Here is a 55371-nt window from a genome sequence, read left to right as displayed (position 1 = left end):
CCTGGCGGTTCCTCATTCTGTTCGCCATCGCATTGGGCGCCTGGGTGGTGGTGAACCTGGTGACGGGGCAGGCGGCGCCCGATCCCTATCCCTTCATCTTCCTCAATCTGCTGCTGTCGATGCTGGCGGCCGTGCAGGCACCTGTCATCATGATGAGCCAGAACCGGCAGGCGGCGAAGGACAGGATGGTCACCAGCCACGACTACGAGTGCAACCTCAAGGCGGAAATCGAGATCATGGCGCTGCACGACAAGGTCGACCAGTTGCGCAGCGAGGATCTCAAGCAGCTGGTAAGCCGCCAGCAGGAGCAGATTGAGTTGCTGACCAAGCTTGTGGAAACTCAGCTAGTGAAAGCCTCGGCCACCGAATCGAAATAGGATGGCGCCATGCAGCCCTATCTCAAGCTTCTTTCCGACATCCTCGAAACCGGCGTCGACAAGTCCGACCGCACGGGCACGGGCACGCGCTCGCTGTTCGGCTACCAGATGCGGTTCGACCTCAACGAGGGTTTTCCGCTTCTGACCACCAAGAAGCTGCACCTCAAGTCCATCGTCTATGAACTGCTCTGGTTTATTCGCGGCGAGACCAATGTGCGCTGGCTGCAGGAGCATGGCGTCAAGATCTGGGATGAGTGGGCCGACGAAAACGGCGATCTTGGCCCTGTCTATGGCAGCCAATGGCGCAGCTGGCCGACACCGGGCGGCGGTCACATCGACCAGATCGCCAATGTCATCCTCTCGATCAAGACCAAGCCGGATTCGCGCCGCCATATCGTTTCGGCCTGGAACCCGGCTGAAGTCGACGAGATGGCCCTGCCGCCATGCCACTGCCTGTTCCAGTTCTACGTCGCCAACGGTAAGCTGAGCTGCCAGCTCTATCAGCGTTCGGCCGATACCTTCCTCGGCGTGCCGTTCAACATCGCGTCCTATGCCCTGCTGACCCATATGGTGGCGCAGGTGACCGGGCTCGGTGTGGGTGATTTCGTACACACCTTCGGCGACGTGCACCTCTATTCGAACCATTTCGAGCAGGCCAAGCTCCAGCTTACCCGTGAGCCGCGCCCGCTGCCGAAGCTCACGATCAACCCCAATGTAACCCGGCTTGAGGACTTCGTGTTCGAAGATTTCGCCTTCGAGGGCTACGATCCGCATCCCCATATCAAAGCTGCCGTTTCGGTATGAGCCGTAGCCTGCGCGAGCTGATCCCGCTGGTTGCGGAGGTCTCCGACACCTACGCGTCCCGCAACGATATCGCGCGAGACGATGACTGGTATCTGCTCAAGCTGCAGGAAGAACTAGGCGAGCTGACCGCCGAGTTTCTCAGGTCGACCGGCAGGGGACGGCTCAAGGGTGCCACAACTGGCCAGCTTCGGCAGGCGATGGAGGATGAAGCGGCGGATGTGCTGGCAATGCGGCTGTTGTTCGCCCGCCACAATCAGATTGACCTCGATGCCGCGCTTGAGCGGAAGTGGTTTCAATATCTGGGACGCAGCGCCTGACAGGGATCAGCGCCGTCCTCGCGCAAATGGCGCTGGGTTTTAGGGAGAAACGCAATGAGGTCTCTACTGGTCGCCGGTGCATTGCTCGTTGCCGTGCCGGCTTTTGCCAATGACACGGCGGTGCAACTGACCACCGGCGGGCTCGAGTTCATCACTAACCAGGATATCGAGATGGTCAGCGAGGAGCTGTTCATTTCGCGCGAAGAGATCCGAGTGATCTACGAGTTCCGCAACAACGGTGCGGTCGACCAGAATGTGCTGGTAGCGTTCCCGATGCCCGACATCGTGCCCAATTGGTGGTCGCCGACGGCTTTCCCCAATGGCCCGGTTGATAACCTCTTCAATTTCGAGACCACCTTCAACGGCACGCCGGTCGAAGCGACCTTGCACGAATATGCCTTCGCCGCGGGCGTGGACCGGTCGGACTATCTTCGTGAAAAGGGCCTTTCGCTCGTCTCGTTCGCTGAAAGCACCAGCGACGCGACCGACGCGCTCGATGATGCGACGACCGCCGAAATGCTGCATCTGGGCCTCCTGGTGCCCGATCAGTATGACGTGGGCGAGGGGATGGAAGAGCATTTCTACCCGATGTGGACCTATCGGGCGACCTACACGTGGGAAGGCGACTTCCCCGCCGGCGAGACGGTCAAGGTTGAGCACCGCTACACGCCAAGTGTTGGTGGTACGACGGGCGTCACCTTCTTGAGCGAGCCCTATGAGGACTACGATCCTGCTGCAGATTATGCCAAGAAATACTGCACTGATGCGAGTTTCCTCCAGGCGGTGCGCAAGACGCTCAAGAACAAGGACGAGCCCTGGTCGGCGCCGTTTTTCGAGAACTGGATTTCCTACATCCTGACCACGGGCGGTAACTGGGGCGGTGGCACCATCGGCAAGTTCCGCCTGGTCATCGACAAGGGTGCGCCCGAGAACCTGGTTTCGTTCTGCGGCGAAGACGTCAAGAAGATCGGCCCCACGACATTTGAAATGGTCGCGACCGATTTTTATCCCGAGCGCGAGATTGATATCCTCATTCTCGAGCGTCACGAGGGGTTCTAGACCCCTCGCATCTACCTGCCTGAAAGCGAATGCATGACTGACCTGGTGATCCGCCCCGCCGTCTCCGACGATGCCGCCCTTGTGGTGAAATTCATCGCCGACCTGGCTGAATACGAGAAACTCAGCCACGAGGCCAAGGCCACCGACGAGGACATCCTGCGCGATCTGTTCGGCGCCGATCCCAAGGTGTTTTGCGAGATTGCCGAATGGCAGGGCAAGCCGGTTGGCTTCGCGCTCTGGTTCTACACTTACTCGACGTTTCAGGGGCGCCACGGCATGTGGCTCGAAGACCTCTTTGTCGATCCGGCCCTGCGCGGCAAAGGCATCGGCAAGGCCTTGCTGGTCCAACTGGCGCGCCGCTGCGTGGCCGAGGGGCTTGGCCGTTTCGAATGGTGGGTGCTTGACTGGAATGAGCCTTCGATTGACTTCTATAAGTCGCAGGGCGGCGTCATGCAGGACGAATGGACCAAGGTCCGCGTCGACGGCGAGGCGCTGATCAAGCTGGGGGCATCATGACTGTTCATATCGCCATGATTGCAGGCGTTGCCGAAAACGGCGTCATCGGCAGCGACCAGACCATTCCCTGGCGGGTGCCCTCCGACATGGCTTTCTTCAAGCGCACCACCATGGGCAAGCCCATCGTCATGGGGCGCAAGCAGTTCGAAACGGTCGGTAAACCCCTGCCTGGTCGTGCCAATATCGTCATTACGCGCCAGACGGGCTACCAGCCGGAGGGCGTCATCGTGGTTCACAGCATCGATGCGGCGCTGGAAAAGGCCCGCGAAATTGCTGCGGACGACGGCGTTGACGAGATAATGATCATCGGCGGCGGCGAATTGTATGCCCAGCTGATGGACCGTGCGGACCGGCTCTACATCACCCATATCGACCTTTCTCCCGCCGGAGATGTCCGGTTTCCGGATATCGCGCAGGAGCAATGGGTGGTCGTCGACCTGCCGGAAGTTGCGCCATCCCCCAAGGATGAAGCAACTTACCGCGTCAAAGTGTATGAGAGACGTCGGGACAGCGCTCATTGATCGCACCGCTTGCTTGCCTATATAAGTCCACAACGAAACGTATGAACTGAAAGGGACGCGATGCCGTGGGAGAGTAACGGAGGTGGGGGTGGCCGCAACAATGGCGGCCCCTGGGGGCAGGCACCCGGTGGTGGTGGCGGCCCGCGCCGTCCAGGGGGCGGTAATACACCGAACCTCGAGGATATTCTCAATCGTGGCCGCGACCAGTTCAAGGGTGGCGTTCCGGGTGGCCGCTGGGCCATCATCGGCGGCATTCTTGCCGTGATCGCCTTCTGGGGCGCCAATTCGGTCTATACCGTGGCGCCGCAGGAAGTTGGCGTGGAGTTGCGCTTCGGCAAGCCCAAGCCGGAACTTGCCGGCCCTGGCCTGCACTTCTTGTTCTGGCCAATCGACACCGTCGAACGCGTCACCACCACTCTGAACCAGACCCAGATCGGTACGGCCAACGCCACCGGCTCGCGCGCCTCGCAGGCCGCCAGCGACGGGCTGATGCTGTCCGGCGACCAGAATATCGTGAACGTGCAGTTCTCCGTGTTCTGGGCCATCGACAATCCGCAGGAATATCTCTTCAACGTCCGCGACCAGGAATCCATGGTTCGATATGCCGCTGAAAGCGCCATGCGCGAAGTGGTCGGCCGCCGTCCCGCACAGGACATCTATAGCGACGACCGTAGCGGCATTTCCGAAGAAGTCCTGCAGATCATCCGTGCCACGCTGGCCAGCTATGGCCTTGGCGTGAACGTGACGCAGATCCTGATCGAGAATGCCGGTCCTCCGGCCGAAGTTATCGACGCCTTCAACGAAGTGCAGCGCGCCCGTCAGGACGAAACGCGCCTGCAGGAAGAAGCCCGCTCCTACGCCAACACCCTTCTGGGTGACGCGCGTGGTAAGGCCGCTGCCTCGCGCGAAGAAGCAGCCGCTTACACCAACCGCGTGGTTCAGGAAGCAGCCGGTGAGGCCGAGCGTTTCAACTCGATCTACGCTGAATACGTGAATGCCCCCGAAGTGACCCGCAAGCGTCTCTTCCTCGAAGCGATGGAAGAAGTGCTGGGTGGCTCGCAGAAGGTACTGATGGAAGGCAGCAACGGCGCGGGCGGAGGCTCCGGCGTCATCCCATACCTGCCACTTCCAGAACTGCGCCCCGGCGCCACGTCGACGGGGAACTAAGCCATGAACAATCGTCTGATCATCATTGGCGCCGTCATTCTCGCCGCCCTTTATGTGTTCTTCTCGTCGATCTATGTGGTCAACGAGCGTGAGCAGGCCATCGTCATGCGCTTTGGCCAGATCACCGATATCCGCACCGAGCCGGGCATCTATTTCAAGATCCCGACCGATTTCGTCGATACCGTCCAGGTCATCGAAGATCGTCTGCTGCGCTACGATATCGCCAATATGCGCGTTCAGGTTTCGGGCAACGCCTTCTATCAGGTGGACGCTTTCCTGACCTACCGCATCTCCGATCCGCGCCTGTTCCGCGAGCGTGCCACCGGCCAGCTTTCGGTTGCAGAAGCCCGTATCGGCGCCAGCCTCGATGCTGCCCTGCGTCAGGTCTATGGTCTGCGTGAATTCAATGCCGCCCTGTCCGACCAGCGCAGCCAGATGATGGCCGAGACCCGTGACCTCATCCGTCCGGACCTCGCCAATATCGGTATCGACGTCGTCGACGTGCGTATCCTGCGCACCGATCTCGACGCCGACGTTTCGGCCACGACCTTCGAGCGCATGCGCGCCGAGCGTCTCGCCGAAGCGGCACTGCTCCGCGCTCGTGGTCAGGAACAGGCCCAGAGCCTGCGCGCTATCGCTGATCGTCAGGCCGTGGAAATCGTGGCCGCGGCAACCCGTGACGCGGAAATCATCCGTGGTCAGGGCGACGCCGACCGGAACCGCATCTTCGCGCAGGCCTTTGGCCAGGACCCGGAATTCTTCGAGTTCTACCGCTCGATGGAAGCCTACCGGAATTCGCTGAAGGGCAATAACACCACCATGGTGCTCTCGCCTGACAGCGCATTCTTCCGCTACTTCGGCTCGAACGGCGAACTGCCGCCGGCCAATCCGAACCCGGCTCCGCCGATCAATACGCCGATCCAGCCTGAAGCCCTGCCGAGTTCGACCGGTCCGGCGCTTGACGGTCTCGGTATCGATGCCACGACGACGCCATCGCTGACTTTGGAAGATGGTTCGGAACTGACCCCGACCATCGGCACCGAGGTTCCGGCGCCGACCGAGGCTCCGGCGGCAGCGCCAGCGCAGTAAGTGGATAGCGACCAAAACGAAGGGCCGGTGCATTGCACCGGCCCTTTTTATTTAGGCGTGTCGGCTGCTTAGCGGACGATGTCTTCGTCGCTGTAGCCCTGCAGATAGAGCAGGGCGGTGAGGTCGCCGTGGTCGATACGGATGCCCGCTTCGGCGGCGACGGCCGGCTTGGCATGCAGTGCCACGCCGAACCCGGCAATGCGGATCATATCGAGGTCGTTGGCGCCGTCGCCCACGGCGATGGTCTGGACCAGCGGCAGGTTGCGCTCGGCAGCCAGGGCGGTGAGGCGCTCGCGCTTGGTGGACTTGTCGACGATGGGCTTGGTGACCGTGCCGGTCAGCGCGTCGCCATCGAATTCGAGCACGTTGGCGATGGCCTCGTGGAAGCCGATGCGCTTGCCGAAATAGTCGGCGAAGAAGGTGAAGCCGCCCGAGACCAGCGATGTATAAGCGCCATATTCCTTCATGGTCTGCACCAGAGCGCGGCCGCCCGGGGCGAGGGTGATCTGCTCGCGGCGGATCTCCTCAATTACCTTGCGCTCCAAGCCTTTAAGCAGGGCGACACGGGTGTCGAGGGCTTCGCCGAAATCCAGCTCGCCGCGCATGGCGCGCTCGGTGATATCGGCAACCTTGTCCTTGATCCCCAGCGCGTCGGCCAGCTCGTCGATGCACTCCTCGTTGATCATGGTGGAGTCCATGTCAGCGATGAGAATCTGCTTGCGGCGCCCTTCGGTGGGCACCAGCGCGGCGTCAACCCGGCGGGAGCCGATTACCGACCGGGCGATATCGAGTGCGTCGGTTGACTTCGGCTCGATGATCTCGCAGGCAATGGAGTGGTTGAGCCAGTTGAGCTCACCGCCCGTCTGGTTGAGGACGGCCGCGGCGAGGGCCGGGTCGAGTTCGGAATCGGCGGGATTGGCAATGAGGCAAAGGACTGGCATTGAGGACTTTTCTGAGGAGAATTGCGTGACCGGTCGCAGGTGTGCCGTGCTGATAGCGGGTCCGACTGCCAGCGGCAAGTCGGCGCTGGCACTAGCTATGGCACAGGCCGATGGCGGTGTCGTGGTCAATGCCGATGCGATGCAGATTTACGATACGCTGCAAGTGGTTACGGCCCGGCCCAGCGATGAGGACATGGCGCTGGCCGAGCACCACCTCTATGGAAGCGTGCCTGCAGAAATCCGGTTTTCGACTGGTCAGTGGCTGACAGCCGTTCGTGGGGTCATGGAGACGGTTGATCCTGCAAGGACGCTGATTTTCGTTGGAGGGACGGGGCTCTATTTCGATGCGCTGCTCAATGGCTTTGCCGATATTCCCGAGATCGCCCCGGCGGTGACGCTGGAAGTTCAACAAGAGATTCAAGACCTTGATGGCGAACAGCGGATGGCGCTGCTGCGCAGGGAAGACCCGGAAACGGCTGAACGGCTGAAGGTGGCCGACCCGCAGCGGCTGACGCGGGCGCTCGCCGTGAAGCGCGCAACCGGCCGGACGCTTTCAAGCTTTCAAGTGCAGCAAGCTGACAGTTTTCTTGCGGATTTCTTGCTGGAGCGGATGGTCCTCGACCCCGACCGCGAAATCCTGCGCGATCGCATCGCACGACGGTTCGAACAAATGTTCTCGGGCGGCGCGGTTGCCGAGGTGGAAGCGCTGCGTGCGCTCAATCTCGATCCGTCGCTGCCGGTGATGAAGGCGATCGGGGTGCGCGAAATCGGCGACTGGCTCGATGGCATCGTGTCGCGCGAGGAGGCGATCAAGCTGGCGACGATCGCGACGCATCAATATGCCAAGCGACAGCGGACGTGGTTCCGCAACCGGTTTGGCGACTGGCCGCGCCGCGGCTTGGGCGGCGCGGAGATTTCAGCAGTCGATTCCTAATCGAGGGCGCGGAGAAGGCCGAGGCGTTCGCGCATAGCGAAGCGGGCGACGAGGACGACGGCAACCACCGCCAGCCCGACCGCAAGACCGATCCAGACGCCGACGCCGCGCAGGCCCATTTGCAGGCCGAGCAGCCAGGCGACGGGCAGGCCGACGAACCAGTAGCCGACAATGGCGATGACCATCGGGATCTTGGTGTCGCTCAGCCCGCGCAGGGCATGGGCGGACACGACCTGGGCGCCATCGACCAGCTGGAACAGCCCGGCAATGACGAGGAACGAAATGGCCAGGCTGATGGCATTGGCATTGGCGGGATCGGCCGGATTGAGAAACAGCGAGACAATGCCGGTGCCGCCGAACAGGAACAGCAGGCACGAGGCGGTCATGAAGGTCATGCCCAGTGCAAAGGATGTCCAGCCGGACTTGCCGATGGCCTCGCGGTCGCCCCGGCCATAGGCCTGGCCGACGCGGACGGTGGTGGCCATGCCGATGCCCATGGGCACCATGAAGGCGAGCGAGGCGCATTGCAGGGCGACAGCATGGGCCGCGACCTCGTCGGTCCCCAGGCGCCCCATCAGCATCGCGGCGGCGGTGAACAGGCCCACTTCGGCCAGCACGGTCAGGCCAATGGGCAGGCCGATGCGGAAGACGCCGCGCAGGTGGGCCCAGTCGGGCTTCCAGAAGCGGCGCAGGATATGGAAGCGGCGCAGGCGCTCATGCGTCAGGGTGTAGGCCAGCATGCCGACGAACATCAGCATATAGGTGCCGACGGTGGCGATGGCCGAGCCAACCACTTCAAGGCGCGGGAAACCGAAATTGCCGAAGATCAGCGCGTAATTGGCAAGGGCGCAGAACAGCGCGCCGCCCAGCGTGACCACGAGGATGGCGCGGGCAGAGTTGAACACCGAGAGCAGCGAACGCAGCACCATGATGCCGAAAGCCGGGAAGATCAGCCACATTTCGACATGCATGAAGCGCTCGGCGATATCGGTGGCGCCGGGATCCTGACCCAGCAGCTGGAAGACCGGCTTGATGTTCCACAGAATGGGCACCAGCACGATGCCGATGATAATGGCGGCCCAAAAGCCCTGCCGGACAATGCGGCGCACGGCCTTGATGTTGCGGGCGCCACGGGCCTGCGCCACCATGGGCGCAACGGCACCGACCAGGCCATTGCCGAAGACCAGGAACGGAATGAGATAGGCATTGGCAAGTGCTGCGCCGGCCAATTGGGCGGGCCCGAGCCAGGCCAGCATGACCACGGCGATGACGGTCAGCGCGTTTTGCGCCACCTGCGCCAGGACGAGCGGCAGCGCCAGCGCAAAGGTCGCGCGCAATTCGTCGACCCAGCCTTCGCGCCGGGGCATTGCGGTGGAATCCAGTGTGACTTGCTCGCTCATATTGAAACGTCCTACTTGAGTGTCTGCTCTAGATGAAACCGTTGGGCGGTGGAAGGGGCAGGGGGTGCGACCCATGGCGGCCATTGACGACAACCACATTCTGCGCAGGGCAATCCTAGTGGCAGCGGCGATTTTCGGGGCTTGCGGGGTGATGGCTGCCGCGGCCTCCTCGCATGGCGAGAACGTACGAAACCTCAGCGCCATTGCGACGATCGGACTGGCACATGGGCCGGCGCTTCTAGCGCTGGGCCTGGCGGGACGCGGGCGGCTGATGCTGATGGCCGGAGCGGTGCTGGCGCTGGGCACGCTGATGTTCATCTCGGATCTGGCGATGCGCGAGTGGGCTGGGCAGGGGCTGTTTACCGGTGCGGCGCCGCTTGGCGGGGGCGCAATGATCGCAGGCTGGGTGCTGATCGGGCTTTCGGTACTGCTGCCGCGGCGCGGTTGAGGGTCTGAGGGGCACTGAAGAACCCCAACCCGGCTCCTCATCCTTGAGGGCAGGGAGGGCAGAGGAGCTTGCGGAGCGATCTGCGGGAGTGGCGCCCCCTTTAGGAGCGGTTCGGCAGCAATCTGCAAATTAGTTCGAGTTCGATTGGAACCAATCACGTTGTCGTTGCATTCTTGCCCTCGACAATTCCTGGAGGGTTTCCAATGCACAAGTTCCTCATCATTGCCGTCACGGCACTTTCGCTCGCTGCGTGTACGTCCACCCAACAGGGGGCGACCATCGGCGCGGCGGGCGGCGCCATCATTGGTGGCACTGCCAGCGGCAATCTGGCGGGCGCACTTGTTGGCGCCGGCGTCGGTGGCGTCGTCGGCGCGGCAGCGGGCAACGTTCTTGGCCGTGTTGATGGTTCCAGGGACATCTGCATCTACGAACGTCCGAATGGCACGCGCTATCGCGATACCTGCCCGCGCGGCTAACTGAACTTGCAGCATCGCCCCATGCTGCAAGCGCCCCCAAGGGCGCACGAGCCCTCGACCCGGAGTCCCTCCTGGGTCGGGGGCTTCTTGGTGACCAGCAATCCACCTTGAAAGTCGCTTGCTGGTTGACTTAGTTTCGTCCGACGACACAATCTGGCGCTATCTGATCGTCCGGCAGAAGTCGGGTTCTTGGCTACTCCTGATCTGTGAATCGTTTTGGGCCGGGCGCTTCGCCCGTTTTCAACCTGAACCGCTTCGGCGGTGTCCACATCAGAGGACCACGTTCCATGGCTGCCATCACCGGTACCGTCAAATTCTTCAATACGACCAAGGGCTACGGCTTCATTTCGCCCGAGAACGGCGAAAAGGATGTGTTCGTGCACATCTCGGCCGTCCAGCGTTCAGGCCTGCAGGGCCTTTATGAAGGCGACAAGGTTACCTATGAGCTCGAGACCGGCCGCGATGGCAAGGTTTCCGCCACCAACCTGACGCTGCTGGGCTAAGCTAGGCGCGCCGCGCTTTTTCGAAGGGCCCCATGGGGCCCTTTTTTGTTGGCTGACAGTGTGAAGCATCGACAGCGAGCCGCCAGCCGTGCAAGGGTCCGGCCGCATTAATTCTGACCGACCAAGAGGCCGGCCAATTCATGGAGTGCCTGCCCGTGCTGCGCAATTTCTTGAGCAACTGGAGTCCCAAGGTCGAGACGGCTCCCGGCGAGCGGCAGTCCGGCGCCTTGCCCTATTCGGTCGTCGAGGGGCGCGTGGCCTTCCTGCTGATCACCTCGCGCCGGACCGGGCGCTGGATTTTCCCCAAGGGCGATATAGAGCCCGGCATGACACCATGGGAAAGCGCCGCGCTCGAGGCGCTGGAAGAGGCGGGCGTAAGCGGCCAGATGGGCACCGAGCCAGTGGGCAGCTATCGCGCCAGCGCGAGTGTCGATGGATCGAGCCTGGTGGACGTGGATGTCTATCCGCTGCGCGTGGAGACCCAGCTCGACGTTTGGAAGGAAATGGACCAGCGCCTGCGCCATTGGGCCGTGCTGCCCGAGGCCAAGCGCCTGCTCAATGACAGCGCGCTGTCGCGGCTGGCGGTGAAGCTGCAGTCGGGCCTGCAGTAAGGGCTGGTTGGGTTCGGATGGGAAGGCGGCGCAAGCCGCCTTTTTTTGTTGGGGGGAGCGCTTGATATCGGGGCTCTCGGACCCCCACCCTGCTCGATTCAACGGACTTAGCTAGGGCTAAGTCCTATCTCGCTTCCTTCCCCGCAAGGGGGAGGGAGCCCGACTGATGGTGCTTGTTAGACGGCGACGAGCAGGTCGAGGACCCAGAACAGGACGGCGGCGAGGACGGCGGAGGCGGGGACGGTGACGACCCAGGCCGCAGCAATGCCGGTGACGTGCTGGCGGCGGACCAGCTTCCGGCGTTCCGTCTTGCGCTCCATGGCCAGGGCCGCTTCGGGCGTGGCGTTCAGCGTGGCCGGATCGATATGCTTGGCATGGACCGGGACAGCCGCGAAATCGAGGTCGCGGCGCGAATAGTATTCGCGCAGGAAGCCGACACCGAAAATGCCGCCGACCGCGATATGGGTGGAGGACACCGGCAGGCCGAGGCCCGAGGCGACCAGCACGGTCACGGCGGCCGACAGGGCCACGCAATAAGCGCGGATTTCGTTGAGCTTGGTGATCTGCTCGCCGACGGTGCGGATCAGGCGGGGGCCGAACAGCGCCAGACCCAGCGAAATGCCGATGGCGCCAATGGCGAGCACCCAGAAGGGCAGGGTGAGGCCCGAGGCCTCGGCATGGCCGGACTGCAGCGAACTGACAATGGCGGCGAAGGGGCCGATGGCGTTGGCCACGTCATTGGCGCCGTGGGCAAAGGACAGGAGCGCTGCGGCAACCACCAGCGGCAAGCGGAACAGCGTCGAGACGTGCTTGTTGCGGTTTTCCATGCCGATCGACTGGTGACGCACCAGTGGCATGGCGCCGATCCAGCCCAGCACGGCAAAGCCAATGCCCAGGCCGATCACCATCGGCATGCTCGGCGACCAGATGCGGCCGAGGCCCTTGGTGGCGATATACATGGCGAAAATGCCGGTCATCAGGGACACGAGGACCGGCACCCAGATGCGGGCGGCCGAGACCTTGTCGATGCGATCGGTGATGGTGTGCTTGATGAAGGAGAGCAGCAAAGCTGCCGCCGCGCCGCCCAGCACCGGGGAAATGACCCAGCTCATGGCGATATTGCCGATGACCGGCCAGGCCACGGAATAGAAGCCCGCCGCCGCCACGCCCGCGCCGACCACGCCGCCCACCACCGCATGGGTGGTGGAGACCGGGGCGCCGATATAGGTGGCGAGGTTCACCCAGAGCGCTGAGGCCAGCAGGGCGGCCATCATCAGCAGCACGAAGGTATTGGTTTCGATGGTGTCGCCGATCAGCAGATCGCGGGCCACCGTATTGACCACGTCGCCACCGGCGAGGATTGCGCCAGCGGCTTCGAAAATGGCCGCGATGATCAGTGCGCCGCCCATAGTGAGGGCCTTCGAGCCCACGGCGGGGCCCATATTGTTGGCAACGTCATTGGCGCCGACATTGAGGGCCATGTAGCCGGCGATAACCGCGGCGATCACGACGAGGTAGCTCATCGGGCCATCGGTGACCACGTAGCTGGCCCAGACGGCCGCCAGCAGCAGGAAGACCAGGGCAATGCCCGGGGCTGCGAGCGAGCGCGATAGCTTTAGGGTCGCTACTTCAAGTCCGGAAACCCGCTGCAGGTCCTTGTCGAGGGCGCTTTTGGTCATGTCACCGAACTGTCATTTAAGTGTCGCAAAGGTCGTGCTGCGCGCCTTAGCACTCATCCTTGAACTTGCCATAGGCTTTTGCGGGCGTGGGCGCGGATTTGTCGCGTTTTTGACAGAAATGCACCGGCCCGCCCTCCGATGCAGAGAGCAGGCCGGGGAATGGGGCGGCGGAGATGGCTAGTTCTTGAGCTGGCGGTCGAGTTCGGCGGCGAGCTGGTCGACCAGCCACCGCGTGCCCTGTTCGCGATCGCTCATCTTGTCGAGGCCATCGAGAAAGGCGCCGTGCTCGGTGACCGTCATGCGGGTGCCCGATCCATCGGGAAACAGCTCGATGGCGGCAACGGACACCGAAATGCGCCGGCCGCCCATGGTCATGTCATAGGAATAGACGATGCGGTTATCGGGCACGATGTCCTGATAGAGCACGTCGAAGGTGAAGTGCTCGCCATTGGGGCCCTTGCCGCCACTATGCTCGCGGCCGCCGACGCGGAAATCGAAATGCCCCTGGCCATCTTCGGAGGTGCCGAACCAGCGGGCCTTGATCTCCGGATCGGCCCAGGCGCGGAAGACGCGGGCGGGATCGGCGGCCAATTTACGCTCAATGACAAAGGTGCCGTGAGCCACGGAATGCTCGGGTTTGGGGTGGACGTTCATGGCGGAAACTCCTCGTTGGTTAAGCGAAAGATTAAGTAAGTGGTTTCGGCATGTCAATGGTTAAGTGGTGGGTGAAGTGATTGGATTGATCGCAGATCGCCATAACCGCCGCATCGTACCTGGTGGTAAACGCCGTCAACGGGGTGGGTTGCTGACTGGCGGCTTTCAGGTGGCCTCCGGAGAAAGCGGACGCCACGGATAGATGACAGGGAGGTCTAGGAGGAATGATAGTCGGAGGGATGCCAAGTGGGGCCTCCTCCTAAGATGAGGGGTAATCGATTGTGAGCCTAGAGGAAGTAGCTGATTGGTGGCACGAGGATATTCGGGTAGTGTCAAAAGAGGAATCTTGTTGGAGGGGGCTCCATGGCAGATGAAGACGAAGTAACTGTTCCGGCAGCAGAGACTACCAAGGCGCCCGCGCCAGTACCGAGGCGCAGGCCACGACCCGCGATGCAGGTAGCGACCGCAGACACCGAAGAGGTCAAAGAATCGACTGCCGCCGAACCCGCGCGTCGTAAGATACCGGGGAACATACCTTACACCGTTAGCCCTGGTGTTCTAAAAAGGGTACTCGATCGAATACCTCAAGCGGAAAAACCGCCCATATTCAGCACAGACTTCTTGGCGACTGTCCTGGAAGCCTCCGGAGGTGCAGCAAGACCAATCATACCCATTATGAAGGCCACCCAAATGCTGAATCAGGGTGGGGTACCAACCGAGCTGTATTCACAGTTTCAGACGGAAGGTGGGCGACCACAGGCCGCGCTCCAGGCAATGCGTAATGGCTTTCCAGAAATTTTCCGCCGCAACAGTTATGCCCACAATGCTTCGGACGGGGCGTTGGTGGACATCTTGGTCGCAATCACCGGCCTAACTAAGAGCGACCGTATTCTGCGTTTGATGCTGCAAACTTTCCAGTGCTTTCAGGACTATGCGAAAGGCGCAAAGCTGGAGCAGCTATCGGCGGACTCACCGGCCGAACTGGCAGGCGACGGCGGCGAAGCTCGCAATCATGTACCCTTGGAGCAAGGAAAAGGCCTTCAACTGGCTTACAACATCAACGTGGTGTTGCCGGAAACGACGAACATTGAGGTTTTCAACGCGATCTTCAAAAGTCTCAAGGGAAATCTTCTCAATTGAGCGCGCACACCATTGAACTGTTTGTTCTCAAATGTGCTGTGATTGAAAGCGGACTAAGGGACAGCCAGGAGGAGCATAATCCAGGTGCGCGCCGCCGAGGTGGAAACACTCTTGATCAGCGCATGGAGCCTTTCATACGTCAGTTTGAGCTGACTAACAGAAACAATGCCGCAAAGATGTCCACTTACTACGAAGTCTTCTACATGCTGGAGAATGACATTCGGAAGTTCATCATCGACACGATGGACGCGGCACACGGCAAGGATTGGTGGGACACTCGTGTTCCACAGGCCGTGAAGGAGGAAGTTAGGAAAAACCGAGAGCGCGAAGATCAAGCTGCCTGGACCATGCGATCAGACGCCTTAATTGACTATTCCACCTTCGGCCAACTCGGAGACATCATCCGCGCCAACTGGACGGACTTTGCTGGGATGCTGAGAAGCGAAGGCTCCGTTTCTAGGGTGCTTTCGGGGTTGAATATGCTGCGAGGAACTATTGCGCACTGCGGTGTCCTGGCGGACGATGAAGTGGATAGGCTTCACATGTCCATTCGTGATTGGTTCAGGGTACTGGAGGGGCCAAAGGCTTAGAAAAAATCAGGCAGGAACCGTAACTCCCAGCGGTACTTTCGCTTCTACGAGGGCACGTTTAGTTAGGCCGCGTGGAGTGTTCAGCTGCCCGATACCCCAGTCAAACTGACTGGCCAACACGAGAATCGATTGACGCGGAGATCGATTTCGTCCGCCGCACATTGGACGAGATGGGCGTCGGCGCGGGTTATCTTGGCTGGGGCGAAGTTTGAAGCAGCTTCGATCCGAAGGGGTTTTTGACTGCTAATGGGGCTTCGCTATCATTTCACTTAACGGGCACAATGGGGTCGTCAGAGACAGGCCGAATGCGGGGAGGCCTGCGGAGTAGCGGTTTTCGGGGTCCAACTTGCGAAAGCGGGCCTCCGACTAGCCGTCGCGACGTCCGCTTTTGACCCAAAGCGGTCGTCCGCTGGAGAAGAGCAGGTGAACCGCATGCGTTGTATGGCACCGCAGATCTTGCAGATGGATTTCTCCGCGACTTCACGATCCCGAAACGTGGCCCCACCTCTTTTCCCTTTGACGCCCGCTGTTTCTTTAGCCTTTTCGCCGGGGCGGGAATTGCACGTCCAAGAAATTCTTCGCGTGCTCCTCGTGAGAGGCTAGCCGCTGGGCGGAGCGTTCGGTTTGGTTGCACCCGCACAGCGCAAGGTACAATTCACGGGTCGTGAGAGCGAACTCTGGCGCAATCGTCCCGGCATTCTGGGCAAGGGCCCTTGCCTGCAATGAAATCCGTTCGATCGTGGCTCCCACCTGAATCTGACCCTCGACGGAGCCCGTGTTCCATCGGTACATCGCTGAATATCTGAATAGGCCCAACGCCTCCAACATCCTGTTCATTTGGCCTCTTTTCGTTTGCCGCGCCGCGAGTTTTGGCTTGGCCGGCACCAAAAACCACAAAAACTCGTCAATCACCTCAAAATCGGACGGGTTCGTCAGCCTTACGAAAGCCCCAGGTCCAATGTTGTTGAACAATTTCCCTGGCAGGTAGGTATCAACAAAAATCCTCGCACCTTTTCCCGCCCGTTCTAGTGTCACCGCCCGTGTTGCAGCGTTCCCGCATATGAACTCGCCAATGCTCGTTGCGACCTTGTCCGGTTCGACGATTTCCCCGAAGCTCATGCCACCACGGGCGAAGATGCCTGAGCGGGTGTTGAGCCAGAACAGTTTCGTAGCGGCTTCGACGACGACGTTGTGGTCTTCAGACCATAGAAACGCGCTATCAGAGAGTTGAGCTACTTTTAGCCCGGCCTGACGGCAGGCGCGAAGGTTTTTGCGGAAGGTCGTCAACAGCGTGGCGCAGAACGTCTGGTTAGATGCCTGGGCGGTGGACCGCCGCCCGAGGGCCTCGATATCGGCTAGCTCGATCATTGGACGTGGTGAGGTTGTCAGCGCGCCGATGCCCAAAATGTCGACAAACAGCACTGCGCCTTCATATGTCCGCATGCGATTCCCCCTCGAAGTGAGTGGATACTATCGAGTCTCACGGATTTTGGGCCCTGCTTTCATTTGCCTCGCGTTTCTTCCCTCATGTATTGCGCAGCAGCCGCAAAGCACGGTGTAGGTCCGCTTATGACGCGAAGCCGGCCGCGCCTCGCGACGGTGCAGGGCGGCTTTTAGGATTCCGCACAGTCCACGGCACGGCCGCAATGGGGTCGAAGGCGTGCCGGCACCCGGCACAAGGTGGGCTGCAACGTTGCCGTGAGGGGCGGTGGGCGATCAGGGAAATGCTTGACACCCCTTGCGCATTACACCTATCAATGCGTCCGTAATTCATTTGGAGAGGTCCCGTGCGGGCACTCATTCTCGTAGTAGGCAGGCGCATCGGCAACGTGGGGTGAAACCCCGCGCGTAAGCTGGTGCGCCGAAAACAGGTCCCGAACGGGGCCTTTTTTATTGCCCGGTTTTCGCCGCTACGAGACTGGGCCCAAGACAATGGACTTGAGGAAGGAAATGACAATGGCCGAAAGAATGACCGGCGCGGAGATGGTGATCCAGGCGCTGACCGATCAGGGCGTCGAGCATATCTTTGGCTATCCTGGCGGCGCAGCCCTGCCGATCTATGATGCCATGTTCCAGCAGGACAAGGTGCAGCACATCCTGGTGCGCCACGAGCAGGGCGCGACCCACATGGCCGAAGGCTATGCGCGCTCCACCGGCAAGGCCGGCGTCGTGCTCGTCACTTCCGGCCCCGGCGCGACCAACGCGGTCACCGGCCTCACCGACGCGCTGATGGACTCCATTCCCATGGTCTGCATCACCGCCCAGGTCCCCACCACCCTCATCGGCTCCGACGCCTTCCAGGAATGCGACACGGTCGGCATCACCCGCAGCTGCACCAAGTACAACTACCTGGTGAAGCGCATCGAAGACCTGCCGCGCATCCTGCACGAAGCGTTCCTCATCGCGACGACCGGCCGCCCCGGCCCGGTGGTGATCGACATTCCCAAGGACGTGCAGTTCGCCATGGGCGACTATTACAAGCCCGACCTCGAGACCCTGCGCCACCAGAGCTACCGTCCGCAGATGGATGGCGATGCGGCAGCGATCGAAGCGGCGGTCGAGCTGATGCTGAAGGCAGAGCGTCCGATTTTCTATACCGGTGGCGGCGTGATCAATGCCGGCCCGGAAGCGTCCGAGCATCTGCGCGAACTGGCCGAACTCACCGGTTTCCCGGTGACCTCAACGCTGATGGGGCTGGGCGCGTTCCCGGCATCGAACAAGCAGTGGATGGGCATGCTGGGCATGCACGGCACCTACGAAGCGAACCTGGCGATGCATGACTGCGACGTCATGATCAATATCGGCGCGCGGTTCGACGACCGCATCACCGGCCGTATCGATGCCTTCTCGCCCAATAGCCGCAAGATCCATGTCGATATCGATCCCTCTTCGATCAACAAAGTCGTGCGCGTCGACGTGCCGATCATCGGCGACTGCGAGCGCGTGCTGAGCGAAATGGTGCGCGTGTGGCGCAGCAAGACCAACCAGCCGCGCACCGAGGCGATTGCCCCGTGGTGGAAGCAGATCGAGGCGTGGCGTGCGGTGAATTCGCTCGGCTACACGAAGTCCGAGACCACCATCAAGCCGCAATACGCCATCGAGCGCCTCTACCAGGCGACCAAGGCGCAGGCCAAGGAAGTCTACATCACCACCGAAGTGGGCCAGCACCAGATGTGGGCGGCCCAGCACTTCCACTTCGACAAGCCGAACCACTGGATGACCTCCGGCGGCCTGGGCACGATGGGCTATGGCCTGCCGGCCGCGGTGGGCGTGCAGGTGGCCCATCCCGACGCGCTGGTGATCGACATTGCCGGCGAAGCATCGGTGCAGATGACGATGCAGGAAATCTCGACCGCGGTGCAGTATCGCCTGCCGATCAAGATCTTCATCCTCAACAACGAACGCATGGGCATGGTTCGTCAGTGGCAGGATCTGCTGCACGGCTCGCGCTATGCGCATTCCTATTCGGAATCGCTGCCTGATTTCGTGAAGCTCGCCGAGGCCTACGGCGCCAAGGGCATCCGTTGCGACAACCCGGCCGACCTCGACGCCGCCATTGCCGAAATGCTCGACTATGACGGCCCGGTGATCTTCGACGTGCTGGTCGAGAAAGACGAGAACTGCCTGCCGATGATCCCGTCGGGCAAGCCGCATAACGAGATCATCCTGCCCGACACGGCAAACATTGGCGACATCATCGACGAGAAGGGACGGCAGCTGGTTTGATCGCCGCCCCCTCTGCTCCGCTGGCCACCTGACGCGGTTTTCTGCGCACCTCGAAAACCACGCCATCTGGCTCAGCGGAACGAAGGGTCGATCGACCAAACAGTTCCGTAGAGGACCAAAGACATGAACGCACATTTGCAGCCGACCGGTTCGGCTTATTTCCTGACCACCGAGACCCAGCAGATCGAGCGGCATACGCTTTCGGTGCTGGTCGACAACGAGCCCGGTATCCTCGCGCGGGTCGTCGGCCTGTTTTCGGCGCGTGGCTACAATATCGAAAGCCTGACCGTCAGTGAGACCGAACACGGCCGTCGACTTAGTCGCATCACTGTTGTCGTAACCGCTACGCCCAAGACCCTGGTGCAGATCAAGCTGCAGCTTGAGCGCCTCGTGCCCGTGCACAAGGTGCATGACCTGACCGCCGAAGGCGCTTCGATCGAGCGCGAGCTGGCGCTGATCAAGGTTGCCGGCTCGGGCGACCATCGCGCCGAAACGCTGCGGCTGGCCGATGCCTTCCGCGCCCATATCGTCGACGCGACCGTCGAGAGCTTCGTGTTCGAAGTGACCGGCAAGCCCGACAAGATCGACAGTTTCATCGCCCTGATGCAGCCGCTCGGGCTGGTTGAAGTAGTGCGCACCGGCCTGGCGGCCATCTCGCGCGGCCCCAAGAGCATGTAATGGTGTGGCCACGCCCCTGACGTGGCCACAAACCAGACGCCCGTTGCGGTGATGGGCGTTATCAAAAGGTTCGATTGGGCGTATCGCCCGGTCTGGTATATGGCAGGGGCAGCGTTTCGAGAGTTCGTGCCATGACCCTGCTTTCCGTCAATCTCAATGCCGTCGCCCAGTTGCGCAACCGGCGCAATCTGCCCTGGCCGAGCGTGGTGGGGCTGGCGCGTGTCGTGCTCGATGCGGGCGCGAGCGGCATTACCATCCATCCGCGTCCCGATGAGCGCCATATCCGGCGCACCGACGTCTTCGATCTCGCCCGCCTGCTGGCAGACGAGTATCCGGCGGCCGAATTCAACATCGAGGGCTATCCCAGCGAGGACTTCTTCGCGCTGGTCGATGCAGTCAATCCGCAGCAGGTGACGCTGGTGCCAGACGATCCAGCACAGGCGACGTCCGACCATGGCTGGGACTTCAAGACTTCCGCCGGCCTGCTCGCCAGCGTGGTCAAGCGCCTGCAGGCGCCCGGACGGCGCATTTCGCTGTTCTGCGACCCCGATGCCGGCGTTGAAGGCGTCGCGGCGGCCAAGGCCACGGGCGCGCATCGCATCGAGCTTTATACTGGCCCCTATGGCGGCTGCTACGACCAGCCCGGACAGGCGGTGCGTGAGCTGGCCGCGCTGGCCAATACCGCCAATGCGGCACGCCAGGCGGGGCTGGGCGTCAATGCCGGGCATGACCTGACGCTCGCCAACCTACCGGCGTTCCAATCGGCAGTGCGTGGCGTGGACGAGGTTTCCATCGGCCATGGAATCACCGCCGATGCGCTGCTGATGGGTTTTGCCGAAGCGGTGCGGCAGTACCGAATCGTGCTCGGCAGCTAAGGCGGGCAGGGCATGCGCCACCGGGTCCGCCCAGTGGTGGTCATGGAGCGCGGACACGCTCCGAAAAGCCGATCTCTATTGTCGCCATTCCTTGAACACTGCGTTGCGCAGCGCGCATGACCATTGTCACAATGGGTCAGTATTGGTGCCAAATCGGATAAAAACCCAAGCACGGCCAATACTTACATTGGTGTGCCCTAGATAGGTCAGTGTCCCTGCACCACAAATTGGTGCCCTCTTGAGGGTTTCGTCGGCAGGCACATATATCGCCTCAGTTACGAATTGTTACCTAGGAGGGAACAACATGTCCAAACTCAAGATTGCCGTTATCATCTCCTCGACCCGCCCGACCCGTTTCGGCGACATCCCCGCGCAGTGGATCCTCGAGAAGGCCAACGAGCGCCCCGAACTCGACGCTGAAATCGTCGACATCCGCGACTTCGACCTGCCGTTCTTTGACGAAATGGCCTCCAACGCCTGGATGCCTTCGCAGAACGCCAATGCGGTCAAGTGGCAGAACAAGATCAGCGAATATGACGGCTACATCTTTGTGACCGCCGAATATAACCGCGCCATCACCGGCGCCCTGAAGAACGCTCTCGACCAGGCCTATACCAACTGGAACAAGAAGGTGTTTGGCGCCGTCGGTTACGGCTCGGTTGGTGGCGCTCGCGCTGTCGAAAACCTGCGCACCATCGGTGTCGAGCTGCAGATGGTTTCGACCCGTTCGGCCGTTCACATTGCTGGCGCTGACTTCATGTCGGTTCACCCGGGCTTCGGCGGCACCAAGTCGCTGAACGATCTGGAAGCATCGATCGGCAACTCGGCCAAGGACATGCTGGACCAGCTGACCTGGTGGGGCCAGGCCACCAAGGCCGCCCGTGCAGACGAAGCTCTGGCAGAAGCTGCCGAGTAAACTTTCGAAGGCCTCCAAAGCACTTCGTTTACCGACAAGGGTCGCTTCGCAAGAGGCGGCCCTTGTTGGTTTTGAACCATTGCAGGTGTCGGGTGTTGTGTGTGACGGTGGCGAGGTGTATAGCGGCGCCGCCTTTGACCAGAGAGCACAAGGTTCATGACGCAGACGAATTCGGCTGGCGCGCCCAGCGCCGGTGTCGATGCGAGCGACCTCAACAGCCACGCACATTCCCGCAAGCACCTGCCCATGCTGCTCATGGGCGCCCTCGGCGTTGTCTATGGGGATATCGGCACGAGCCCGATCTATGCCTTCCGCGAGGCGATGCATGTGCGGCCCGACACGGGCGTTACTGACGCCGAGGTGCTGGGCCTGCTCTCGCTGATCGTCTGGGCGCTGACCCTTACCGTGTCTCTCAAATATGTGTTCTTCGTCACGCGCGCCGATAACAACGGCGAAGGCGGCACGCTTTCGCTGATGGCACTGGCGCGCAAGACATTCACCAATCCGCCGGTCTGGATCACCGTGCTGGGCGTTATTGGCGCTGCCATGTTCTTTGGTGACGCGATCATCACGCCGGCCATGTCGGTGCTCTCGGCTGTCGAGGGCGTCAAGCTCGTGGCGCCGCATCTCGAGCGCTGGATCGTGCCGATGACGCTGGTGATCATCATCGGGCTGTTCTTCGTGCAACGCTTCGGCACCGCCAAGGTGTCGATCGTGTTCGGGCCGATTACCGGGCTATGGTTCCTGGTGCTCGGCTTTTCTGGGCTGGTGCATATCATCCAGTATCCGGAGGTGCTTTGGGCGCTCAATCCGTTCCTCGGGGTCGGGTTCGTGGCGACTCACTTCGGGCTGGCCTTCATCGTGATCGGCGCCATCTTCCTGGCGGTGACGGGCGCCGAGGCGCTTTACGTCGACCTCGGCCACTTCGGCCGCAAGCCCATCGTCATCGTCTGGTTCGCGCTGGTGTTTCCGTGCCTGCTGCTGAACTATTTCGGGCAGGGAGCCTTCGTGCTGCAGCAGGGGCAGGGCAATGTGGGTAGCCCGTTCTTCGAAATGCAGCCTGACTGGGCCATCGGCCCGTTCGTGGCGCTGGCGACGGCCGCGACGATCATTGCCAGCCAGGCGGTGATCTCGGGCACGTTCAGCCTCGCCCAGCAGGCGATCGCGCTCAATATGCTGCCGCGCATGGTTGTGCTGCACACCTCGGAAACCCAGAGCGGGCAGATCTACATGCCCCAGATCAACACCATGCTGATGATCGGCGTGCTGGTGCTGGTGCTGATGTTCGGCAGTTCAAGCGCACTGTCGCACGCCTATGGCATCGCAGTGTCGGGCGTGATGGTGCTGACGCTGACGCTGCTGGTGGTGGTGATGTGGCGCAACTGGAAGTGGCACCCGCTCGCCGTCATCACCTTCGGCACGGTATTCGCGCTGATCGATGGCGGGTTCTTCATCGCCAATGCGGCCAAGCTGTTCCAGGGCGGCTGGGTGCCCGCTGCGGTGGCGCTGACCGTTGCGCTGGTGATGTGGAGCTGGATGGCCGGCCGCCGGCGCCTGTCGGAAAAGACGCGCCGGGACGAAGTGCCGTTGCAATTCCTCGTCGACAATCTCTCCAAGAAGAAGCCGGCCTTGGTGCCGGGAACCGCAGTGTTCCTCACCAGCGACATCGAGGGGGCGCCGACGGCGCTGCTGCACAGCCTCAAGCACTACAAGGTGCTGCATGAGCAGAACGTCATCCTGACCGTTCGCACTTCGGTTTCCCCGCGCGTGCCGGACGACGAGAAGGTGACCATCGATGCCTATAATGAGCTGTTCAGCCGGGTGATCGTGACCTTCGGCTACATGGAGAGCCCGAACCTGCCCAAGGCGCTGGCGCTGGGCCGCAAGCTGGGCTGGAAGTTCGACATCATGTCGACTTCGTTCTTCCTGTCGCGCCGCTCGCTGAAGCTGGCGCCCCGTTCGGGTAATCCGCTGCGGTTTTGGCAGGATCGGGTGTTCGTGCGCCTGGCCCGCAATGCCAGCGACGCGACGGAATATTTCCACATCCCAACCGGGCGCGTGGTGGAGATCGGTACGCAGGTGGTACTGTAGGGGGAGACCTAGGGCGTCGGCGTGACGATGTTGCGTAACGGCACCTGCGCCCCAGATTGTTAGTCGCTGCGGCAGGTGGTTTGCAGAGAGAACCCCCACCTAGCCTCCCCCTGTCGGGGAGGGACGGTGCGGTGGGGTTGGCTCGATGGTGCCTCGTTGGGGTGTCCCTACTTGACCATATCGGGGCAGACGTAGGGCACGGTGGCGCTGATGAAGCGCTGCTCCTGCACGTCGCTGCCCAGCTTGAGGTTCAGTACCAGTTCGGTATCGCTGAGAGTGGTGATGTCGGCATTGATGGTCATGCCGTCCTCTTCCCAGCTGATAGCGCCCTCGGAGACCTGCTGCCATTTCGAGAGGCGATAGGTTTCCCAGCAACTGTCGCTGACCAGCGTGCCATCGCCAAGGAAGATCTGCATGGGACCGGGCAGGGCCGGATCGGCATCGGCGCGGATCCAGACCTTGTTGAGCAGCGGGTTCTCGCCGTCGAGGGCCTCTTCAGCGGTGGCTTCCGCATCCTGCGCGGTTGCGGGCAGGGTGGTGCAAAGACCAACGCCCCAGACGCTCATGAGAGCAAGAATCGCGGCTTTCGTATCCATGCAAATATCCCTGTTTCATCGCTGATCTGGTGATCACTGCGTGACGAGACAAGTGTGCCCGGCCAAACGCGGCGATTTTGCGATGCCGCCGCGTTCGTTTGGAGAAAACTCAGGACGCCTTGAAGGCGCGGCGGCCCAGGGAGCGGTCGCGTTCGCGGACGCGTTGGGTTTGCTTGGGCCAGTGGGCGTAGTCTTCGGCGCCGAGCTCGTGGCGCGCGTGGACGGGCCAATTGGGATCATCGAGCGCGCCGCGGGCGAGGGCGACGAAATCGGCTTCGCCATTGGCGACGATGTCCTCGGCGCGGTGGGCATCGCCGAGCAGGCCGACGGCCATGGTCGGCAGGCCGGCCTCGGCGCGCAGAGCCTTGGCGAATGGCACCTGATAGTCGGCGCCGACCTTGACGCTGGCCCCGTCGAAACCGCCGCTGGAGCAGTCGATCGCGTCGACGCCGAGCGCCTTGAGTTCACGGGCGAGCACGATGCTATCTTCCAACTGCCAGCCCTCGGGGTGCCAGTCGGTGACCGAGAGGCGCACGATCAGGGGCTTGTTTTCCGGCCACACCGCGCGGACGGCCTCGGTGACCTCGAGCAGCAGGCGCATGCGGTTTTCCCGGGAGCCTCCATAGCGGTCGGTGCGCTTGTTGGCGAGCGGGGAGAGGAACTGGTTCAGCAGGTAGCCGTGGGCGGCATGGATTTCGATCGTGTCGAAGCCGGTTTTTTCGGCGCGCCGGGCGGCGGCGACGAAGGACTCGATGACATTGCGGATGCCAGCCTCATCGAGTGCTTCCGGCTTGGTGAAGTTCTGGTTTTCGGAATGGATGAGGGCCGAAGGGGCGACCGGCGTCCAGCTCTGGAAGTGCAGGGCGACCTTTTCTTCCTCGGTCTCGTCAAAGCCCTTGCGCCACGGCACGGGAGTTGAAGCCTTGCGGCCGGCGTGAGCGAGCTGCACGCCGACGGCCGTGCCCTGGCTGTGCAGGAAATCAACGATGCGGGCGAGCGGGGCGATCTGTTCGTCGCGCCACAGGCCCAGGTCGCCATAGCTGATGCGGCCCTCGGGAACCACGGCCGTGGCCTCCACGATCACCAGCCCGAAGCCCCCAATGCCGAAACGCCCCAGATGAACGAAGTGCCAGTCATTGGCGAAACCGTCCTGAGCCGAATACTGGCACATGGGGGCGACGACGGTGCGGTTGCGCAGCGTAAGGCCACGCAGGGACTTGGGAGAAAACAGCTGGGACATGAACGGCTCTTGTTAGTCAGTGGGCAGGTTTTCCATAGATGCGCTTTCATCCTTCCATCGGCAAGTACCGATGAACAAAACAGTGTGTTGCCGCCTGCGAAGGGTGCGGGCTAGGGTCCCGGCAATTGATGGGGAAGCTGGCATGAAGGTTACGCTCGATCTCAACGCTCTGGTCGCGGAGGGCAAATTGACGGCGGCCGAGGCCGATCGGCTCAAGGAGTTTGCCGCCGCTGATACGGGGGCTTTGGGCACCAACATCTTCCTCGCGCTGGGCGCCGCGGTAGTGGCGACGGGCATCGGGGTTTTCCTGCCCACGCTTGAAACGGTGATGGTGCTCGGCGGCGTGCTGTTCGGCCTGGGATTTGCGCTGCATGTGATGCGGCCGGAGCGCTGGGAGATCTTCGCGCAGATCGTGATGGTCATCGGCGCGCTGGCATTTTCCTGCGGTCTCGGCGGGCTTTACGGCGAATTGCTATGGGTGCGTGTGGCGCTGACGGCGGGACTGACGGCAGCGGCGATCCTGGCAACATCGGGACTGCTGGCCGGGCTGGCAGTGGTCGCCTTTGCCGCCACCATCACGATCAATGTCGATGTGTGGACGCCCACGCAGTATCTGGTCGTGGCGATTGCGGCGCTCTCGGCGCTGGTGCTGGGGCTCTATGTCTGGTCGCTGCGGATGCGTCCTGTTTATGAGGGACTGGCCATCGTGGCGATGCGTACGGCGATCCTGCTGGTCAACGGCGCGTTTTTCATCGGCTCGGTATTCGGCGACGACAGTTCGGGTTGGTCGAGCACCTATTTCACCATTGCATGGGCGCTGGCGCTGCTGGCCTTTGGCACGTGGGCGATCTTCAACAACCGGCGCTGGGTGGTGAATGTGGTCGCGATATTCGGCGCCGTCCACTTCTTCACGCAGTGGTTCATGGTCCTGGGTGCACAGCCACTGTCGATCCTGGGCGGCGGGCTCCTGCTGATCGGCTTCGGGCTGTTGCTGGCGCGGTTCAACAAATGGGTTGGCGCGCGCAAAGCCGCAACGTCTGAAAGGGGGGTGGCGTAGATGGCCATCAATGCTGCGCGCCTGCGCGAAATCATCGGGCTCGCCGAACCCACGGTAACGTTCATTTCCAGCGAGACGGTGCGGATGGATGACTATGTCATCGAGCATCTGCGACTGCGGCTGGGCGATGAGGAGGTGCGGGGGATACTCACGCGGCCGTTGGCCGAGGGGCAGCGCTATCCTGCGATCCTTTACGGGCATTCGCATGGCGGGGGCTATCACATAGGGGCCAGCGAATTGCTGGAGGGCCGGGAATATCTGGTGGATCCGCTGGGGCCGACATTTGCGCGGGCGGGCTATGTAACGCTGTGCATCGATATGCCGGTGTTTGGCGAGCGCGCTACCGTCACCGAGTCGGCGGCGGCAAAAGCCTTGCTCTGGTACGGAAAATCGCTGTTCGGGCAGATGCTGTCCGATCATGCGGCGGCGCTGACCTATCTGGCCGGTCGCGATGACGTGGACGCCTCGCGCATTGGCGCCTTTGGTATTTCGATGGGGTGCGTGCTCAGCTATTGGCTCGCTGCTATGGACGAGCGGATCGCGGCAGTCGCGCATTTGTGCTGTTTTGCTGACTTCCGCACCATGGTCGACCTTGGCGCGCATGATGGGCACGGCATCTACCTCACGGTGCCGGGGGTGCTGGCTGAGGCCGATGGCGGCTCAATCGCCGCACTTGTCGCGCCGCGCCCGCAGCTGGTGTGTATCGGGGAGGCCGATCGGCTGACCCCGCCGGAAGCTGTCGCCCGCGCGTGGGGCGAACTGGCCCCAGCCTATGCGGCGACGCCTGAATTGCTGCAACTGGTCAGCGAGCCCGGTATCGGCCACACCGAAACGCCGGCCATGCGGGCGGCGATGCTCGCATTCTTTGGCCAGCATCTGGGCGCATGAAAGCCCGGCCGCTTGGGCGGCCGGGACAAGACTTAAAGTGTGTCGCCGAACCACTCGACGGTCATGGTGGTCAGTGCGTCGAAGGCCGACATGTCACCACTGAAGATATTGAAGGTGTGGTCGGCGCCTTCGATGATTTCCTTGCCCTTGGGCTGGCCCGCGGCGGCAGTGACGATGGCGTCGGCCACTTCGGGCAGGACCACGGTGTCTGCTGAACCATTGATGGCCAGGATGGCGCCCTTGTAGTTGCCGAGCTCCTTGGCCAGATCGAGCGCGCGAACCTCGTCGAACCACTCGATCGACAGGTTGAGCGGGGTGCGCCAGTCAAAGGTCATTTCGGTGGAGCCATTGGCTTTGGCGTCGTCGTACTGGTCAGCCAGGTATCCGCTCATGTCGAGCACGCCTGCCCATGTGACGACGCTCTTCACCTCGGGCGTGCGGCTGGCGGTGAGCATGGCGACCATGCCGCCCTGGCTCCAGCCGAGCAGGCCCAGGCGATCATCAGCGATCTGGTCGAGCCCGCGCATGTAGTCGACGACGTCGAGGCCATCCTGCATGCCGCTGGACGGGGTATATTCGACATAGTCCACCTTGCTGTCGCCGCTACCGGCGAAATCGAAGCGGGCGCTGGCAATCCCGGCCTTGGCCAGAAGCGGGGCGAGAATGTCGTAGCCATTGCCCGCCTCGTGGCGGTTCGAGCCGGTGCCGTGGAACATAACGACGAAGGGGAAGGGGCCAGCGCCATCGGGCAAGGTGACGGTCGCGGGGATTTCGCGCTGGGTTCCCTTGATCGTGACGACTTCCTCGGCGGCCTGCGCGGACAGAGGCAGGGCAAGCAAAGCCAAGGCGAGGGCAGACAGTTTTTTCAATTGGCATCTCCTGGTGGCACGCAGCGCGTGAGCAAGCTGAGCTTGATCCAGAAGCCGATCATGCGCAACAAAACCAATGGGACACGCAAATAGCACTTGCCTAGAACCGTACCGTACGGTACGCCAAAGACGGAATAGGCCGAAACCGTTCGGCTGACGTTGGGGACTAGCGCTGTGCCAGTGACCATCAAGGTCAACGAAGAGACGTTCACTCCGCGCCAGCAGGCTGTGCTGACCGCGGCGCTGGACTTGCTCGTCGAAAATGGCGATGGGCTGACCATGACTGCCGTGGCGCGCCGCGCCTCGTGCTCCAAGGAAACGCTCTACAAGTGGTTCGGCGACCGTGATGGCCTGCTGACCGCAACGGTTCAGTGGCAGGCCGCCAAGGTGCGCATGCCGCAGGTTGATCGTTCCCATCTCAATGCCAAGGCACTGCGCCTCAGCATCGAGCAGTTCGCGCGCGACCTGCTGACGGTGATCGTGGGGGAGGTGTCCATCACGCTCAACCGCACCGCCGTCACCCATGCCGCGCAGGAAAAGGATAGCCTGGGCACCATCGTGCTCGACAACGGGCCGATGGCGATCCGCCGCCGTCTCAAGCCGATCCTTGAAGCGGGGCGTGATGCGCGCCTGCTTCGTTTCACTTCCAGCGAAGATGCCTATCGCACCTTCTTCGGACTTGTTGTACGCGACGTGCAGATCCGTCTGCTGCTCGGCGACAAGGCGCTGACCCAATCCAATGTCGAGGCAAATATCGAAGCCGATGTGAAGGCCGCGACCGACCAGTTCTTCGTCCTCTATGGGGCGAAAGCCAACCCATAACACCGCATTTCCAGGGAGAAACCCATGCGCGTCTACTACGATCGCGATGCCGATCTGAACATCATCAAATCCAAGAAGGTCGCTATCGTCGGCTACGGCAGCCAGGGCCACGCCCACGTGCTGAACCTGCGCGACTCGGGCATCACCGATGTCGTCGTGGCGCTGCGTCCCGGTTCCCCGTCGGCCAAGAAGGCCGAGGGCGAAGGCCTCAAGGTGATGTCGGTTGCCGACGCCTCCAAGTGGGCAGACGTCATCATGATGCTGACCCCCGACGAACTCCAGGCCGACATCTACAAGCAGCACATCGAGCCCAACATCCGTGACGGCGCAGCGCTGGCTTTCGCGCACGGCCTGAACGTGCACTTCAACCTGATCGAACCCAAGTCCACCGTCGACGTGATCATGATCGCGCCGAAGGGCCCGGGCCACACCGTTCGCGGCGAATACCAGAAGGGTGGCGGCGTGCCGTGCCTGATCGCCGTGCACCAGGACGCATCGGGCAATGCCCATGACATCGCGCTGGCTTACGCATCGGGCGTTGGTGGCGGCCGTTCGGGCATCATCGAAACCAATTTCCGCGAAGAATGCGAAACCGACCTGTTCGGCGAGCAGGCTGTGCTCTGCGGCGGTCTCGTCGAGCTGATCCGCGCTGGTTTCGAAACCCTGGTCGAAGCCGGTTACGCTCCGGAAATGGCCTATTTCGAGTGCCTGCACGAAGTGAAGCTGATCGTCGACCTGATCTACCAGGGCGGCATTGCCAACATGAACTACTCGATCTCCAACACCGCTGAGTGGGGCGAGTACGTCACCGGTCCGCGCATCATCACCTCGGAAACCAAGGCCGAGATGAAGCGCGTGCTGCACGACATTCAGTCGGGCAAGTTCACCAGCGACTGGATGCAGGAAATCAAGGCCGGCGGTTCGCGCTTCAAGGCGACCCGTCGTCTGGCCGACGAGCACCAGATCGAAGCCGTTGGCGCGCAGCTGCGCGACATGATGCCCTGGATCAAGGCCGGCGCGCTGGTCGACAAGGCAAAGAACTAAGACGACTACCAACGGGGGCTTCGGCCCCCGTTTTCATTTCTGGCTGCCTTTCGCTTCGAAGCCGACTCCCCAGCAGCGGTGCGCTGCTCTAAACCTGTGGCCATCAAAGTGCTGAGGGGGATTCGACATGAGCAACGACGCGGATATTGCACTGGTCAAACGCCAGGAACTGGAGCTGGTGCTGAGCCAGTTCGACGAGTCGGTTGCATATGCGCTGGGCACCAGCATCCGCGAACGGGCCATGGCCGAGCATCTTGGTCTGGTGGTCGATATCCGCACCTGGGACCGGCAGATGTTCTTTGCCGCCACGGCTGGCACCAGTGCCGACAATGCCGAATGGGTGCGTCGCAAGATCAATTCAGTGCGCCGGTTCCAGCGCGCCAGCTATCGGCTGGTGCTGGAGCGGGGCGAGGGGCCGTTTTCGGTGCAGTCGGGCGCTGACCCGGCAGACTATGTGATTGCCGGTGGCGGGTTTCCCCTGCGCGTTACGGGTGCGGGCATTATCGGTTGCCTGACCATTTCGGGCCTGCCAGGGCGTTCGGACCACGGCGTTGCCGTCGATGCGCTGTGCGACCATCTCGGCCGCGCCCGCGCGGACTTTGCGCTGCCAGCCGCATAGGGTGCCGTCATGAAGCTCAACTACCTGCTGCTCGACGTGTTCACGCGCGAGCCGCTCAAAGGCAACCAACTGGCTGTCGTAACCAAGGCCGATGGGCTGCTGGACGACGAAATGCAGGCGATCGCCCGCGAGTTCAACCTCAGCGAGACCGTGTTTATCTGCAAGCCGCAGGCTGAGCGCAACACGGCGGCGATCCGTATTTTCACGCCGCATACCGAGCTGCCGTTTGCCGGCCACCCCACGGTGGGCGCGGCGGTGGTTCTGGGACTACAGAACAAGGTGAGTGCGGTTCGGATCGAGGAGAAGATCGGGCTGATCACGGCGCTGTTCGAGCGCCGCGACAAGCGCTCGGGCGAGGCGCGCTTTGCCCTGCCACGCTTGCCGTCGCGCATTGCGCCGCTCAATGATCGCCTGGGCATGGCGCAGGCGCTGGGCATCGACGTCGACGAGCTGGGATGTGACGGCTATCAACCGGCCGTGTTTTCGGCGGGCGTGACCTATCACCTGGTGCCGGTGCGCAATGCCGAGGTCCTGGCGCGGATCAAGGTTAATTCGGGCCTTTGGCCTGACGTCTTCACGCTCGACCGTCATGCGGTCTACGTTTTCACCGCGACGCCCGACGAAGAGGGCAATGACTTCGCGGCACGCATGTTCCACCCGGATGTGGGCGAGGATTCCGGCACCGGCTCGGCGGCGGCTGCGCTGATCGGGCTGCTGTCCGAGCACGCGGACCTGGCGACAGGGCAGGCCGACTTCGTGTTGCGGCAGGGCCATGAAATGGGGCGGCCGTGCCGCATCACCATCCAGCTGCGCAAGGAAAACGACGTGCTCACCCATGGCGGCATTGGCGGCGATGCGGTGATCGTCGCCGAAGGGGTGCTGGATCTGGGGGATTGAGGGCCCATATGCAACCACGCCCTCGTGGTTCGAGGCGCTGAAGTAGCGCGCCTCACCATGAGGGCTACTGGGTGGGCCTCGGACCATGAGGCACCCGATGGTGTGCCGCTGCAGGCCATGCTACATTTCTGACGTCAATTCCAACGTTGAGGGGCGGGGAATATGGACGTTTTCATCAATCTGCTGATCGGGGCGCATATTCTGGCTTTTGTGGCCGGAGGCTCGAACTCTGTCGTGGGGCCGGTGATCGCCGGCCGGATTGCCGGCGCAACGCCGGAGATGCGCACCGGCTATTATGGCGTGATGAACACGCTGGCGCAGGTGGGCAAGGTGGCCATGGTGGTACTGCTGGTCAGCGGGCCGCTGATCCTGTGGCTGCGCTATGGCGGGCTCGGTGGTGCCAGCATCTGGTTCTGGATCAAGATGGCGCTGATCGTGGTGATGCTGGCGACCATCATTTATGGCGGCATCAACGACAAGAAGGCGCAGGCCGGCGACGGAGCAGCGGCCGAGCGCGCTGATATCGCGCACAAGATTACCAGCGTGGCTTTCCTCGGCGTGGTGTTGGCGGCGGTCTTCGCCTTCAGCTAGAGGGCGCATCGCCAAAAAATCGCATTCGGCCGCCTTGTGGGCTTGCACCCGGCGGCCGTTTCGCGCATGCTCATCGCGAAATCGAGACTAGTTCCATGCAGCGCAAGCGCGCCACTGCCATTGCCATCACCGCTCGCCAGGCCCAGACAAAGCGCCTGACGATTGCTGCTGGCATGCTGCTGCTTCCCGCTGCACTCCTTCTCCTTCTTATCAGCCCCTGATCACCGACAGCTCGGCACGCGAGCGGGTCTTCAGGGGATTGCGCCACAAGCCGAACAGAAAATGTCCGGCCTGCAGAGCTTTGACTCTCGGCCGATTGATGGAAAATGAGAATGTCCGCAACTACCGAATCCAATAAAGACCGCGTCTTCATCTTCGACACCACGCTGCGCGATGGTGAGCAGTCGCCCGGCGCCACGATGACGCTGGAAGAGAAGCTCCAGGTTGCTGAAGCGCTGGACGATATGGGCGTCGACATTATCGAAGCGGGCTTCCCGATTGCCTCCAATGGTGACTTCGAGGCCGTGGTTGCGGTGGCCAAGCAGGTCAAGCGCGCCACCGTGGCAGGCCTCGCCCGCGCCATCACCGCCGATATCGATCGTGCCGGTGAAGCGGTGCGCCATGCCCAGCGCGGCCGCATCCACACCTTCGTATCGACCTCGCCGATCCATCTGGCCCACCAGATGAAGAAGACCGAGGACGAGGTGATCGAGATCATCTCGCGCACCGTGGCGCAGGCGCGCAACCTCATCGACGACGTCGAGTGGTCGGCCATGGACGCGACCCGCACGCCGCTGGAATTCCTGAAGCGCTGCGTCGAGGCTGCCGTGAAGGCCGGCGCGACCACCATTAACCTGCCCGATACTGTGGGCTATGCCGTGCCCGACGAGCATGAGCACATGTTCCGCACCATCATCACCTCGGTGCCGGGCGCGGACAAGGCGATCTTCTCGGCACACTGCCACAACGACCTGGGCCTGGCCGTGGCCAACTCGCTGGCCGCCGTCCGCGGTGGCGCACGCCAGGTGGAATGCACCATTAATGGTCTGGGCGAACGCGCCGGCAACGCCGCGCTCGAGGAAATCGTGATGGCGCTGCGCACGCGCGGCGACGTCATGCCCTACCACACCGAAATCGAGACCACGCACCTGGCGCGGGCGAGCAAGATCGTGTCGGCAGCGGCCAATTTCCCGGTGCAGTTCAACAAGGCCATCGTGGGCAAGAATGCCTTCGCGCATGAGAGCGGCATCCATCAGGACGGCATGCTCAAGAATGCCGAAACCTATGAAATCATGACCCCGGCCAGCGTCGGCATCAAGGAAACCACCTTGGTGATGGGCAAGCATTCGGGCCGCGCCGCGTTCAAGGACAAGCTGCGCGAGCTGGGCTACGAGCTGGGCGACAATGCGTTCCAGGAAGCCTTCCAGCGCTTCAAGGATCTGGCCGACCGCAAGAAGCACGTCTACGACGCCGACATCGTCGCGCTGGTCGATGACGAAGTGGGCTCGGTGGGCGATCGTATCCGCCTGGTGGACATGGAAGTCGTCACCAAGACCGGCGGCGTGCACAAGTGCAACATGACCCTCACCATCGATGGCGAAGAGACTTCGGTGAGCTATGAAGGTACCGGCTCGGTCGATGCGATCTTCAACGCGATCAAGCAGGCCGTGGGCCAGGAACCGCATCTGGTGCTCTATGCCGTCGACGGCGTGACCGGCGGCACCGACGCGCAGGCATCGGCCCATGTTCGCCTCGAAATGAACGGCAAGATCGTGTCCGGCAATGCCGCCGAGCCCGATACGCTGGTGGCTTCGGCCCGCGCCTATCTCAATGCCTATAACCGCCTGCTGATCGATCGCGGCGCTTCGGCGCAAGGCGCGCTGGCGGGCTAAGGATAGTCCCCGTGCCCCGACCATTCGTGGCCGGGGCAGGGGGAGAGATGACTTACGAACTCATCGACGTTCGCGATCCTGCTGATTGGCTGGCGTATCACGCCATCCGTCGGCAGGAGCTTTTCGAGGGCAAGGGACGGCACGGGATTTATGATGACAATCATCCCATGGACCGCGCGCCCAACGCCCATGCCTATCTGCTGAAACTGAATGGCGTGCCGATCGGCACGACGCGCCTTGATGTGCGCGATGACGGTTCAGCGATCTTCCGCCTCGTTGCCATTACCGCCGCAGAGCAGGGCAAGGGCCACGGCCGGGTGCTCGGCGCCATGGTCGAGGACCGCGCCCGGGCATTCGGCGTCACGACGCTTTACGTGAACGCGGCGGGCACCGCGCTGGGCTATTATCGCCGCACCGGCTGGCATGACCATGTGTGGGACGCGGCCGAGCTGGTCGCGTTGGCCGCCAATGGCGTGCAGATGACCAAGCGGATTTAGCTGGAACGCCACGACCCCGTCCTTCGACGGGCTCAGGGTGAGGTCGACTGGCGCTTACCCTAGTTGCGCCAGAACTTCGCCGAGGGCTTCGTCGAGCAGTGCGCGGTCGGCGGCGGTGCCGGCGCTGATGCGGATGCATCGGTTCAGGTGGGCTACGGCGGGTTTGCGAATGAAGACGCCGCGTTGAGCGAGGCCCGATAGAATCGAGGCTGCATGGTCGCCGTCGCGGCCGCAATCGACAGCCAGAAAATTCGTGGCCGTGGGCAAGGGCGCCAGGCCGTGGCGGCGCGCGATGGCTGCCGTGTCCTCAAGCGACTGGCGAACCGCCGCGAGCGAGCTCTGCAGGTGAGCGGAATCGGCCAGCGCGGCGATGGCCGCGGCCTGTGCGACGTTGCTGATGCCGAAGTGATTGCGGATGCGGTTGAAGGCGCTGATGTTGCGCGCCTCCCCGATGACATAGCCGACGCGGGCCCCGGCAAGGCCATAGGCCTTGGAAAAGGTGCGCATGCGCAGCAGGTTGGGCCGGTCGGCATCGAAGGCGGGCAGGGTGCCCTCCGGCGCGAATTCGCCATAGGCCTCGTCGAGGATGATCATTGTGGTGGTCGGAACGGCTGCAATGAAGCGCTCGATCGATTCGGCGTCCCACCATGTGCCCATCGGATTGTCGGGATTGGCGAGGTAGACCATGCTCGCATTGGTGTCTCGCGCTGCCTTTGCGAGGGCGTCGATGTCCTCGTGGTCGCCGATATAGGGGACGGTGTGCAGGTGCGCGCCATAGCCGGCGACATGGTAGTTGAAGGTGGGGTAGCCGCCCAGCGAGGTGACCACCGTGCTGCCCGGTTCGGCGAACAGGCGCACCGCCATACCGAGGATGGCATCCACCCCTTCGCCCGGCATCACATTGGTAAACGAAATCTTGAGATGGCCGGCGATGGCCTGGCGCAGGTCATGGTTTTCCGGATCGCCATAATGCCAGCTCTCGGCCGCCGCGGCCGTCATCGCCGCCAGCACGCTCGGGGCGGGGCCGAAGGGGCTCTCATTGGCGCCGATTCGAGCCCGCAGCGGGATTCCGCTTTGTCTTACAATGGCTTCGGGGCCGACGAAGGGAACGGTTTCGGGCAGCGCGGCAGTGATGGACGAGAGCTGAGGGCGGGACACGTTTGGATCGACTCGCTTTTGTAGGTGACCACTTTGCCAGTCTGGCGGCGGGGCAGCCAGCCATTGCGATTCACAAGCCCAAATCTGCAGTTTGCAGTTTTGCACAGGGCTCCGGTCTAACAACTTTGGCGCGACCATAGGGTTGCCGGGGGTTTGCGGGCGCACCCGCGATAGATTGCATTTGAATCAAATGCCGGGAACGCCAGCAAGTTTGAGGAAGGCATGCCGGGGCACCTTCTGGCTCGTGCAAATCGTCCCCGAAACTTGATTCTCAAGGAGTCCTGCCTCATGCCGCCAACCTACGTTCTCGCCCGGGATCACCTGCAGCGCGCCGTGACGATTCTGCAGGGCCCGGACAGCCGTTCGCGCCAGCTGCGCTACATTATCGAGCGCACCATCAACCTCATGGATGAAGTGCAGGCAGAGCCTACGCCGGCACCCACCGACAATGTGCTCGATCTGGCGACGTTCCGCGAACGCCGGGCGCATGCCGAATAAGCGATCTTTGCCACCAATGGACGCTGGCGGTGCGATTCCGCCGGCGCCATCTGTCAGGCCCCTGACTGAGTCTCCGGGCTCGGATTGGCGGGGTCAGGCGTCACAGTAATGCCGGCCTTTGCCGCCTTCGTGCCGCTCAGTTCGCGATTAAGCGCCAGCTTGGCCTCTTCGGTCAGCGAATAGAGCGTTTCGAGATAGACCGGCGTACGCGCCCAGGCGCGCAGCTGCAGATTGACCGCAGCCCCCGAAAAACTATCGACGTGTACGCTCGGCGCCGGTTCGGCGATGACGCGTTTGTCGGCATTGGCGATGCGCAGCAGAATCTGGCGCGACTTGGCGATGTCGATCGTGTCGGGGACGCTCACATTGACGTCGATTCGCCGATAGGGCTCGCGGCTGTGATTGGTGATCGCCGAAGCCCACAGCTTCTGGTTGGGCGTGAAGATGTAAAGCCCGCTCGATGAGCGCAGGCGCGTGCCGAACAGTCCGATCTCGACAACGATCCCGGCCACGCCATCACCCTGGATGAATTCGCCGATCGCGATGGGCCGCAGCCAGATCAGCATGATGCCCGCCGCGATATTGGCGAGCGTGCCCTGAAGGGCCAGCGCGATGGCCAGGCCCGCCGCGCCCAGAACGGCCAGAATCGATGCGTTGGATACGCCGAGCAGGTTGAGCGCGGTCACCACCGAAAAGATGATGATGCCATAGCGCGCGACCTGCGAGAGCAGGGGAGCGAAGTTCTTGTCCACCCCATAGGCGCGGGGCAGGAGCTGCCGAATTGCGCGGGAAGCGAGACGGGCAAGGTACCAACCGATGACCAGAATGGCGACGGCGGTCAGCAGGGTGACCGCATTGGCCGCGAGCCAACCCATTGGTACCGCCAGAAAATCCGAAAAACTCATGTCGTCCCTGTCTTCGCGCACAAACTATCCACAGGCTACAATCGCCCGATGTGAAGAAAGTTTCTAGAGGCGCTAGACAGCGCCGAATCCCTTGGCTATACAGCGCCTACTTTGGAGCCCCAAGCAGTGGGCGAGTAGCTCAGCTGGTAGAGCAGACGACTCTTAATCGTCGGGTCCACGGTTCGAATCCGTGCTCGCCCACCAAAGTCCCCCACCCGAATGAGTAGAGATAAAAGCGCCCCAGGCGCCGCTCAGGGTTTTTTGGGTTCGCTGGACCGCCATTGCGACGCGCTCCACGCCAATCTGTCACCAAACTGTCAGAATCGGGCGCAAGCCTCAGGAATTGTCAGACTTTCGTCTCTGGCGGCGGAGATTCGCTTTTCACGCGGCTGGAACGGCTGGTATAGGGCGTCATCTCAATTCCCTATCGAGGACCCCCTGGTATGTTCGGCTTAGATCCGAGTTTCTTGAGCTCGCTTGCGCAGGTCATCATGATCGACCTGGTTCTGGCCGGCGACAATGCGGTGGTTATCGGACTGGCTGCGGCCGGTCTGCCGAGCGAAGTGCGCAAGAAGGCCATCCTGATCGGCATTATTGCCGCGACCGTGATGCGTATCTGCTTCGCGCTGGTTACGACTCAGCTGCTGTCGCTTGGTGGCGGCCTGCTGATCGCCGGTGGCGTGCTGCTGCTCTATGTGTGCTGGAAGATGTATCGTGAGCTCAGCGAGCCGCACGATGCCGAGCACGAGGCGCAGGAAGCGCTCGAAAACTCCGATCTCAATGCCGATGGCACCGTCGCGGGCCGCGCGCCCAAGAAGACGCTGCGCGCGGCGGTCATCCAGATCATCATCGCTGACGTTTCGATGTCGCTGGATAACGTGCTGGCCGTGGCCGGCGCCGCGCAGCACCACATCGAAGCCCTGATCTTCGGCCTGGGCCTGTCGGTCGTGCTGATGGGCGTTGCTGCGACCTTCATCGCCGGCCTGCTGACCAAGCATCGCTGGATCGCCTGGGTCGGTCTGGTCATCATTCTCTACGTGGCCGTGAAGATGGTCTACGAAGGCGCAGACCAGCTGATGGGCTTTACTCTGCCCCATATCCCGCTGTTCTACTCGGGCAGCCCGCATTAGCCTTTGGTAACCAAGGGCCGAACTTTGCAGCATTTACCCTGACCGAATAGGGATTTGCTCACTTCGAACCATTAGCTTCCCGCTCACTGATATGAGCGGGAAGCTTTTTTCATGTCCCTGATTGATGATCGACCCACCCAATCCGGCACCATGAGCCCGCTGGGAACGGCCGTCAGTGCCGGCCAGCGCATGCAAACGCGCATTGTCAGCGGCGCGGAATGGGATCGCGTCATCGCGGGTTTCGACGAAGTCTGCCAGGAACAGATGCACGCCTTTGCCGCCACGCGCTGGCCATCGGTGGGGCAGGAGCCGATGCTGTTCCTGCGCGATGGCGAGGTCGTGGGCGGGGCGCTGGTGATGATTCAGGGGCTGCCGCTGCGGCTTGGCCAGATTGCCGTCTCCAAATGGGCACCCATGCTCAGGGACGCTGCCCGGCCTGATGCCGAGGCCATCCGGGCTGAGATCGTCGAAGCCATGGTGGCTGAGTATGCCGACAAGCGTGGGCTGATGCTTTCCGTGCTGCCGCGCGCTTCGATCACGCCCGTCAATGTGGCCTATGACAGCCTGATGGCGCGCGGGTTCAAGCGCGGATCCGAGCTTGGCTTTCCCGATCGCTACATTGTCAGCCTGCGTCTCAGCGACGAGGAGCAGCGCAAGAGCTTCCAGCAGACGTGGCGGCGCCAGCTCAACAAATCCGAGAAGGCCGGGCTCAGCTTCGAGCATGCGGGTCCCGAAGCGATCGGGGCTTTTGACGCGCTCTATGAGGCCATGACCGACCGCAAGCAGTTTTCCGATCATTCCGCCTTTGAGACGGTTCCGGCACTGATGAATGTGGACGCGCCGGGGCTGCGGCCCGAACTGTTCTTCGTGCGCCATGAGGGCGAGCTCGTTGCCGGCGCGCTGATCTTCAAGGCAGGCGATCGGGCGGTCTATCTCTACGGTGCGACCAACGAAAAGGCGCTGCCGCTGCGGGCGGGGTATTTCCTGCAGTGGAACGTGATCCGCTGGCTGCGCGATAACACGACGGCCACCTGGTATGACCTGGGTGGCACCGACGGCTTCCAGGGCCTGCACCAGTTCAAGAAGGGCATGGTGGGCGATGCCGGTGTCATCCGGCCGGTGCCTCCCGTTGCCAACTATGCCAGCCGGCCGCTGGCTTATCTCCTCGGCTCGGGCGCCTTTGCAGCGCGCGACGCGGTCTATGCGCTGCGGCGCGTTATTGCTGCATGGCGCAACCCCAAGACCAAGGGCGATCAGGCGCGCACAAGCAGCGAGGGTGCTGCCGAATGAGTATCCAACGGCGCCTCGCCTCGCAGTCGACCATCATATTCGGTGCGCGGCTGGCGGGTGCCGGAGTGATCTTCCTGTTTCAGGCGCTGCTGGCGCGGAACTGGGGCCCCGAAGTGCTGGGCTCCTATCTCATCGTCGTGGCGACGACGAACCTGATCGCGCTGGCCATGCCACTGGGCTTTTCGACTGTCGGGTCCTATTTCACATCCGAATACCGGGCGCGGGGCGAGCGCAAGCAGTTCAAGCTGTTCATGGCGCAGGCCTATGGGCATGTGCTGGGCGCGCTGGTGCTGCTGTTGTTGCTCGGAAAGCTCGTGCTGGGGTGGCTGGGCCAGTCGGAGAGCGTGCTGTCGCAGTATTTCGTGCCGGCAGTGATGCTCGCCCTGGGTTCCGCGCTGGTTTACGTGAATGGCGCGTTCCTGGTCGGGCTGAAGCGCCCAATGGCGGCCTTTTTTGCCGATTCCATTTTCCGCCCGATGTTCGTCATGGCGGCCTTCCTGCTTACTATGAGCCTGGTTTCGCCGGACGAAGGCTTTTCGGTCATGATGTGGGCGATTGCGGTGGGCTATGTGCTCATCGGATTGGCGCAGCTTGGTGTCGTGATTGCCTCGATCGACATGGTGCCCGACGAGGCGCCGGTCCGCCCGCGCGAATCGCGCCGCTGGTGGCGGTTTGCCCTGCCATGGGCGCTGATATCGCTGGCGACGGATTTCTTCTTCGACATTGATCTGCTGATGCTCAGCCAGACGCTGAGCACCCATGAGCTGGCCATCTTCGGCGTCTGTACACGCATCTTCGCGCTGGCCTCGTTCGGCGTGGCGGCGGTCTATGCCGTCACCATGCCCGATATCTTCGAGAGCCAGGCCAAGGCCGACAGGGCGGAATTCAAGCGCAAGGTGGGCGATGCCAACTTTGTCGCCAGCGTCATTTCGATCGCCTTGTTTGGCGTGATGCTGGTTGGCGCGCCCTTTGCGCTGATGCTGTTCGGCCCGAGTTTTTCAGTGGGAGCCGCGCCGCTCGCCGTGCTGTGCCTGGCGCTTGTGGTCCGGTCCGTCATGGGGCCGGCCTCTCTGGTTCTGTCCATCCACGACCGGCCCTATGCGAGCCTGCCTTCGGTAGCGCTGGGCATTGCCTCGCTCTGGGTCGGCAATTGGCTGCTGGTGCCACCGTTTGGGCTGATGGGAGCGGCCCTGTCGGCGATCGCCGCCATCACGGTCTGGTCGGTGGGGCTGTGGTGGATCGCGCTCCGCACGGCAAAGATGGACGTGTCGATTCTGCAGTGGTTCCGCAATCGTCGGCTGGCTGCTGTACCGGCCGAGTAATGCTCTAACGCGTCATTGCTAGCCGGACCTGCCGCATCAGCCGGTGCCGCAAGCCCCAGTTGAGTCCGCTGTCATAGCCAGGTTTGACCTTGGTCAGGTTGCGCTCGAACAGCAGGTAATCCTCACCGAATGCGTGCTGGCCCAGGATGCCGACCTTGCGGTAGCCCAATCTGCCCAGAATGGCGGTGACCGGGGCATTGCGGGGCCGGGTGTAGGTGGCGATGTTGTGAAAGCGGCCGTTGTCCCAGTGGTTGATGAAGGCGCGCATGCCGCCCAGGCCGAGCGGAGATCGGCGATGTTCGGGGAATACATAGAGCCAATCGAGCCAGAGCGTGCCCAACTGGGGCGTCGAGAGGATGAACGCGGCCATCTTACCGTCGCGCTCGAACACCATGACGTGGTGGGGGTCGGCATCGATGAGTGTTGCGAGATGGAGCCTGGTCAGCCGCGCGGTCTCGTAGGCCTTGAATTCGTCGTTGTAATAGGGCGAGGCGGCGATCACTTCACCCAGCCTTGCATGCACCTGGGCGATGTCGGCATAGCTTGCGGGGCGATAGGGAGGGGTGGCCCGGGCGGCGGGCGCGGTCTCAGCGTTGGAAAGCGCAAGGTCGCTCATGACTGACTCCCGTTCCGATGGTAAGGAACCCTAGCAGAGGGCATTGCTTCGCCGAAGAAATGTCCCCTCGAGCAGTTAATTGTCATTGCCCGACCACATCGTTGCTGGTGCCCACAAAGATGCACCATCAAGGCTTGCCCACGGCAGGGTCGGTCAGTAGAACCATTCCCGGGAGAGAAAGGGAGGACAGTATGAGCGAGCAGCTCGTATTTCAGCCAAGTGCGGCTGCGATCGCACGCACCCGCGTCACGAAGAGCCAGTATGACGAGATGTATGCCCGGTCGGTGAACGATCCGGACGGCTTCTGGGCAGAACAGGCCAAGCGACTTGATTGGGTGCAGTTCCCGACCAAGATCAAGAACACCAGCTTTGCCTATCCCGATATCTCGATCAAATGGTACGAGGACGGCGTCCTGAACGTCTCCTACAATTGCCTTGATCGGCATCTGGCAACGCGCGGCGACCAGACCGCCATCGTCTGGGAAGGCGACACGCCCGGCACCGACGGCAAGGCGACCTATCGCGAGCTCCATGACCGGGTTTGCCGCTACGCCAACGTGCTCAAGGCCAATGGCGTCAAGAAGGGCGACCGCGTCACCATCTATATGCCGATGATCATCGATACCGCCGTGGCCATGCTGGCCTGCGCGCGCATCGGTGCGGTGCATTCGGTGATCTTTGGCGGCTTCTCGGCCGACTCAATTGCCGGCCGCGTCGCCGACTGCGGCAGCAAGATCGTGCTCACGGCCGACGAAGGCCGCCGAGGCGGCAAGACCATCGCGCTCAAGAAGAATGTCGACGACGCGCTGGCCAAGGTGACGGGCGTCGAAAAGGTTATCGTGGTCAAGGTCACCGGCAATCCGGTGAACATGGTCGAGGGCCGTGACGTCTGGTATCACGACGCCGTTGCCGGCTTTGATGCTGATTGCCCGCCCGAGCCGATGAATGCGGAAGATCCGCTGTTCATCCTCTATACTTCGGGTTCGACCGGCAAGCCCAAGGGCGTGCTCCACACCACGGGCGGTTACCTGGTTTACGGCTCGCTGACCCACCAGCTCAGCTTCGACTACCAGGACGGTGAAGTGTTCTGGTGCACGGCCGACGTAGGCTGGATCACCGGGCACACCTATATCGTCTATGGCCCGCTGGCCAATGGCGCGACCACGCTGATGTTCGAAGGCATTCCGAGCTATCCGGATGCATCGCGCTTCTGGCAGGTCGTTGAAAAGCACAACGTCAACATTTTCCACACGGCTCCAACGGCGATCCGTTCGCTGATGGGGGCTGGCAACGAATATGTCGACAAGCACGACATGCCCAGCCTGCGCCTGCTCGGCACCGTGGGCGAGCCGATCAACCCGGAAGCCTGGCTCTGGTACCACAAGCATGTGGGCAAGGAGCGCTGCGAGGTTGTCGACGCTTGGTGGCAGACCGAAACCGGCGGCCACATGATTGCGCCATTCCCCGGCGCCATCTCGACCAAGCCGGGCTCGGCGACTGTGCCGTTCTTTGGCGTGCAGCCCGTCGTGCTGTCGCCCGAAGGCCGCCTGCAGGAGCAGACCAAGGCCGAAGGCGTGCTGGCGATCAAGGACAGCTGGCCCGGACAGATGCGCAGCGTCTATGGCGACCACCAGCGGTTCATCGAGACCTACTTCACCCAGTACAAGGGCTACTACTTCTCGGGCGACGGATGCCGCCGCGATGAAGATGGCTACTACTGGATCACTGGCCGCGTCGATGACGTGCTGAACGTCTCAGGCCACCGCCTCGGCACTGCCGAAGTGGAAAGCGCACTGGTCAGCCATCCGAAGGTGTCGGAAGCCGCAGTGGTCGGCTATCCGCACGATCTCAAGGGGCAGGGCATCTATTGCTACGTCACCCTGATGGCCGGCGAAGTCAGCGACGAGGCTCTCAAGGTCGAGCTGCGCAACTGGGTCCGCAAGGAAATCGGGCCGATTGCAACGCCTGACTTGATCCAGTGGGCTCCTGGCCTGCCCAAGACCCGCTCCGGCAAGATCATGCGCCGCATTCTGCGCAAGGTGGCCGAGAACGACTTTGGCGCTCTGGGCGACACCTCGACCCTGGCCGATCCGGCTGTGGTCAACGACCTGATCGAAAACCGCCAGAACCGCTAGGTCTGGCCACACATTGCCCGCGGCTTCGGTCGCGGGCTTTTTTCTGCGCAATCCGGCCTCGTCCGATCCCCACCAAGCTCCGTATTTCCCATGACTCTTCGCCGCCGATGCGTTGCATCGCGTGGGGAACAGCCATGTTTGTGGAGAGGTGTGGGCGGGGAGCCCAAGATCCCCGCCCAGGTAACAGTAGTATCGGCCGGAAGGTTGAAAAACGGCCGGTGCCCCAAGTCACCGCCAGCAAGATTGCACGGAATGGTTACATCCGCATCCCCTGAATTGGGGGTGCGACGGCCCGGAGGGGCCCTGCGCCATTGTTTCGGCTGCTTTTGCCGGTCATCGTCGGGAAACGATTCTCCGTCCCGGTAGGGCCTTGTGACCTTTTCCTGCAAACGTCTCGCTTCCGCCTTGTCCTTCCTGGTCCTGTCTGCCGTGGGGGCCAATGCGGCAACCCTTGAGCAGATGGCAGGCCAGATGATCGTCGTGGGCTTTCAGGGCACCTCCGCAGCCGACCCGGCGGTGGTGGCGCTTCGCGAGGAACTGGCCGCCGGTCGGCTGGGCGGCATCATGATGCTGAAGGTCAATGTGAAGAGCCTCGAAGCGGTGAGGGAAATGAATGCGGCTTTCCGCGCCGCGTCCCCGGACCTGCTGCCCTTCATTACGTTGGACCAGGAAGGCGGCTCCGTGGAGCGCCTGACCAAGGATGTGGGTTTTACCGAAATCCCTAATGCCGCAACCATCGCGGCCAACAACACGCCGGAACAGGCCGAAGCGATCTATGGCAAGTTGGCTGCGGCCATTGCCGATGTTGGGTTCACCGTCAATTTCGGGCCGGTCGCCGACATCAACATCAATCCCAAAAACCAGATCATTGCCCGGTTTGGGCGCGCCTATGGCTCGGACGCCGTGACCGTCACGGCCTATGATGCGGCCTTCATCAAGGGGCACCACGCGGCGGGCCTGCTGACGGCCCTCAAGCACTTCCCCGGCCATGGTTCGTCGGCTGCCGACAGCCATGAGGGCTTTGTCGATATCACCAAGACCTGGCAACCGGCCGAGCTTGATCCCTATAAGGCGCTTTTGGCTGATGGCCTGGTCGACATGGTGATGATCGGGCATCTCTATCACGCCGATCAGTCTGATGCCGACGCCAAGACCCCTGCTTCGCTTTCGCCGCAATGGATCGATGGCGTGCTACGGGGGGATCTCGGCTACGATGGCGTGGTGATCAGCGACGATCTCGAGATGGGCGCCATTCGCCAGCATTTCGATCTCAAGCAGACCGTCACCATGGCGGTGCGGGCTGGAATGGATGTGCTATTGTTCTCGAATACGGCCAAATACAGCCCCGGTCTCGGCAGGCAAATTCTCGACATTTTGATCGCCGAGGCGGCCGCTGACCCCAACTTTGCGGCGCGCATCGAGCAGAGTTATGACCGCATCGTGGCGCTCAAGGGCCGAATTCGCTAGGCTTTGCAAGCATTTCGGCCGAAATTGGGTGGCTTTTGAGCTTTCCCCATGTTCTGTCCATCAGCGGTTCCCTCCTGAGCCAAGCGCGGATAAAGTGCGCCCCCACGAAGCAGGAGTGGTTGCTTAATGGCGAATGACCGCGAAGTCCGACAGGTCCGGGCCATGTTCATTTCAGATGTGCACCTTGGCATGAAGCCAATCCGGTGCGGACAGCTCATCGACTTCCTGCGCGCGCATGATGCCGAAACCATCTATCTGGTCGGCGACATCGTCGACGGCTGGCGGCTTGCCAAATCCTGGCACTGGCCGGTGGAATACAACCAATTGGTGCAGGTGCTGCTCGACAAGGCCAATGCGGGCGCCCGTGTCGTCTACCTGCCGGGCAATCACGACGAGTTCCTGCGTGAATATCTCGGCACCTATTTTGGCGAAGTCGAATTCGTCGATCGCACCGTGCACACCTCGGCCTCAGGCAAGACCTATCTGGTCATCCATGGCGACCAGTTCGACGTGGTGGTGATGAATGCCAAGTGGCTCGCCCATGTGGGCGACTGGGCCTACAACGCCGCGCTGCGCGTCAACATCGCGATCAACTGGGTCCGCCGCCGCCTCGGCCTGCAATACTGGTCGCTGTCGGCCTGGGCCAAGCAGAAGGTCAAGAACGCCGTTTCGGTCATCGGGCGCTTCGAGGAAGCGCTGGTGCACGAGGCCAAGGAATCGGGTGTCGATGGTGTCATCTGCGGCCACATCCACTTTGCCGACATGCATGACCGGCTCGGCATCCACTACATCAATACCGGTGACTGGGTGGAGAGCTGCACCGCCATCGTGGAGAACCACGACGGCGCGTTCGAGCTGGTGAAGTGGACCGAAATGGTCGCCGGCGAACCGCGCAAGTTCCGCCTGCGCCGTGCTGCCAGCTAATTCTTCAGCAACCATGCGCGGCTTTGTGTGTCCCTCTGGGGCCACAGTCTCAGCAAAGGTTTGAAACGCCCTTGCGTTGCACGCGCAAGCGAGTCACCAACAGTTCCGGGCCCTGATTTGCCCGGAGTTATTTTCCCATGCCATCGGCACTTACGCGCTCGGCCAGTCCCGAGCTGCGCGCCTCGCTCTATCAGTTCACCGTGTATCTGCCCGGCGCAGTCAGTTCGGTGTTTCTTGCCATCTGGCTGAGCGAGCACGGCCTGCCTGCCGATCAGATCGGCATCGTGAACTCCATTCCTATGCTGTGCCTGCTGGCCGTCAACGTGCTGGTTGGGCGTATCGCCGACCAGGCCAAGGACTGGCGCACGGTCATCGTCATCATCTCGATCCTGGCTGCCGCTGCGCCGATCGGGCTGTTCTTCGTCAACGAATTCTGGGGCATCATTCTGGTCTGGTCGCTGTGCACCATGACCAACGGCCTAGTTCCGCCTTTGATCGACGCGGCCACTGTGCGCATGACCAAGCGCAATGGCACCGATTTCGGCGCCGTCCGCGCCTGGGCCACCGTCGGCTATGTGGTGGGCACGGCCAGCGTTGGCGTGCTGATCACCGCGCTGGGCTCGGCCGCTTTCGTGCCGCTGTTCCTCGGCATGTCCGTGTTGCGCGCTGCCATTGGCATGCTGCTGCCACGCTTCCGCGCGCCGGAACAGAAGAAGACGCTGGCGCAGGCCGGGGAACGCTCCAAGCTTCGCGATTCCCTCAAGCTCTGGTTCGTGCTGCCGCTGGTGGCCTTCGCGCTGGTAAACTCAAGCAATGCCATCAATGGCGGCTTTTCCGCGCTGCTCTGGCACGAAAACGGTGTGCCCGACTATTTCATCGGCCTGCTGTTTGCCACGGCGGCTGCGGCCGAAGCGGTGCTGATGTTTGCCTGGCGTCGCTTTGGCGGCCGCATCGCCGCGCGCACCATGATTCTGGTGGCTGCGGGGGCAGGGCTGTTTCGCTTTACTGTCATGGCATTCAATCCGCCGGTGGAAGTGCTGTTCCTGATCCAGACCCTGCATGCCTTCAGCTTCGGGCTGGGCTATTTCGGCATGGTGCACTTCATCGCCAACTGGACGGATGAGGCCAACGCGGCCGAGGCACAGGGTTTTGCAAATACCCTGCAGCAGGGGGCGTCCATGCTGGCGCTTATCATCTTTGGCGTGCTGTATCAGCACTTCGGCGCTCACGCCTTTTTCTACTCAACCGTCACGGCACTGGTCGCCGTTGGTTGCGTGCTATTGTCACTCCGGCTGCGGCCACCGCGTGAAGCACGTTGACTGCATGTATGGAAGCGGTATGGCTGGTCGAATACTGACCAGCCATTGATTTGCCGCCGGTTTGCCGGACGCGATCGAACTCCGAGTTCTTTGCTATGTCGCTTACCGAGGCGCCGAAGCGCCTGACGCCTGAACTGCGCACGACGGCATTTTTCTTCACCTATTTCATGGGCAATGGCGCGGCCGCCATGTTCCTGCCCATCTGGCTCAGCGGGAAGGGCATTACCACCGAACAGATCGGCATCATCAATGCCGTCCCTGTGGTGATGATCCTGGCGCTCAACCTGATCATTGGCCGTGTCGCCGACCGGGCCAAGGATTGGCGGCAGGTGATCGTGATCGGCGCGCTGATCGCCGGCATCGTTCCCATCGGGCTGTTCTTCGTCAATGAGTTCTGGGGCATCCTGCTGGTGTGGACGCTGGCCGCCATGCCGGGCGGCGCCGTCGGACCGGTGCTCGACGCGGCCACCATGCGCATGACGCGCCGCAACGGCACCGATTTCGGAACCATCCGTGCCTGGGGCACGATCGGTTACATGCTGTTCAACGCGCTGACTGGGTTTTTGGTCGTGTGGTTTGGGGCAGGGGTGTTTGTGCCGCTCTTCGTGGGCCTGGCCCTGTTGCGAGCGGCAGTATCATTGCAGTTGCCGGCCTTCCGAGCGCCGCCGGGGCAGGCGACGCTGGCTGCAGTTCGCCCAACGGCCAGCAAGCTCACCGAGATCGTCACCAAGCCGTGGTTTTTCCTGCCGCTGGTTGGCTTCGCCATCATTTTCGGCACGCACGTCATTCTCAACGCCTTTGCGGCGCTGCTCTGGAAGGAGCAGGGAATTTCCGAGAGCATTATCGGGCCGCTGATCGCGCTGGGGTCCTTCTCGGAGGCGGCCGTGATGATGCTGTGGAAGCGGTTTGGCGGCAAGATTTCGGCGCGCCATCTCATTCTGGTTTCGGCTGTTGTGTCGGTGCTGCGGTGGACCGCCATGGCGTTTTCGCCGCCGGTCTGGGCGCTGGTGCTGCTGCAACTGACCCATGGCCTGACCTTTGCCATCGGGTATCTCGGTTGCGTGCACTTCATCGCCAACTGGACCAGTGAAGACATCGCGGCAGAAACTCAGAGCCTGTTTACGGTGCTGCAGCAGATGGCTGCCGTGCTGGCGCTCATCACCTTTGGCTGGCTGATCGGGCTCTATGGTGTATCGGCATTCTTCTTTGCTGCTCTTGCCGCCATCGTCGGGGCGGTGTGCATCTGGCTATCGCTGAGCATGATGCAGCCCAAGAGCTAAGGGGCAAGAGCCACGACCTCGTGGTTCGAGGCTCGCGAAGGGCTCGCGCCTCACCATGAGATCTACTGCACTTCTGCCCTCACCATGGCTCACGTGGTGAGGGCGCTCTTGAGCCACGAAGTCCCCCGCCCACAAACAAAAGCGGCCCCGGTTTCCCGGGGCCGCTTATTATTTGGGTTGGGTCTCTTAGCTGAGGCGGCCGCTGGCGTGGGCCAGGGTGGTGTAGACCTTGCCGCGATCCGACAGCAGGTATTCGCGGGTTTCGGCGGCAGGGTTGGCGCCGGCCGCTGCGCGCTTCAGCAGCTGTTCGAACTCGCTCATATAGGCCTGTGCGGTGCGGGCGAATTCAGGGTCGCGCTGCAGCTTCTTGCGGACGTCGTCATAGGTGCCCTGGCCGGCCAACGTGTAGATGCGGCGCGAGAACACGTTGGATTCGCCAGCCTGATAGCGGGCCCAGGCATCGCCCAGTGCGCCATCATCGATCGAGCGGGCGATCTCTTCGGTCAGGCCGGAGAGGCCGCTCTGGGGCTGGTTGCCCTGCTGCTTGGCCGTGGCATTGCGCAGCACGTCGCGCAGCCAACCGCCTTCGCCAGCCGTTTCCGGCGCGGATTCTGCAGCGGGCTGAGGCTCAGGCTGACGCACCGGCTCGGCGCGGCGAACGGGTTCCGGCCGGGCGGCCTGCTGGATCGGCTGGGCGGCGGGACGGATCGGGTCCACGAGGGTCTGGGCCTGGCGCACCGGTTCGGCACGATAGGTTTCGCGAGCAGGTTCGGGCTGACGCGGCGGCTGGTAGGCCGGCGCTTCGTTGCGGACTTCCTGACGCGGGGCAGGGCGGGCCGGACGGCGATCATTGAGATCGTGAGTGGCCGGCTGGCTGCGCACGATGGCATTGAGTTCGCTGAGGGCTTCGATCTGCTCGGCCACGACGCGGCGCATGGCGGCGGCGCTGGCACGGGTTTCCTCTGGCAGCTCGTTGACGCCGCGGGCCAGTTCGGCGCGCGTGGCTTCGAGTTCGCTGCCCACTTCGCGGGCGGTCTCGCGCATGGCGCGGGCCGTCTCGTTGAAGCGCTGGGTGGCTTCTTCGATAGCGCGCTGCATTTCGGCTGCCATCTGCTGCTGGGCCTGCTGCAGGGCAGCATTGGCGCGGCGGCCTTCGGCATCGGCGGCACCGCGGAATTCGCCGAGGCGCTCGGTGACTTCACCCGAAGTCTCGTCCATGGCCTGGCGGAACGAACCGGTGGTCTGGTCGATGGCGTTGCGCAACTGGCCGGTATTCGACGCGATGGCGCTGCGCACCGAGTTCGAGCTGTCGCTGATCGTATCGGCCAGGGTGCTGGTGGTCGAGGTGAGCACGTCGGTGACGTTGCCGGCGGTCGTGGCGAGAACCTCGCTGACGCGGTTGGCATTGTCTTCGAGAGCGCTGTTGACCGAGGCGGCCTGGTTGCTGAGCGCCACACGAACCGACGAGGCGGTATCGCTGAGAGCGGCGGCGGCGGCATCGGCAGCGCGCTGGACGACATTGTCCATCTGCGCAGCATTGTTGCTGAGGGTCGAGCTGAAACGCTCGTTGGTGGCGTAGAGCGCGTCGTTGACACTGTTGGTCGAGGACTGGATGGCATCGGTGATGGTGCCGGTGGTCTGCTCAAGCGTCTGGACAACGGTGCCGGTGGTGGCCTGCAGGGCCTCGTCCATGGCGCGGCGGGCGCCAATCAGGCGGCGTTCGGTATCGTTGACCGTGTCGGCGATCGACTGGGCAAAGATACGCATACGGCCATCGATGTCGTCGGCGCGAGCGGCAAAGCTCTGGGCCAGCGCGTCCATGGCGCCGCGGCGGTCTTCGAGGGTCTGCAGGGCGTCGTCGCTAGTGGTGGCGAGGGCCGAGGAGGCCTGTGCCATGTTTGCGGCTTCGCTGTCGAGGCGGCCGAGCAAGGACGAGAACTCGCCGACCATGCTGCGGATGGTGGACTGCAGGGCACCCACATGCTGGGTGACCATTGCGCCGGCCTGTTCGGTCTGGCCGATGGCCTCGCGAACGGTGCTCGAATAGGTGGCGGTCTGCTGGGCGACGCTGGTTTCCAGGTTTGCCAGGTTGGCCGTCGAGGCATCGAGCACGCGCTGCAGAAGCAGGTTGCTGTCGTTGAGCTTGCCCAGCGCCGCGGTGACGTCGGTGAGAATGCGCGAGGTGGAAACCGCCATGATGGCTTCGGCTTCCTTGGCATTTTCGCCCAGTGCGTCGCGCAGCAGGTTGCCGTGGCTGGAGAGGGCGCCTTCGAGCTGGTCGGACTTTTCGGTCACGAGGGCCGCGAAGGCATTGGTGTGCTGTTCCACCGAGCGGTTGATGTCGCTGAGGCGGGTTTCGATCGAGTCGACCGCACCCACGGCCTTGACGGTGAGCAGCTGGTCGATGTCGGTCGCCGCAACGCGGATCTGGTCAAGCGCGGTGCGAACGGCGTTGTCCATGCGGTTGGCCGTATCGGTGATGTCGGACGCGATGTTCTGCGTGGCCGAGGTGATGCGGGTCGCGATGGTTTCCTCGATCCGGTCGGCGCCGGCTTCAAGATCGGCCATGGACTGGGTGATCGAGGTGTTGATCGAGGTGTTGAGGGCAGCAAGGCGCTCGGCCGTGATATCGGCGCGGGCGGTGATGGCCTCGGGCAGGGTGCCCAGGCGCGAGTCCACCATATCGGTGATCGCCTTGCGAGCCGATTTGACGCCGGTCTCGATGAGGTCGGCAGCGCGGCGGGCGCTTTCACCAACCGTGGCGCTGGCGGCATCGATACGGGCAGTGACGCCGTTCTCGGCATCGGAAATGCGGGCGATGGCGCTGTCGAGGCCCTGGCCCAGATTGCTGTTCAGCTCGGCAACCTTTTCGGTGATGAGCGTGGACATGGTGCTGACGCGCTCGCCCATGGAATCGGTGGCTTCGCGCAGCGAGCCGTCGATCTTGGCGCGGGCCTCGTCGCCCTGCTGGGCAAGGGTGTCGGCCAGTTCGGCCGTGCGCAGGCCGATGGTTTCGCCGATCGAAGTCGTGTGGGTTGCCAGCGTATCCGACAGGGCCTGCGTGCGCTGATTGAGCGCCTCGGAGAGCTGCTGGGTGCGGGTGCCGACAGCCTGTGCCAGCTGCTGGGTGCCGCCGTCGAGAGCCGAGCGGAGTTCGCCGGAACGGGCATCAAGCTCGCCTGTGAGCGTGCTGGTGCTGGCGCCGAGCTGATCCACCATGCTGGCGGTGCGGGCTTCGAGCGTGGCGGCCAGGGTGTTGGTCTTGGCGTCGAGCTGATCGACGAAGCCGCTGGCGCGGGTATCGAGCTGATCGGCAAAGGCGCCGGTACGGGCGTCGAGCTGATCCACCAGTGTCTCGGTGCGGCTGTCGAGCTGGCCTACGAGAGTGCTGGTGCGGCTATCAAGCTGATCCACCAGCGTGCTGGTACGGGTGTCGAGGTGATCGACCATGGTGCTGGTGCGCGTGTCGAGGTGATCCACCAGCGACGCCGTGCGGGTGTCGAGATGGTCGACGAGGGTCGCAGCGCGGGTATCGAGGTGATCGACCAGCGTGGCGGTGCGCTCGTCGAACTGGCTCGCCAGCGTGCCGGTGCGGGAATCCAGTTCCAGCGACAGGGTAGTGGTCTTTTCCGAGAGGGTGTCGGACAGGCGCTGTGTGCGGCCGGCAATCGCCTGGTCGAAGGTTGCGGTGCTGCTCGATAGGGTCTCGCCCAGTTCCACGCTGCGAGCGCGGATGGCTTCGGCCATGTCGCGGCCGCGATTGCTCAGCGTGTCATCGAGTTCGAGGGCGCGGGTCTCGATCGTGCTGCTGAGCTCGTTGGTGCGGTAGCTGAGGACGTCGTCGATGGCCTTGGTGCGGCCGTCGAGCGCTTCGGCGATCAGGCCGGCATGGCCATCAAGCGAGTCAGCGATCTCACGGGCGCGAACGCCCAGGATGGTGTCGATGGCCTGCGTGCGGCCATCGAGGGCGCTGGCGATGATACCGGCATGGCCATCGAGTGAATCCGCCATTTCGCGGGTGCTGGTGGTGAGGCTTTCAGTGATGGCGCGGGTGCGCGCGCCGAGCAGTTCGCCCAGTTCGCGGGTGCGTTCGGCAACCACGTCGTTGAAGCGGCCGGATTCCTCGTTGAGAGCCATTTCGAGCACGTTGGCGCGGGCGGCAAAGCTGGTGCCCTGCGCTTCGAGGCGGGCGATGAGCTTTTCGCCCTTGTCGCCGATGACGCCATCGAGCGAGTGCAGGCGGCTGTCGAGGATGGCAGCGATTTCGTTCAGACGGTCGTCGAACTGGCTAAGCGAATCCTGACCTGCCGAAGACAGGGTGATGCGTGCGCGTTCCGAGGTGTCGTCCAGCGCGCCATTGATCTCGATGACGGCAGACTGCAGGCGGCTGTCCATGGCGTTGAGCTGGATGGACACCGATTCATCGAGCTGGCGAGTGAGGGCGCTGAGCAGCACCTCGGCCTCGCGCGAGCGGGCGGTGATATCTTCGGCAATGCGCTGGCCGATCATGTCGAGGCCGCCGGTCACCTGGTGGCCGCGTTCGCGCAGCTGGTCGAGCAGTGATGCGCCGCCATCGGTCAGCAGGTTGGAGAGGGCAGTGGTGCGCTCATCGAGGGCATTCGAGAGTTCACCGGTGCGCATCTGCAGCAGACCAGCAATGGCCTGGGTGCGTTCTTCGAACGAGCCGGTGAGCAGGGCGGTGCGTGCCTCGATATCGCGGGTCCGCGAGTCGATGGCGTTGGCGATCGAGTCCGAATGCGCGTCGAGCGCATTGGTCAGCGAGGCAATGCGGTTTTCAACGCCCGAATTGAGCTCTGCCGCGCGTGCATCGAGCGAGCGGGCCATGGCGCCGGTCTGGTCGTCGAACGAGATGGCCAGACGCGAGGTGCTGTCATCGAGGGCGCTGATGAAGTCGGTGGTACGGTTATCGACCAGCGACACGAAGTTGTCGGTGCGCTCGCCGAAGGAATTGGTCAGCGTGTTACCGGCGGTTTCGAGGGCGCGGGTCAGGTTGCCGCCGCTTTCCACGATGGTGCCGGCGATGCGCTGGCTGATCATGTCAAGGTCGAACACCAGGCCGGTATGGCTTTCGGTGATGGCCTCGCGCACGCGCTCAGTATTGGTCAGCACGCTTTCGCGCTGGCTGGCCAGTTCGGCGATCAGCGCACGCATGCGCGATTCATTGTCCGAATAGGTGCGCTCGAGCGCGGTCACTTCATTATGGATCATCACCTCGAGCTCGCCGGCGCGCGACAGGGCGCGCTCCAGGCCATCGCCGAGTGCGTTGACTTCGCGGCGGACGGCCTGGCCCACCGAGGCGACCTTGTCGGCAGCGGTTACTTCAGGCTCGGCCAGGCGAATGGCGGCCTGGGTGATCGAGGAGGCGGCATTACGCAGGTCCTGCGCGCGGCGGAACAGCGTCGCCACGGCAAAGAAGCCAAGCACCGGCAGGAACAGGATGGCGATGACGCTGATGAATTCGATGGTGCCGACGAACTGGCCGAAATTGCCCATCTGGGTGCCGTAGCGCATCCATGCGCCGGCGCCGGCGGCGGCCAGCCAGACGACGGACAGGCCAAGCGCCAGCCAAGTCGGTGCGGCCGACGAGCGGTTCTGCAGGTTGTAGAGGATCTTGGAGGTCGGGAAGCGGTCGTCGTTGGCAACGGTCCCGGCCTGCTGGGCGATCTTGTCAGCGGCACGCAGGCGTTCAGAGCGAGCGGTATCTGCCTTACGCTCCGGGGCCCTTTCCGGGGTGTTGTCGAGGTTAAAGACCGATTCCTTCAGAGCGTCTTCGACGGCCGAAAATGCCAGCGCGGCGGGATCATTATTGGGGGTCGAATTCTTCGCCATACTCTTTACAACTCTCGCGTCGGCTTCGCAGGAACTTGGCGGACTATGGGAGTCATACTGACGCTGCACCCGTTTCCGGTCGCACCGTCATTTGGAAACAATTCGATGCAAATGCCCCGCATCGTCCCCCAACCCTCGCCGCCGCGTGCTGGTTCAAAGCGCATTAATACATTCAATTTGAGTCAAACCGAATGCTTTCTTACCCATAGGTTAATTTTTTGGGGAAGACACCGAGCCATCCCAATCGACAAACAAAGGCAAAGGTGTGGCTTAATCACCTGTTCATTCCGCCATTCTAGGTTTGCTCAGTGGTATTGTCCGCCTGCCGGACGCGTTTCCACATGAGTAACGGGAGTAGCCAGGATGGCGACGAGTACAGCGGCCTTCGATCAATCCGAACAGGCCTCCCAAGCACGCGTGATGCGACCCATCGATCGGATCCATCTGGCCAAGCAGTGTCTGGGTGACGAGCATCTCGAACTCGAAGTGCTGCGGCTGTTCGATACGACCATCGCCACCTATTTCGGACGTCTCCTGGCATCGGCAAGCCCGGACATGGTGACGCTCAACCTGCACAGCATCAAAGGTGCCGCCAGCGGCGTCGGCGCCTGGATCGTTGCCGATCTGGCCAAGGCCTGCGAAATCGAGCTGCAGGAAGGTCGCCCACTGACGCCCGAACGCCTCGCCGATCTCGGCATTGCCGTTGAAGAAGTGCGCAGCGCCATCGCCCGGATGATTGAAGGCCAACCCGACGAGTAAGACGCCGGGCTGAGGGCTGATCCGGGCCATCGGTTTATTTGACCCTCTGGATGCGAGCGTTTATAGAGGCGGCAATTGACGCGCCGCGCCCGTGCCAGCGGCCCAAACAGCCCAGCAGATCCACATGTCCCTGTCTTCCGTCGCCGAGGCTACGCCCCGGTCCACCGCCGAGCCGTTCCGCACCCGCCGTACCT

The 55371-nt window shown here is 62.6% G+C and carries 53 protein-coding genes and 1 tRNA gene (2 of these 54 running past the window's edge); 42 read left to right on the top strand and 12 right to left on the bottom strand.

The window, feature by feature from the left end; translation table 11 throughout:
* The 8 genes in view from ACZ5WT_RS19015 to hflC are tightly spaced (at most 60 nt apart) and all read left to right on the top strand, a layout consistent with a single transcriptional unit that may run on beyond the window.
* Positions 1-377 carry the 3' portion of a DUF1003 domain-containing protein gene (locus ACZ5WT_RS19015; protein ID WP_464285322.1) on the top strand. Its footprint begins 205 nt before the window's first position, so the window shows 377 of its 582 coding nt (coding positions 206-582); its start codon lies beyond the left edge, outside the window; the stop codon is at positions 375-377.
* A gap of 9 nt (positions 378-386) precedes the next feature.
* Positions 387-1181 (top strand): thymidylate synthase, encoded by a 795-nt coding sequence (locus ACZ5WT_RS19010; protein ID WP_464285321.1) that lies wholly within the window; start codon positions 387-389, stop codon positions 1179-1181.
* Positions 1178-1498, top strand: a complete 321-nt coding sequence (locus ACZ5WT_RS19005) for a phosphoribosyl-ATP pyrophosphohydrolase (protein ID WP_464285320.1) — start codon at positions 1178-1180, stop codon at positions 1496-1498. The genes ACZ5WT_RS19010 and ACZ5WT_RS19005 overlap by 4 nt, the downstream gene beginning before the upstream one ends.
* Positions 1499-1552: 54 nt before the next feature.
* The gene (locus ACZ5WT_RS19000; RefSeq protein ID WP_464285319.1) at positions 1553-2557 is read left to right on the top strand and encodes a DUF4424 family protein; all 1005 of its coding nucleotides are present in this window, start codon (positions 1553-1555) and stop codon (positions 2555-2557) included.
* A gap of 33 nt (positions 2558-2590) precedes the next feature.
* Positions 2591-3073 carry an N-acetyltransferase family protein gene (locus ACZ5WT_RS18995; protein ID WP_464285318.1) on the top strand — a complete coding sequence of 161 codons (483 nt, stop codon included), beginning with the start codon at positions 2591-2593 and terminating at the stop codon, positions 3071-3073.
* Positions 3070-3594 (top strand): dihydrofolate reductase, encoded by a 525-nt coding sequence (locus tag ACZ5WT_RS18990; RefSeq protein ID WP_464285317.1) that lies wholly within the window; start codon positions 3070-3072, stop codon positions 3592-3594. Before ACZ5WT_RS18995 ends, ACZ5WT_RS18990 begins: the two co-directional genes overlap by 4 nt.
* A 60-nt stretch (positions 3595-3654) precedes the next feature.
* A complete protein-coding gene (hflK, locus tag ACZ5WT_RS18985; RefSeq protein WP_464285316.1) occupies positions 3655-4761 on the top strand; it encodes an FtsH protease activity modulator HflK in 1107 nt (368 codons plus the stop codon).
* A gap of 3 nt (positions 4762-4764) precedes the next feature.
* Positions 4765-5850: a protease modulator HflC gene (hflC, locus tag ACZ5WT_RS18980; RefSeq protein WP_464285315.1), complete on the top strand. Its 1086-nt coding sequence runs from the start codon at positions 4765-4767 to the stop codon at positions 5848-5850.
* 68 nt (positions 5851-5918) lie between these two features.
* Here hflC and serB read toward each other — a convergent pair whose 3' ends face one another.
* Positions 5919-6791 carry a phosphoserine phosphatase SerB gene (gene serB / locus ACZ5WT_RS18975; RefSeq protein WP_464285314.1) on the bottom strand — a complete coding sequence of 291 codons (873 nt, stop codon included), beginning with the start codon at positions 6789-6791 and terminating at the stop codon, positions 5919-5921.
* On the opposite strand from serB, the gene miaA reads away from it, so the two are divergent.
* A complete protein-coding gene (gene miaA, locus ACZ5WT_RS18970) occupies positions 6772-7725 on the top strand; it encodes a tRNA (adenosine(37)-N6)-dimethylallyltransferase MiaA (RefSeq protein ID WP_464285313.1) in 954 nt (317 codons plus the stop codon). The two genes, serB and miaA, sit on opposite strands and share 20 nt — an antisense overlap.
* On the opposite strand, the gene ACZ5WT_RS18965 is transcribed toward miaA, so the two are convergent.
* Positions 7722-9125, bottom strand: a complete 1404-nt coding sequence (locus ACZ5WT_RS18965; RefSeq protein WP_464285312.1) for an MATE family efflux transporter — start codon at positions 9123-9125, stop codon at positions 7722-7724. The genes miaA and ACZ5WT_RS18965 overlap by 4 nt on opposite strands.
* A 73-nt stretch (positions 9126-9198) precedes the next feature.
* Here ACZ5WT_RS18965 and ACZ5WT_RS18960 point away from each other — a divergent pair, with 73 nt between their 5' ends.
* The 4 genes from ACZ5WT_RS18960 (at position 9199) to ACZ5WT_RS18945 (ending at position 11163) form a co-directional block, all read left to right on the top strand.
* A complete protein-coding gene (locus ACZ5WT_RS18960) occupies positions 9199-9573 on the top strand; it encodes a DUF423 domain-containing protein (RefSeq protein ID WP_464285311.1) in 375 nt (124 codons plus the stop codon).
* 203 nt (positions 9574-9776) lie between these two features.
* Complete coding sequence (locus tag ACZ5WT_RS18955; RefSeq protein WP_464285310.1) at positions 9777-10049, top strand: glycine zipper domain-containing protein; 273 nt, start codon at positions 9777-9779, stop codon at positions 10047-10049.
* A gap of 287 nt (positions 10050-10336) precedes the next feature.
* Positions 10337-10552, top strand: a complete 216-nt coding sequence (locus ACZ5WT_RS18950) for a cold-shock protein (protein WP_464285309.1) — start codon at positions 10337-10339, stop codon at positions 10550-10552.
* Positions 10553-10707: 155 nt separating this feature from the next.
* Positions 10708-11163: an NUDIX hydrolase gene (locus ACZ5WT_RS18945; RefSeq protein WP_464285308.1), complete on the top strand. Its 456-nt coding sequence runs from the start codon at positions 10708-10710 to the stop codon at positions 11161-11163.
* Between the two features lie 176 nt (positions 11164-11339).
* Here the strand turns inward: ACZ5WT_RS18945 and ACZ5WT_RS18940 are convergent, their stop codons facing one another.
* Together ACZ5WT_RS18940 and ACZ5WT_RS18935 are read right to left on the bottom strand one after the other, a co-directional pair.
* Positions 11340-12842, bottom strand: a complete 1503-nt coding sequence (locus ACZ5WT_RS18940; protein WP_464285307.1) for an inorganic phosphate transporter — start codon at positions 12840-12842, stop codon at positions 11340-11342.
* A 177-nt stretch (positions 12843-13019) separates the two neighbouring features.
* Complete coding sequence (locus tag ACZ5WT_RS18935) at positions 13020-13496, bottom strand: SRPBCC family protein (protein WP_464285306.1); 477 nt, start codon at positions 13494-13496, stop codon at positions 13020-13022.
* A 363-nt stretch (positions 13497-13859) separates the two neighbouring features.
* On the opposite strand from ACZ5WT_RS18935, the gene ACZ5WT_RS18930 reads away from it, so the two are divergent.
* Both ACZ5WT_RS18930 and ACZ5WT_RS18925 read left to right on the top strand, forming a co-directional pair.
* Positions 13860-14636 carry a DUF5343 domain-containing protein gene (locus tag ACZ5WT_RS18930; protein ID WP_464285305.1) on the top strand — a complete coding sequence of 259 codons (777 nt, stop codon included), beginning with the start codon at positions 13860-13862 and terminating at the stop codon, positions 14634-14636.
* A complete protein-coding gene (locus ACZ5WT_RS18925) occupies positions 14633-15226 on the top strand; it encodes a Swt1 family HEPN domain-containing protein (RefSeq protein WP_464285304.1) in 594 nt (197 codons plus the stop codon). The genes ACZ5WT_RS18930 and ACZ5WT_RS18925 overlap by 4 nt, the downstream gene beginning before the upstream one ends.
* A gap of 534 nt (positions 15227-15760) precedes the next feature.
* Here ACZ5WT_RS18925 and ACZ5WT_RS18920 read toward each other — a convergent pair.
* Entirely contained in the window at positions 15761-16669 is a 909-nt protein-coding gene (locus ACZ5WT_RS18920; protein WP_464285303.1) for a hypothetical protein, read from the bottom strand.
* A gap of 513 nt (positions 16670-17182) precedes the next feature.
* Between ACZ5WT_RS18920 and ACZ5WT_RS18915 the strand changes: the two genes are divergently transcribed.
* The 5 genes from ACZ5WT_RS18915 (at position 17183) to ACZ5WT_RS18895 (ending at position 23512) form a co-directional block, all read left to right on the top strand.
* Positions 17183-18952, top strand: a complete 1770-nt coding sequence (locus ACZ5WT_RS18915) for an acetolactate synthase 3 large subunit (RefSeq protein ID WP_464285302.1) — start codon at positions 17183-17185, stop codon at positions 18950-18952.
* 123 nt (positions 18953-19075) lie between these two features.
* The gene (gene ilvN / locus ACZ5WT_RS18910; protein WP_464285301.1) at positions 19076-19630 is read left to right on the top strand and encodes an acetolactate synthase small subunit; all 555 of its coding nucleotides are present in this window, start codon (positions 19076-19078) and stop codon (positions 19628-19630) included.
* Positions 19631-19761: 131 nt separating this feature from the next.
* Positions 19762-20505 carry a pyridoxine 5'-phosphate synthase gene (locus ACZ5WT_RS18905; RefSeq protein WP_464285300.1) on the top strand — a complete coding sequence of 248 codons (744 nt, stop codon included), beginning with the start codon at positions 19762-19764 and terminating at the stop codon, positions 20503-20505.
* A gap of 304 nt (positions 20506-20809) precedes the next feature.
* Positions 20810-21421, top strand: a complete 612-nt coding sequence (locus tag ACZ5WT_RS18900; RefSeq protein WP_464285299.1) for an NADPH-dependent FMN reductase — start codon at positions 20810-20812, stop codon at positions 21419-21421.
* A gap of 156 nt (positions 21422-21577) precedes the next feature.
* Complete coding sequence (locus ACZ5WT_RS18895) at positions 21578-23512, top strand: potassium transporter Kup (protein ID WP_464285298.1); 1935 nt, start codon at positions 21578-21580, stop codon at positions 23510-23512.
* A 167-nt stretch (positions 23513-23679) separates the two neighbouring features.
* Here the strand turns inward: ACZ5WT_RS18895 and ACZ5WT_RS18890 are convergent, their stop codons facing one another.
* Entirely contained in the window at positions 23680-24108 is a 429-nt protein-coding gene (locus ACZ5WT_RS18890; protein WP_464285297.1) for a hypothetical protein, read from the bottom strand.
* Positions 24109-24217: 109 nt separating this feature from the next.
* Complete coding sequence (locus ACZ5WT_RS18885) at positions 24218-25348, bottom strand: NADH:flavin oxidoreductase/NADH oxidase (protein WP_464285296.1); 1131 nt, start codon at positions 25346-25348, stop codon at positions 24218-24220.
* A 142-nt stretch (positions 25349-25490) separates the two neighbouring features.
* Here ACZ5WT_RS18885 and ACZ5WT_RS18880 point away from each other — a divergent pair, with 142 nt between their 5' ends.
* Positions 25491-26405, top strand: coding sequence for a hypothetical protein (locus ACZ5WT_RS18880; RefSeq protein WP_464285295.1), 915 nt, complete (start codon positions 25491-25493; stop codon positions 26403-26405).
* Complete coding sequence (locus tag ACZ5WT_RS18875; RefSeq protein ID WP_464285294.1) at positions 26406-27293, top strand: alpha/beta hydrolase family protein; 888 nt, start codon at positions 26406-26408, stop codon at positions 27291-27293.
* A gap of 32 nt (positions 27294-27325) precedes the next feature.
* On the opposite strand, the gene ACZ5WT_RS18870 is transcribed toward ACZ5WT_RS18875, so the two are convergent.
* Positions 27326-28162: an alpha/beta hydrolase family protein gene (locus ACZ5WT_RS18870; protein WP_464285293.1), complete on the bottom strand. Its 837-nt coding sequence runs from the start codon at positions 28160-28162 to the stop codon at positions 27326-27328.
* A gap of 174 nt (positions 28163-28336) precedes the next feature.
* On the opposite strand from ACZ5WT_RS18870, the gene ACZ5WT_RS18865 reads away from it, so the two are divergent.
* The 8 genes from ACZ5WT_RS18865 (at position 28337) to ACZ5WT_RS18830 (ending at position 34524) form a co-directional block, all read left to right on the top strand.
* Positions 28337-28984, top strand: a complete 648-nt coding sequence (locus tag ACZ5WT_RS18865) for a TetR/AcrR family transcriptional regulator (RefSeq protein WP_464285292.1) — start codon at positions 28337-28339, stop codon at positions 28982-28984.
* 24 nt (positions 28985-29008) lie between these two features.
* Positions 29009-30028, top strand: coding sequence for a ketol-acid reductoisomerase (ilvC, locus tag ACZ5WT_RS18860; RefSeq protein WP_464285291.1), 1020 nt, complete (start codon positions 29009-29011; stop codon positions 30026-30028).
* Between the two features lie 127 nt (positions 30029-30155).
* Positions 30156-30647 (top strand): heme-degrading domain-containing protein, encoded by a 492-nt coding sequence (locus ACZ5WT_RS18855; protein WP_464285290.1) that lies wholly within the window; start codon positions 30156-30158, stop codon positions 30645-30647.
* Between the two features lie 9 nt (positions 30648-30656).
* The gene (locus ACZ5WT_RS18850; RefSeq protein WP_464285289.1) at positions 30657-31544 is read left to right on the top strand and encodes a PhzF family phenazine biosynthesis protein; all 888 of its coding nucleotides are present in this window, start codon (positions 30657-30659) and stop codon (positions 31542-31544) included.
* A gap of 162 nt (positions 31545-31706) precedes the next feature.
* Positions 31707-32135 (top strand): hypothetical protein, encoded by a 429-nt coding sequence (locus tag ACZ5WT_RS18845; protein ID WP_464285288.1) that lies wholly within the window; start codon positions 31707-31709, stop codon positions 32133-32135.
* 95 nt (positions 32136-32230) lie between these two features.
* Complete coding sequence (locus tag ACZ5WT_RS18840) at positions 32231-32356, top strand: hypothetical protein (protein ID WP_464285287.1); 126 nt, start codon at positions 32231-32233, stop codon at positions 32354-32356.
* A gap of 111 nt (positions 32357-32467) precedes the next feature.
* A complete protein-coding gene (locus tag ACZ5WT_RS18835; protein WP_464285286.1) occupies positions 32468-34027 on the top strand; it encodes a 2-isopropylmalate synthase in 1560 nt (519 codons plus the stop codon).
* A 47-nt stretch (positions 34028-34074) separates the two neighbouring features.
* Complete coding sequence (locus ACZ5WT_RS18830) at positions 34075-34524, top strand: GNAT family N-acetyltransferase (RefSeq protein WP_464285285.1); 450 nt, start codon at positions 34075-34077, stop codon at positions 34522-34524.
* A gap of 54 nt (positions 34525-34578) precedes the next feature.
* Here the strand turns inward: ACZ5WT_RS18830 and ACZ5WT_RS18825 are convergent, their stop codons facing one another.
* Positions 34579-35682 (bottom strand): pyridoxal phosphate-dependent aminotransferase, encoded by a 1104-nt coding sequence (locus ACZ5WT_RS18825; protein WP_464285284.1) that lies wholly within the window; start codon positions 35680-35682, stop codon positions 34579-34581.
* Between the two features lie 288 nt (positions 35683-35970).
* Between ACZ5WT_RS18825 and ACZ5WT_RS18820 the strand changes: the two genes are divergently transcribed.
* Positions 35971-36180 carry a hypothetical protein gene (locus ACZ5WT_RS18820; protein WP_464285283.1) on the top strand — a complete coding sequence of 70 codons (210 nt, stop codon included), beginning with the start codon at positions 35971-35973 and terminating at the stop codon, positions 36178-36180.
* Between the two features lie 53 nt (positions 36181-36233).
* On the opposite strand, the gene ACZ5WT_RS18815 is transcribed toward ACZ5WT_RS18820, so the two are convergent.
* On the bottom strand, positions 36234-37085 hold the full coding sequence (locus ACZ5WT_RS18815; protein WP_464285282.1) for a mechanosensitive ion channel family protein: 852 nt from the start codon (positions 37083-37085) through the stop codon (positions 36234-36236).
* Between the two features lie 128 nt (positions 37086-37213).
* Here ACZ5WT_RS18815 and ACZ5WT_RS18810 point away from each other — a divergent pair.
* From ACZ5WT_RS18810 to ACZ5WT_RS18795, 4 genes are all read left to right on the top strand, one after another.
* A tRNA-Lys gene (locus ACZ5WT_RS18810) sits at positions 37214-37289 on the top strand.
* 239 nt (positions 37290-37528) lie between these two features.
* Positions 37529-38215 carry a TerC family protein gene (locus ACZ5WT_RS18805; protein ID WP_464285281.1) on the top strand — a complete coding sequence of 229 codons (687 nt, stop codon included), beginning with the start codon at positions 37529-37531 and terminating at the stop codon, positions 38213-38215.
* A 111-nt stretch (positions 38216-38326) separates the two neighbouring features.
* Positions 38327-39505, top strand: coding sequence for a lipid II:glycine glycyltransferase FemX (locus tag ACZ5WT_RS18800; protein WP_464285280.1), 1179 nt, complete (start codon positions 38327-38329; stop codon positions 39503-39505).
* Complete coding sequence (locus tag ACZ5WT_RS18795) at positions 39502-40827, top strand: lipopolysaccharide biosynthesis protein (RefSeq protein WP_464285279.1); 1326 nt, start codon at positions 39502-39504, stop codon at positions 40825-40827. The genes ACZ5WT_RS18800 and ACZ5WT_RS18795 overlap by 4 nt, the downstream gene beginning before the upstream one ends.
* 4 nt (positions 40828-40831) lie before the next feature.
* Here the strand turns inward: ACZ5WT_RS18795 and ACZ5WT_RS18790 are convergent, their stop codons facing one another.
* Complete coding sequence (locus ACZ5WT_RS18790; RefSeq protein WP_464285278.1) at positions 40832-41443, bottom strand: GNAT family N-acetyltransferase; 612 nt, start codon at positions 41441-41443, stop codon at positions 40832-40834.
* Between the two features lie 191 nt (positions 41444-41634).
* Between ACZ5WT_RS18790 and acs the strand changes: the two genes are divergently transcribed.
* The 5 genes from acs to ACZ5WT_RS18765 all read left to right on the top strand — a co-directional run bounded on the left by acs (position 41635) and on the right by ACZ5WT_RS18765 (position 48568).
* Positions 41635-43578 (top strand): acetate--CoA ligase, encoded by a 1944-nt coding sequence (gene acs / locus ACZ5WT_RS18785; protein WP_464285277.1) that lies wholly within the window; start codon positions 41635-41637, stop codon positions 43576-43578.
* Positions 43579-43983: 405 nt separating this feature from the next.
* The gene (locus tag ACZ5WT_RS18780; RefSeq protein ID WP_464285276.1) at positions 43984-45045 is read left to right on the top strand and encodes a glycoside hydrolase family 3 N-terminal domain-containing protein; all 1062 of its coding nucleotides are present in this window, start codon (positions 43984-43986) and stop codon (positions 45043-45045) included.
* A gap of 162 nt (positions 45046-45207) precedes the next feature.
* The gene (locus ACZ5WT_RS18775) at positions 45208-45969 is read left to right on the top strand and encodes a UDP-2,3-diacylglucosamine diphosphatase (RefSeq protein ID WP_464285275.1); all 762 of its coding nucleotides are present in this window, start codon (positions 45208-45210) and stop codon (positions 45967-45969) included.
* A gap of 137 nt (positions 45970-46106) precedes the next feature.
* Positions 46107-47288, top strand: coding sequence for an MFS transporter (locus ACZ5WT_RS18770; RefSeq protein WP_464285274.1), 1182 nt, complete (start codon positions 46107-46109; stop codon positions 47286-47288).
* Positions 47289-47383: 95 nt separating this feature from the next.
* Positions 47384-48568 (top strand): MFS transporter, encoded by a 1185-nt coding sequence (locus ACZ5WT_RS18765; RefSeq protein WP_464285273.1) that lies wholly within the window; start codon positions 47384-47386, stop codon positions 48566-48568.
* A gap of 186 nt (positions 48569-48754) precedes the next feature.
* Here ACZ5WT_RS18765 and ACZ5WT_RS18760 read toward each other — a convergent pair whose 3' ends face one another.
* Complete coding sequence (locus tag ACZ5WT_RS18760) at positions 48755-54418, bottom strand: apolipoprotein A-IV repeat region-like domain-containing protein (RefSeq protein ID WP_464285272.1); 5664 nt, start codon at positions 54416-54418, stop codon at positions 48755-48757.
* 363 nt (positions 54419-54781) lie between these two features.
* Here ACZ5WT_RS18760 and ACZ5WT_RS18755 point away from each other — a divergent pair, with 363 nt between their 5' ends.
* Positions 54782-55177 (top strand): Hpt domain-containing protein, encoded by a 396-nt coding sequence (locus tag ACZ5WT_RS18755; RefSeq protein WP_464285271.1) that lies wholly within the window; start codon positions 54782-54784, stop codon positions 55175-55177.
* 124 nt (positions 55178-55301) lie between these two features.
* Positions 55302-55371, top strand: the 5' end (the start) of a protein-coding gene (locus ACZ5WT_RS18750) for a peptide chain release factor 3 (protein WP_464285270.1). Its footprint extends 1532 nt past the window's final position; only the first 70 of its 1602 coding nucleotides appear in the window; it begins with the start codon at positions 55302-55304; its stop codon lies beyond the right edge, outside the window.

It is taken from the genome of Devosia sp. T2-14 (assembly GCF_055397495.1).
Note: the sequence above shows the minus strand (reverse complement) of the source record. Positions and strands in the feature narration are given on the sequence as shown.

What these genes read in the sequence shown, in the direction of transcription:
- ACZ5WT_RS19010 (WP_464285321.1), top strand. Translation starts at nt 387, where the DNA reads ATGCAGCCCTATCTCAAGCTTCTTTCCGACATCCTCGAAACCGGCGTC.
- ACZ5WT_RS19005 (WP_464285320.1), top strand. Translation starts at nt 1,178, where the DNA reads ATGAGCCGTAGCCTGCGCGAGCTGATCCCGCTGGTTGCGGAGGTCTCC.
- ACZ5WT_RS19000 (WP_464285319.1), top strand. Translation starts at nt 1,553, where the DNA reads ATGAGGTCTCTACTGGTCGCCGGTGCATTGCTCGTTGCCGTGCCGGCT.
- ACZ5WT_RS18995 (WP_464285318.1), top strand. Translation starts at nt 2,591, where the DNA reads ATGACTGACCTGGTGATCCGCCCCGCCGTCTCCGACGATGCCGCCCTT.
- ACZ5WT_RS18990 (WP_464285317.1), top strand. Translation starts at nt 3,070, where the DNA reads ATGACTGTTCATATCGCCATGATTGCAGGCGTTGCCGAAAACGGCGTC.
- hflK (WP_464285316.1), top strand. Translation starts at nt 3,655, where the DNA reads ATGCCGTGGGAGAGTAACGGAGGTGGGGGTGGCCGCAACAATGGCGGC.
- hflC (WP_464285315.1), top strand. Translation starts at nt 4,765, where the DNA reads ATGAACAATCGTCTGATCATCATTGGCGCCGTCATTCTCGCCGCCCTT.
- miaA (WP_464285313.1), top strand. Translation starts at nt 6,772, where the DNA reads ATGAGGCAAAGGACTGGCATTGAGGACTTTTCTGAGGAGAATTGCGTG.
- serB (WP_464285314.1), bottom strand. Translation starts at nt 6,791, where the DNA reads ATGCCAGTCCTTTGCCTCATTGCCAATCCCGCCGATTCCGAACTCGAC.
- ACZ5WT_RS18965 (WP_464285312.1), bottom strand. Translation starts at nt 9,125, where the DNA reads ATGAGCGAGCAAGTCACACTGGATTCCACCGCAATGCCCCGGCGCGAA.
- ACZ5WT_RS18960 (WP_464285311.1), top strand. Translation starts at nt 9,199, where the DNA reads ATGGCGGCCATTGACGACAACCACATTCTGCGCAGGGCAATCCTAGTG.
- ACZ5WT_RS18955 (WP_464285310.1), top strand. Translation starts at nt 9,777, where the DNA reads ATGCACAAGTTCCTCATCATTGCCGTCACGGCACTTTCGCTCGCTGCG.
- ACZ5WT_RS18950 (WP_464285309.1), top strand. Translation starts at nt 10,337, where the DNA reads ATGGCTGCCATCACCGGTACCGTCAAATTCTTCAATACGACCAAGGGC.
- ACZ5WT_RS18940 (WP_464285307.1), bottom strand. Translation starts at nt 12,842, where the DNA reads ATGACCAAAAGCGCCCTCGACAAGGACCTGCAGCGGGTTTCCGGACTT.
- ACZ5WT_RS18935 (WP_464285306.1), bottom strand. Translation starts at nt 13,496, where the DNA reads ATGAACGTCCACCCCAAACCCGAGCATTCCGTGGCTCACGGCACCTTT.
- ACZ5WT_RS18930 (WP_464285305.1), top strand. Translation starts at nt 13,860, where the DNA reads ATGGCAGATGAAGACGAAGTAACTGTTCCGGCAGCAGAGACTACCAAG.
- ACZ5WT_RS18920 (WP_464285303.1), bottom strand. Translation starts at nt 16,669, where the DNA reads ATGCGGACATATGAAGGCGCAGTGCTGTTTGTCGACATTTTGGGCATC.
- ACZ5WT_RS18915 (WP_464285302.1), top strand. Translation starts at nt 17,183, where the DNA reads ATGGCCGAAAGAATGACCGGCGCGGAGATGGTGATCCAGGCGCTGACC.
- ilvN (WP_464285301.1), top strand. Translation starts at nt 19,076, where the DNA reads ATGAACGCACATTTGCAGCCGACCGGTTCGGCTTATTTCCTGACCACC.
- ACZ5WT_RS18905 (WP_464285300.1), top strand. Translation starts at nt 19,762, where the DNA reads ATGACCCTGCTTTCCGTCAATCTCAATGCCGTCGCCCAGTTGCGCAAC.
- ACZ5WT_RS18900 (WP_464285299.1), top strand. Translation starts at nt 20,810, where the DNA reads ATGTCCAAACTCAAGATTGCCGTTATCATCTCCTCGACCCGCCCGACC.
- ACZ5WT_RS18895 (WP_464285298.1), top strand. Translation starts at nt 21,578, where the DNA reads ATGACGCAGACGAATTCGGCTGGCGCGCCCAGCGCCGGTGTCGATGCG.
- ACZ5WT_RS18890 (WP_464285297.1), bottom strand. Translation starts at nt 24,108, where the DNA reads ATGGATACGAAAGCCGCGATTCTTGCTCTCATGAGCGTCTGGGGCGTT.
- ACZ5WT_RS18885 (WP_464285296.1), bottom strand. Translation starts at nt 25,348, where the DNA reads ATGTCCCAGCTGTTTTCTCCCAAGTCCCTGCGTGGCCTTACGCTGCGC.
- ACZ5WT_RS18880 (WP_464285295.1), top strand. Translation starts at nt 25,491, where the DNA reads ATGAAGGTTACGCTCGATCTCAACGCTCTGGTCGCGGAGGGCAAATTG.
- ACZ5WT_RS18875 (WP_464285294.1), top strand. Translation starts at nt 26,406, where the DNA reads ATGGCCATCAATGCTGCGCGCCTGCGCGAAATCATCGGGCTCGCCGAA.
- ilvC (WP_464285291.1), top strand. Translation starts at nt 29,009, where the DNA reads ATGCGCGTCTACTACGATCGCGATGCCGATCTGAACATCATCAAATCC.
- ACZ5WT_RS18855 (WP_464285290.1), top strand. Translation starts at nt 30,156, where the DNA reads ATGAGCAACGACGCGGATATTGCACTGGTCAAACGCCAGGAACTGGAG.
- ACZ5WT_RS18850 (WP_464285289.1), top strand. Translation starts at nt 30,657, where the DNA reads ATGAAGCTCAACTACCTGCTGCTCGACGTGTTCACGCGCGAGCCGCTC.
- ACZ5WT_RS18845 (WP_464285288.1), top strand. Translation starts at nt 31,707, where the DNA reads ATGGACGTTTTCATCAATCTGCTGATCGGGGCGCATATTCTGGCTTTT.
- ACZ5WT_RS18840 (WP_464285287.1), top strand. Translation starts at nt 32,231, where the DNA reads ATGCAGCGCAAGCGCGCCACTGCCATTGCCATCACCGCTCGCCAGGCC.
- ACZ5WT_RS18835 (WP_464285286.1), top strand. Translation starts at nt 32,468, where the DNA reads ATGTCCGCAACTACCGAATCCAATAAAGACCGCGTCTTCATCTTCGAC.
- ACZ5WT_RS18830 (WP_464285285.1), top strand. Translation starts at nt 34,075, where the DNA reads ATGACTTACGAACTCATCGACGTTCGCGATCCTGCTGATTGGCTGGCG.
- ACZ5WT_RS18820 (WP_464285283.1), top strand. Translation starts at nt 35,971, where the DNA reads ATGCCGCCAACCTACGTTCTCGCCCGGGATCACCTGCAGCGCGCCGTG.
- ACZ5WT_RS18815 (WP_464285282.1), bottom strand. Translation starts at nt 37,085, where the DNA reads ATGAGTTTTTCGGATTTTCTGGCGGTACCAATGGGTTGGCTCGCGGCC.
- ACZ5WT_RS18805 (WP_464285281.1), top strand. Translation starts at nt 37,529, where the DNA reads ATGTTCGGCTTAGATCCGAGTTTCTTGAGCTCGCTTGCGCAGGTCATC.
- ACZ5WT_RS18800 (WP_464285280.1), top strand. Translation starts at nt 38,327, where the DNA reads ATGTCCCTGATTGATGATCGACCCACCCAATCCGGCACCATGAGCCCG.
- ACZ5WT_RS18795 (WP_464285279.1), top strand. Translation starts at nt 39,502, where the DNA reads ATGAGTATCCAACGGCGCCTCGCCTCGCAGTCGACCATCATATTCGGT.
- ACZ5WT_RS18790 (WP_464285278.1), bottom strand. Translation starts at nt 41,443, where the DNA reads ATGAGCGACCTTGCGCTTTCCAACGCTGAGACCGCGCCCGCCGCCCGG.
- acs (WP_464285277.1), top strand. Translation starts at nt 41,635, where the DNA reads ATGAGCGAGCAGCTCGTATTTCAGCCAAGTGCGGCTGCGATCGCACGC.
- ACZ5WT_RS18775 (WP_464285275.1), top strand. Translation starts at nt 45,208, where the DNA reads ATGTTCATTTCAGATGTGCACCTTGGCATGAAGCCAATCCGGTGCGGA.
- ACZ5WT_RS18770 (WP_464285274.1), top strand. Translation starts at nt 46,107, where the DNA reads ATGCCATCGGCACTTACGCGCTCGGCCAGTCCCGAGCTGCGCGCCTCG.
- ACZ5WT_RS18765 (WP_464285273.1), top strand. Translation starts at nt 47,384, where the DNA reads ATGTCGCTTACCGAGGCGCCGAAGCGCCTGACGCCTGAACTGCGCACG.
- ACZ5WT_RS18760 (WP_464285272.1), bottom strand. Translation starts at nt 54,418, where the DNA reads ATGGCGAAGAATTCGACCCCCAATAATGATCCCGCCGCGCTGGCATTT.
- ACZ5WT_RS18755 (WP_464285271.1), top strand. Translation starts at nt 54,782, where the DNA reads ATGGCGACGAGTACAGCGGCCTTCGATCAATCCGAACAGGCCTCCCAA.